Genomic DNA, 44,090 nt, shown 5'->3' with positions numbered 1-44,090 from the left:
GACGGGGTGACCCACGCGGAGGTGCTGGAGGTCTTCGCGGGCAACGTCGACCGACTGCGCACGGTGCTGTTCAAGGCCCTGGAGGCCCTGCCCGCGGTCCGCGAGTGCCCCTGCCCGCACGCCCTGGACGGCCTCACCACCGGACTGCCCGGTGTCCCGGGCCGCTGACCGGCCGGTGCTCACCCGGACCCTGCCCTGCGCCGCGGCCCTGGCCGCCCTGGTCGCGGCCCTCGCCCTGACCGTGACCGGCGGCGGCACCCTCGCCGACCGGGCGCCGCTGCACGACTGGTACACCCTGGACGCCGCCCTCTTCGCGCTCGCCCTGCTCCTGCTGCGAAGGGTGGAGGACCGCCGGGTGGTGCCGGTCGTCCTGGCCGGGAGTGTCCTGGTCGCCGCCGTCGGGCTGCTCGCGCCGCCGCGCACCAGCGACGACGCCTACCGCTACGTGTGGGACGGCCGGGTCCAGGCGGCCGGCACCTCCCCGTACGCCCACACCCCGGACGACCCCGCCCTGCGCGCCCTGCGCGATCCGGGCCTGTTCCCGACGACAGGCGGCTGCACCGCCTGGGACGAGCACCGGACCGCCGCCGGGGACTGCACCCGGATCAACCGGCCCGCCGTGCACACCGTCTACCCGCCGGTCGCCGAGGCCTGGTTCCTCGTCGAACACCCCTTCGGCGGCGGGGTGCGCGGCGTCCAGGTGGGCGGCGCCCTGCTGGCTGTCGCCACCACCGGCGTGCTGCTGGTCGTCGGCGGGCGCAGTCGGCGGGCGGCGCTGTGGGGCTGGTGCCCGGGCGTGACGGTGTGGGCCGTCAACGACGCCCACGTGGACACCCTCGGCGCGCTGCTGATGGTGGCCGGCCTCGGCTGTGCGGCCCGCCGTCGGGCCGGGGCCGGCGGCGCCCTGCTCGGGGCGGCGATCGCCACCAAGCTGCTGCCGGCCCTCGCCCTGCCCGGGGCGCTCTCGGGCCTGCTCGCCCGGCGGCCCGCCAAGCGCGACCTGGTGTTGCTCGCCTCGGCCCTCGGCACCTTCGCGGCGGCCTACCTGCCGTACGTCGCGCTCTCCGGCGTGGGCGTCCTCGGCTACCTGCCCGGCTACCTGCGGGAGGAGGGCTACGAGCAGGACCACCTGGAGCGGTTCGGCCTGGTGCGGGTGGTGCTGCCGGACCGCTGGGCGCCGTGGGCGGCGGCCCTGGTGCTGGCGGCGGTGGTGCTCGGGGTGCTGCGGCGCGGTGACCCGGACCGGCCCTGGCGGGGCGCGCTGACGGTGACCGGGACGGCCCTGCTGCTGGTCGCCCCCAGCTACCCCTGGTACGGGCTGCTGGTGGTGGCCCTGGTCGCGCTGGACGGCCGCTGGGAGTGGCTGGCCGTCCCGGCGGCCGGGCAACTGCTCTACCTGGTGGGCGGCGAGGAGGCCCAGCGCACCGCGTACGGTGCCGCGCTGGCCTGCGTGCTCGTGGTCCCCGCGGTGCGCGGACTGGCCCGCGCCCTGCCACCGCGGCCGGTGCGCGGCGCCGGGCCGGAGATGACGAAAGTCTGACGGGACGCCTCCGCGACTGGCCCCGGACCGGGTCGAACTGGTCGAATCGTCGCGTGGACAGTCGCGTGGACAGAACAGACGAAGAGGGCCGGGGCACCCCGGTCGGGCGCCGGGTGGTGCTCGGGCTCCTCGGCCTCGGGGCGGCCGGGGTGGCCGCCGGGCCGTTCCTGCAACGGGTGGAGTCCGGGCTGGCGGAGCGCGACCCGAGCGGCCTGGCCGGGCTGCTGCCCGGCAACAACGGCTTCCGCTACTACTCGGTGGTGACCTCCGTCCCGGAGCGCGGTGCGGCCGACTACACGCTCACCGTGGACGGCCTGGTGGACCACCCCGCCACCCACCGGCTCGCCGACCTCCAGGCGATGCCGCAGCGGCGGCTGGTCAAGGACGTCCAGTGCGTCACCGGGTGGCGGGTGCCGAACACCCCCTTCGAGGGGGTCCCGCTGGCGCACCTGCTGGACGCCGCCGGGGTGCGGCCGGGCGCCAAGGCCGTCCGCTTCAGCTGCTTCGACGGCGCTTACACCGAGAGCCTCACCCTCGAACAGGCCCGGCGGGACGACGTGCTGGTGGCGCTGCGGCTGGAGGACAAGCCGATCGGCCACCAGCACGGCGGGCCGGTGCGGCTGTACGTCGCGCCGATGTACTTCTACAAGTCCGCGAAGTGGCTCTCCGGCATCACCGTCACGGACTCCGTCCAGCCGGGGTACTGGGAGGGCAACGGTTATGACGTCGACGCCTGGGTCGGCCGGTCGAACGGGCGGGACGATGCACCGACGAGCTGATCTGGTCCTGCGCTTCACCCGCGCCGAGCGCTGGGTGCACCGCACCACCGCCGCCCTGATGGGCGTCTGCCTGGCCACCGCCGCCTGCCTCTACCTCGCGCCGCTCGCCCAACTGGTCGGCAACCGGCCGCTGGTGGTCACCGTGCACGTGTGGTGCGGCCTGGCACTGCCGGTGCCGCTGCTGCTCGGTCTCGCCTCCCGGGCGCTGCGCGCCGACTTCTCCCGGCTGAGCCGCTTCACCCCGGCGGACCGGCAGTGGCTGCGCGCCCTCCGGGCCCGGGCCGCGCACCGCCCGGCCGGCAAGTTCAACGCCGGGCAGAAGCTGTACGCCCAGTGGACGCTGGGGTCGATGCTGGTGATCCTCGGCACCGGGCTGCTGATGTGGCTCACCCACCTCGCCCCGCCGGCCTGGCGCACCGGCGCGACCTTCGTGCACGACTGGCTGGCCGCCGCCATCGCCGTGGTGGTCGCCGGGCACGTCCGGATGGCCTGGCGGGACGGCGAGTCGCGGCTGGGGATGCGCACCGGGCTGGTCGAGCGGAGCTGGGCCGAGCGCGAGCACCCGCAGTGGCGCCCGGCGCCCGAGGATCCTGCGCCCGAGGGCCCGGAGCCGTTGCGGACGAGCGCCGGCGAGCGGACCTGACGGCCTGGCCGTCACCGCGGGGGCAGCAGCAGGCTCCACACGTCGCGCTCGGCGGTGGCCGACCAGACCACGTCGCCGTGGCCGTAGTCCAGGACCACCCGGTAGTCGACGTTCGCGCCGCCCCGGGCGATCAGCCGGGCGCCGAGGTCGTGGTCGCCGCGCCCGAACTCGGCGTTCAGCCAGACCACTTCGGCCCGGATCGCGGCCCAGTCGATCGCGTAGGTCTCGGTCCGGCCGGCCCAGATCGCCGCCAGGTCGCGCAGCAGCGCGGTCGGCTGGAGGCCGCTGCCGAGACGGGCGACCGCCTGCTGCCAGACGGCCAGCGGGGTGTGGGTCAGGGTGAAGCGGTCCTCGGCGGGGGTGGCGCCGAAGCGGTAGCCGCCGGCGCTGTGCCCGCGGTGGTGGATCCAGTTCGCCGGGCCGGGCAGGTCCCGGGTGTGGGTGAGGGCGTAGTGGAGCAGCCCGAGGTTGCTGAACGGGGCTGCCCCGTCCACCGGCCGGGGCACCCCGCTCGGGGCGTCCGGGGCGGTTGCCGCGCGGGCGAACAGGCCCTTCAGCCCGGGGTCGACGGTCCGGACGCCGGCGTCCAGCTGCTGCCGGAACAGGTCGGTCAGCGCCTCGGCCCGGGCGAGCGACTCCGGCTCCCGCTGCGGGTGGTAGGGCCCGGTGGTGTCCAGGACGAGCACCCGCCGGGGGCCCGCGCCGCCGCTGCGGGCGGCGGTGGCCAGGGCGAGCGCGGCCCCGGCCGAGTGGCCGAGCAGCTCGTGCGGCAGGCCGGTGACGGACTCGGCGGCGGCGATGACCCGTTCGAGGTCCGCCCGGTGGCCGTCCAGGCCCCAGCCGGCGCACCGGGGGCCGATCCGCTCGGGGACCAGCGCGTCCTCGCGGGGGGTGGTGCCGATCACCAGGTAGCCGTGGTCGGCGAAGTAGCGGGCCAGGCTGCGGCCCTGGGCGGTGCAGTAGTCGGCGTCGACGTTGAGGCCGCCGCCGGGCAGCAGGTGGAGCACCCGGTGCGCGGTGCGTCCGTCGCCGAGGACGTCCACGGTGAAGCCGTCGCCGTGCTGGTCCGGGACGGCCAGCCGGTGGTGACCGGGGCCGACCTCCCGTACGGCGTCGTCCCCGCCCCCGAGTGCCGCCGCCAACGCCCTGACGGTGTCCATGCCCACCCCTGCCCCCTCCCGTACGGTGCCGCCCGGTCCGCCGGACAGGGCCTAGTGTGGCGCACGGCTCCCGGCGAGCCGGTTCAGCCCTTGCGCAGGGCGACGAAGCGGCGGCCGTGCGAGGTCCAGCGCTCCGCCTCGACCAGCCCGGCGGCGCGGGCCCGCCGCAGGGTGGCGGCCGTTCCGAGCCGCGCCCAGGGGAAGGCCGGGCCGAGTCGGCCGTCCGGCCCCTCCACCCGGACGACGGACCGCTCGTCCACCTCCTCCGGCTCCACCTCCACCAGCAACAGCCCGTCGGGGGCGAGGAGATCGGCACCCCGGCGGAGCAGGGCGTCCGGGTCGCCACCGATGCCGAGGTTGCCGTCCGCGAGCAGGGCAGCGCCCCAGCGGCCCTCGGCGGGCAGCCGGTCGAACACCGAACGGCAGAGCGCCGCCCCGCCCAGGCCCACGGTGCGGGCCACCGCCGCCCTGGTGACGTCGACCCCGAGGGTCGGCACCCCGAGGGCGAGCAGCGCGGCCACCAGCCGGCCCGGGCCGCAGCCGAGGTCCAGGACGGGTGCGGCCAGCCGGGCGCAGCGCAGCAGCAGGCTGTGGTCGGCGCCGGCCGCCGGGGCGCACCAGCGCTCGATGTCCAGGTGCAGCCGCCGGCCGTCCTCGCGGCGCAGCCAGAGCGGGCCGTAGCCGGTGCGGACGGCCTCCGCGAAGGGGTCGTCCACCCAGGGTGCGGCGACCGTCAACTCGCCACCTCCGGAACGGAGTCGAGGGCGCGCAGCCGGGTGGCGAAGCGGCTGTTCGGGGCTTCCTCGGCGACCTGCCGGGCGTCGTCGACGGTGTCGACGTCGGTCAGCCGGGGCAGCCGGTGGACGGTCAGGCCGGCCTCCGCGAGCCGCCGGAGCAGGGCCGCGCCGGTGTCCGGGGTGGACATCGGGACGCCGTGCAGCAGGCGCGCCGCCAGGCGCTCGGTCGGCCGGGCCAGGCCGAGCGCCCAGAACCCGCCGTCGGCCGCCGGGCCGTACCAGGCGTCCAGGCCCGGCCGCCGGGCGGCGGACAGCGGTTCGGCGAGGGCGGCCGGGGCGAGTTGCGGGGTGTCCATGCCGACCAGCAGCGCGGGGGCGTCCGGGGCCAGCCGGGCGGCGTGGGCGAAGGCCGCGGCGAGCCGTCGGTCCAGGCCGCCGCCGCCCTGGGGGAGGACCTCCCAGCCCGGCGGCAGCCAGTCGCCCGGCTCGCCGTCCAGGACCAGCAGGCGGCGCCCGGCGGGCATCGCGGTCAGGGCGTGCAGGGTGTCGGCCAGCGCTGCCTCGGCCAGGGCGGCGGCCTGCACCGGGGTGCAGGGCGGGGTGAGCCGGGTCTTCACCCGGCCTGGGACGGGCGCCTTGGCGATCACCAGCAGGGTGGGCGGCGGCGCGGCCAGCACCGCCCGCATGTCGCGGACGGCCTGGCGGGTGCCGCGCAGGGTGCCGGTGACCTTGGAGCGGCCCGCGCGCGGCAGGTAGTCGACGGGCGTCTCGGCGATCCGCAGCCCGGCGGCGGAGGCCGCCAGGACCATCTCCAGCGGGTAGCCGGAGCGCCGGTCGCCGAGGCCGAGGGCGAGCAGCCGTTCCCGCCGGGCGGCCCGCATCGGGCCGAGGTCGTGCAGCCGGGTGCCGGTGCGGGCCCGCAGTCGGCGGGCGAGGACGGCGTTTGCCAGCCGGGCGTGCACCGGCCAGGCGCCGGCGGTGGCGGGCCGGCGGCGGCCGAGCACCAGGTCGGCGGCGCCGGCCAGCACCGGGCCGGTGACCCGGGGGAGTTGGGCGGGGTCGAGCGAGCCGTCGCAGTCCATGAAGCAGACCAGCTCGGCGGTTGCGGCGCGCAGCCCGGCGTGGCAGGCGGCGCCGAAGCCGCGCCGGGGTTCCTCGACGACGGTGGCGCCGAGGGAGCGGGCCAGCTCGGCGGATCCGTCGCGCGAGCCGTTGTCCACGACGACGGCCCGCCAACCGGCCGGGATGCGTCCGAGCACCCAGGGCAGGGCGGCGGCCTCGTCGAGGCAGGGCAGGACGACGTCGACGACCGCTGCGGGAGGGAGGGGAGGAGTCACGCCGGTCACGCTAGCCTCGGCCGGCACCGCCGGGGCCCAGCCGCGCCCTTACGGAAGTACGACGGCCGGGCGGCGGGGCCCGTTCGGGGGAGCGCGTGCCGGTGGCGGGCACCGCAGCGAGGTTCTTACGGAAGTCGGACGCGGGGCCCGGAGGCCGTCCGCCGGGGCCGGCGCCTCGTATCCTCGGCGAGGTGAACGAGAGCCCCATCACCGCCGGAACGGCGCCCATCCCCGCCGGAGCGGCGCCTGCCCCGGTCGGCCCGGCGCCCGCCCCCGCCGGCCCGGCGCGGCCCAGCCGCGTCCTGGTGGTCGACGACGACCCCACCGTGGCCGAGGTCGTCGCCGGCTACCTCACCCGGGCCGGTCACCAGGTCGACCGCGCCGCCGACGGCCCCGCGGGGCTGGCCCTGGCCCGTAGCGCCCGGCCGGACCTGCTGGTCCTGGACCTGATGCTCCCGGGCATCGACGGCCTGGAGATCCTCCGCAGGCTGCGGGCCGACCCGGACGGTGCCGAGCTGCCGGTCGTCCTGCTCACCGCCAAGGGGGACGAGACCGATCGCATCCTGGGGCTCGAACTGGGCGCGGACGACTACGTCACCAAGCCGTTCAGCCCGCGCGAACTCGTCCTGCGGGTGCAGTCGGTGCTGCGCCGCTCCCGTGCGGGCGTGGCGGCCGGAGGGGTCGGCGGGCGGGTGGTCTCGGGGGACGTCGCGCTCGACCCGCAGGCCCGCCGGGCGTACCGGGACGGACGTGAACTGGCGCTCACCCTGCGGGAGTTCGACCTGCTGGCGTTCCTGCTCCGGAACCCGCACACGGTGTTCGCCCGGCAGGAGCTGATGGAGCGGGTCTGGGGCTGGGACTTCGGCGACCTCTCCACGGTGACCGTCCACGTCCGCCGCCTGCGGGAGAAGATCGAGGACGACCCGGCCGCGCCGCGGCTGATCTGCACGGTCTGGGGCGTGGGCTACCGCTACGACCCGGCCCCGGCCGGAGGCCCGGAGTCCGGCAGAGCGGCCGGAGGTCCGGAGACCGGAGAGGGCGGGGCGGCGTGAAGGACCTGCTGCTGATCGCCCTGTTCGCCGCGCTCGGCGCCGGCGGGGCCGGCCTGCTCGGTTGGCTGGCGGTGCGGCTGCTGCGGCGCCGTTCGCTCGCGCTGTCGCTGTTCTGCGTCGCCGCCGTCACCGTGCTGGCGGTCACCTCCGGGACCTTCGCGGTGGCCCAGGCGATGTTCCTGTCCCGGCACGATCTGGGCGTGGTGATCACGGTGCTGGCGATGGCCGCAGTGGTCTCGCTGGCCACCGCGGCGCTGCTGGGGCGCCAGGTGGTGGCCGGGAGCCGGGCGCTGACCGCTGCGGCCCGGACGGTCGGCAGCGACGCCGGGTTCACCGCGCCGGAGCGCCCGCTGGGCTTGGAACTGGCCCAGCTGGGCGCCGAACTGGCCGCCACCAGCGCCCGGCTCGCGGAGTCCCGGGCCCGGACCCAGGCCCTGGACGCCTCCCGCCGCGAGCTGATCGCCTGGATCTCGCACGACCTGCGCACCCCGCTGGCGGGCCTGCGGGCCATGGCGGAGGCGCTGGAGGACGGTGTCGCCGAGCACCCGCAGGACTACCTGCGGCGGATGCGCGCCGAGGTCGAGCGGCTCACCGGGATGGTGGACGACCTCTTCGAGCTGTCCCGGATCCAGGCCGGGGCGCTGGCCCTCTCGCTGTCCCGGGTGTCGGTGTACGACCTGGTCGACGAGGCGCTCGCCGGAGCCCATCCGCTGGCCCGCCAGCGCGGGGTCCGGCTGGAGGGAGGGCAGGTCGCCGCCGAACCGGTGGAGGTGGACTCCGGCGAGATCACCCGGGTGCTCGGCAACCTGCTGGTCAACGCCATCCGGTCGACCCCGGAGGACGGCGTGGTCGCCGTCTCGGCCCGCCGGGAGGCGGACGAGGTGGTGCTGGCGGTCACCGACGGCTGCGGCGGCATCCCGGAGCCGGACCTGCCCCGGGTGTTCGAGACGGGCTGGCGAGGCAGCACTGCCCGCACGCCCCGCTCGGCCGATCTCGGCAGTGCCCGGGAGCGGGGTGAGGGCGGCGCCGGGCTCGGGCTGGCCATCGTCCGCGGCATCGTGGAGGCGCACGCCGGGCGGGCCCGGGTGCGCAACGTCGCCGGGGGCTGCTGCTTCGAGATCGTGCTGCCGGCCGCCCGGGGCTGAGCGCCGGCCGCGGTCACCCGCGCTGGGGCGCCGCCGCGAACTCCGTCATGCCCGCCGTGAAGGCCACCCGGGCCCGCCAGCCCAGCTCCGTGCGCAGCCGCGCGGAGTCCGCGGTGATGTGCCGGACGTCGCCGAGCCGGTACTGGCCGGTGACCACCGGCGCCGGCCCGCCGTGGGCGGCGGCCAGCGCCCCGGCCATCTCGCCGACCGTGCGGACTTCGCCGCTGCCGGTGTTGTACGCCCGGACGCTGCCCGGCGGGCGGTTGCCGACGGCCGTGAGCGCGGCGAGGTTGGCGTCCGCGACGTCCCGGACGTGCACGAAGTCCCGGCGTTGCCCGCCGTCCTCGAACACCCGCGGAGCCTCGCCCCGGGCCAGTGCCGAGCGGAACAGCGAGGCCACCCCGGCGTACGGGGTGTCGCGCGGCATCCCGGGGCCGTAGACGTTGTGGTAGCGCAGCGTCAGGAGTCGGCCGCCGCAGGCACGGGCCCAGGCGCCGGCCAGGTGCTCCTGGGCGAGCTTGGTGGCCGCGTAGACGTTGCGCGGGTCGGCCGGGGCGTCCTCGGCGACCAGGCCGGGGTGCAGCGCGGCGCCGCACTCGGGGCAGGGCGGTTCGAAGCGGCCGGCGTCCAGCTCGCCGGGGTGCCGGGGGCCAGGGGCGACCTCCCCGTGCTCCGGGCAGCGGTAGCGGCCCTCGCCGTAGACCACCATGGAGCCGGCGAGGACCAGGCTGCGCACGCCCGCGCGGGCCATCGCGGCGAGCAGCACGGCCGTGCCCAGGTCGTTGCAACCCGCGTAGGCGGGCGCATCGTCGAGGTCCAGGCCCAGGCCCACCATGGCGGCCTGGTGGCAGACCGCGTCCACCCCGGCCAGCGCCGGGCCGACCGCCGCCGCGTCCCGGACGTCCCCGTGCCGGAAGTCGACGCCCTCCGGCAGCGCGGGGCACGCCCCGGTGGGATGGACGGCGGGCAGCAGCGCGTCCAGGACCCGGACGTCGTGACCCGCCGCGACCAGGGCCCGTACGACCGCCGAACCGATGAACCCGGCGCCGCCGGTGACCAGAATCCTCATGACCGGCGACGCTATCGCCCGCCGCCCCGGCAACGGGCCGATCCGGAGGCCGTGTCACGCTTCGGTAAGACTCCGGGCGATGGCACCCCTGTCGACAACTGCCGGAAACTGTCGACATCCGGCGACTCAGTCGACCGCGAGGTAGCGCTGGGTAGAGATGACATGTACGCTGCGTGTCGCCGGATGAACAGCAATCGGGCCCGGCCGCTGCTCCGTGGGGGGAGTCACGCCCAGGCCCGGTCACCGGTCGGGGCCCGGTCGCACTCGTGGGGGAGTCGCGGCCGGGCCCATAACCGGTTGCCGGTCTTATGCCCGACCTGAAGCCCCTTCAGACCTGCCAACTGTCCAGTAGGAGAGCGGTTCCGGGCTCGTCCGTCCAGAACTGCAGGTCAGTGAAACGGGATTGGTCGGTACCGGGGTCCAGTCCAGTCGATCGCCGCCCGCCTCGGCTGCGCCGACCCGCGGGCCGGCGCCGGGCCTTCCGGCGCTGGACCGGCCACACCCCGGACAGCTGCCGGAAGTCGGCCCTCCTCCCGGCGGGCGCCGCCGAGAACGGCTGAGAGGGGCGGACCGCTCAGAGGGGCAGGTCCATCCGCTGCTCGACGGTGTCCAGGCCGAACTTGCGCGCCGGGCGGGAGACGGTGAGTTCGAAGCCGGCTCCGGCGTAGAGGTGGTGGGCGGCGTCGAGGCCGGCGATCGTCCAGAGCAGGACGCCCTGGTAGGAGCGGGTGCGGGCCTCCTCCAGGGCGAGGTCCAGCAGTCGGCGGCCCAGGCCCCGGCCCCGGGCGACCGGATCCAGGATCACCCAGCGCAGCTGGCCCCAGCCCGGGCGCTCCTCGGCCCGGACGAGGCCGGCGGCGCCGACCACCCGGTCATCGAGTTCGGCGACCCACAGCCGGCCGGGCGCGGCGCTGCCCTCGGCCACCCGGGCCAGGACCAACTCGGCCATCCCGGAGGCGACATAGGCCTCCATGGTGGCGTCCATGCCGTACTCGCGGCTGTAGAGGACGCCGTGCAGGGCGGCGACGGCGCCCAGGTCCCCGGGCCGGTCGGCCTCGCGGACGGTCACGACTCCGGGTGCGGTGGTGGCCATGGCGGCATCCCTTCCACTGAAACACTCGTTTCAGTGGAACGATAGACCACGTGTCCACCCCGACCAACGCACCTTCCCGCCCGGCGCCGCGCCGTCCGTCGATGCGCCGCGAGGACCTCCTCGCCGCGACCGTCCGCTACGTCGCCGAGCACAACGCGTCCGACCTCTCGCTGCGCCCGCTGGCGGCCGCGATCGGCACCAGCCCGCGCGTGCTGCTCTACCTCTTCGGCTCGAAGGAGGAACTCGTCCGGGAGGTGCTGGCGGCCGGCCGGGCCGAGCAACTGGCGCTGCTGGAACGCTCCGAGCAGGAGGGCGGCACCGCCCGGGAGACCCTGGAACTGCTCTGGGCCTGGCTGGCCGACCCCGGACGTCGGGGCGCGCTGCGACTGTTCTTCGAGGGCTACGTCCGCGCCTTCGGACGGGCGGAGCCCTGGCTGGACTTCGGCACCGCCTCGCTGGAGGAGTGGCTGCCGCCGCTGGAACGGGTGCTGGACGGCACCCGGGCCAACGCCACCGTGGTGCTCGCCGTCCTGCGCGGACTGCTGCTGGACCTGCTCGCCGGCGAGGGCGAGGCCGACGCCGGGCGGGTGCACGCCGCCTGGCGGGACTTCCTGGACACCACCCTGGGCTGAGCCCGGCTCCGCTCAGACCATCCGGGCCGTGGTGGGGGCCTCCGCCCCCTGGCGGCGGGCGTCGCGGCGGGCCCGCCCCGGGGTCGGGCCGGTGCCCAGCACCCGGCCGGCGCCGAGGGCCAGCCAGCTGCCCGGCGGCGCGCCCTCGGGGGCGGGGGCGGCCAGGGCGGCGGCTAGTTCCGTGCCGGACGGTGGCGGCAGCGGGGCGGAACGGCCCTCGCGCCACTGGGCGGTGGTGCGCTCACCGCCCGAGCGGCGCCGCCAGTGGAGGTGCTGGGCGACGATCAGCGGGCCGAGCGCGGTGAGCAGCGGGAAGCCGGTGGACAGCAGGCCGAGGGCGAAGCAGCCGCTGACGGCGCCGGTCACCAGCAGACCGGCCAGGGCGGCCGTCCACGCGGCGGTGCGGCCGTAGGCCTTGGCGGCGACCAGCGGGAACAGGACGAGCAGCAGCAGGTCGCCGAGGCCGACCGCGACCGGCTGGGACCCGCCGGTGAGGGCCAGCATCGGGGCGAACGGCCGGTCGCGGACCTGCTCGAAGAAGCGGGCGGTGGTGTCGGTGAGGGTGGTGGCGGCCAGGTCGTACCCGGTGAGCACGGCGGCCAGCGCGGCGGTGTGGCCGGCCCGCAGGCCGCTCTGGGTCCACAGGTTGGCGACGCCGACCACCGCGACGGCGATCAGCAGGTCGCTGCCGGCCCGGGCGCCGCCGGGGTGGCCGGTGAGGGCGGCGAGCCCGGTGGCGGCGGTGCCCCCGAGGGCGGCCGCCCAGGACCACGGCACGGCCCGCAGCCCGGTGGCGGCGAGCAGCGGGGCGAGGGTGAACTGCACCGCCAGGCAGAGCACCAGGCCGAACACGGCGGAGACGGCCGCCCCGGGCAGCGCGGTGTACAGCAGCGGCGCGACGACCACACCGGCGCACAGCACGGCGATGTCGCCCCCGGTGTACACCCCGACCGGCGGCCGGGGCATCCGGACCCCGGTCAGGTACCGGGCCGCGACGGCGATCTCGACGGCCACCGCGGCGGTCAGCGCGGTGAGCGCGAGGGGGCTGACGTCCATTCACGGCCTCCCGGGGCGCCCGGCGCCCGATGTCTCGAAGCTGTGTTCGCGCAGGTCGGCGCGGACGGGGGCGGTCGGCGGCATGGTGGCCCGGTCCTCGTGCAGCACGATGCCGGCCAGCCGCAGCCCGGCCTCCCCGGCCCGCTCCTCCAGCCGGCCGTGCAGGGCGGTCGCGGGCAGCCGGGGGACCAGCAGGTGCAGCCGGGCGGGGCCCTCCGACCCCTCCGGCCCCTCGGTGAGGGCGTAGCGGGCGGGCAGCGGGACCTCCGGTTCGGCCTCCACCAGGTCGAGCACCTGCCGGGTGGTGACGGCGGTGCTCAGCGGGCCGGACCAGCGGCCGAGGATCTCCGAGGTGGCCGGCAGGTGGGCGAGTTCGCAGTCCGGCGGCCCGTCCGGGAGGCGGACCAGGTCCCCGGTGGCGTAGCGCAGGAGCAGGGTGCACTCGCGGTAGGGCACGTACGGGGTGTGCACCACGGTGCCGATCCCGCCCGGGGCGGTCGGCTCCCCGCTGACCGGGTCGAGCACCTCCAGGTGCCCGAACTCGGTGGTGTGGTGCAGATGGCCCCGGGCGCAGGGGGTGGCGCCGGACGGCAGGATCTCGGTCATCAGGTACGCGGAGGACACCGCGGCGCCGAACACCGCCTCGGCCCGGCGGCGCAGCGGCGTGGAGAGCACCTCGCCGCCGACGCTGATCGACTCCAGGCCGAAGTCGGCGCTCTGCCACTTCTGCTGCTCGGCCTCCTGGACCAGGGCGGCCAGGTAGGAGGCGGAGGTGGTCAGATGGGTGATCTGCGGGTCCTTGCCGGGCAGGCCGAGCGGGGCCGCCAGGCGGTCCAGCGCCAGCGCCGGGTCGACGGTGCCGAACTGGACGAAGCCCGCGCCGGTGCGGGTGGTCGACTCCACGGCGTACACCAGCGGCAGGGTGGCGCGGGAGCAGCCCGCGTAGGCGACGGTGTGGCGGGGCCGCAGCCCGAGGCCGAGCACGGCGGAGATGGTGCTGAAGGCGATGGCGGTCTCGATCTCGTCGCGGGAGAACCACACCGCGGTGGGGGTGCCGCTGGTGCCGGTGGTGAGCGCCATCAGAGCGGGCGTGGCGGCGGCGGAGACGAAGGCGGCGGGCAGCGCGCGCAGCGCCTGCTTGGGGGTGACCGGCACCCGTGACCAGTCCTCCGGCTCCAACGTGGCCGGATCGAGGTCGAGTTCGGCGATCAGCCGGCGGTAGTAGGCGGTGTGCCGGACGGCGGCGCGGGCGGTGGCGCGCAGGCTGCGCCGGGCCACCTCGCGGCGCAGCTGGGGGTCGACGTGCCCGGCCCGGCCGGGCAGCAGCGCGGAGTCCTCGCCGGGCTCGCCGAATTCGGCGATGGTGGCGACCAGGTCGCGGGCGAGGCGTTCGAGGTCGCCCGGTCGAATCCTGCGGTTCGTCAGAATCGCTGCGCCGTAGCGCAGTTGGCTCATTGCGGTCGCGAACAAGCGGGCTCCCCGGGCCAGGGTCGGACGGTACGCCACCCGGCCCTGGCCGGGGTCGTGCGGATCAGGCCATGTGCAGGAACATCGCGGCGGTGAGGGTGCTGAAGGCGTACTTGAGGTAGTGCTTGACCATGCTCGGTTCCTCCTCCGTGCGGGCGCGCGCGGCGAGTCGGGGCCGAGCGCGCTGCGGTGTCGCCCGCAGGGTGTCGTCGGCGGGCAGCGGCAGTCTAGGGGCGGTGCGGGCACCGGGAACAGCCCATGTGCATGGGTAATTCTCCTGTGATTCATATCAGTTGTCAGTTGCCTCCGGGGGGAGGCACCGGTCGGCGCTCAGTGGCAGGTCCGGCACCCCCGGGGTCGAACAGCCCGGCCCGCCGCCCTCGCGGACGCCGTACGAACTCCTGTACGGCCCGTGCTCCATCCGGGTTCTGACGGACCGTCCCCAGCGGTTCCGGCCCGAACTCTCGCCATCGGCGGGCCCCGGAGTGCAGGCTGCTTCCGTGGCCGCGCCAGTACGGACGCGGCGTGACCGGAAGGACGAACATGACGAGCACACGAGGCCGCGTCGCCGCCCTGCTGGGCGCCGTCGCGGTGGTCGCCGGCACCACACTGGCCGGCCCGGCCGTCGCGGCGCCGACCGACCCGCAGCGGCACGGCGGCGGAATCACCGGGCGGGCGCCCTGCCCGGACGCGCCCGAGTTCACCTGCGGCACCCTCACCGTGCCGCTCGACCACGGCGGCGCCACCCCCGGCACCCTCTCGCTCGACGTGGCGATGAGCGGCAACGCCGACGCACCCAAGGGCGACCTGCTGTTCCTGGTCGGCGGCCCCGGCCAGCCCGGCGTCCCGACGATCAAGCGGATGGCGGACAAGCTGGCGCCCGTCCTCAAGGACTACCGCCTGGTGATGTTCGACCAGCGCGGCACCGGCCGGGGCGCGCTCCAGTGCCCGGGCCTCCAGGAGGACATGGGCTCCTCCGACCTCGCCCTGCCCCGCAAGCAGTCCATCGCCGACTGCGCCACCGCCCTCGGCCCGAACGCCCGCTTCTACAGCACGGCCGCCACCGTCGCCGACATCGACCTGCTGCGGCGCGCCCTCGGCGACCAACGCCTCACGCTGGACGGCGTCTCCTACGGCACCGTCGTCGCCAGGCGCTACGCCCTCGCCCACCCGGCCCGGGTGGCCCGGCTGGTGCTCGACTCGGTGGCGCCGCGCGCGGGCTTCGACCCCCTGGACCTGGCCGCACTGCCCGCCACCGCCCGGGTCCTGCGGGCCGCCTGCCAGGCGACCGGCTGCACCACCGACCCGGCCGTCGACCTCGCCGCCACCGTCCGGCGATACGGCAACGGGGCGCAGATCCTGAGCGCGCTCACCGGCTACGAGTTCATCGACCCGGACTACGGCGCCGTCCCGGAGATCCTGCACGAGGCCGCCGCCGGGCAGCCCGCCAAGCTCCAGGACTTCTTCGACCTCGTCCACCGGGAGGTCGACGCCGCCCCGGCCGAGGAACTCAGCCAGGGGCTGCACTCCGCCGCCCTGTGCGCCGACTCGCGCTTCCCGTGGGGCACCGCCGACACCCCCGTCGAGGGCCGCGCGACGGCGGTGGAGCGCACCCGGCAGCGGCTCACCGCCGAGCAGACCTGGCCGTACGACCCCGCGACCGCGACCGGGCTGGGCTCCCTGCTGGTCTGCCTGGACTGGCCGCGCGAGCAGGTGCCGCCGCTGCCGCCGGAGCACCGCAAGCTGCCCGACGTGCCGGTGCTGCTGCTCGGCGGGGACCGGGACCTGGCCACGCCGTACGAATGGCTGTACCAGCAGGCGGAGTCGGCGCACCACCCGCAGATCGTGATCGTGCCCGGGGCGGCGCACTCGGTGCAGAACCGGGCGGCCAACCCGGCCGGGCGGCAGGCGGTCTACGACTTCCTGCTGAAGTAGCGGGCACCGTCGAGCGGGCCGTTCCGTACGGGGGGACGGAACGGCCCGGCCTCAGGGCCGGTCCATGGCCTCCTCAGCCGCCCTCGCGCTTGATCCACTCGCTGTAGCCCGGCGGGTAGTCGTAGCCGGGGCGGTTGACGTTCGCGCTGGTGCGGAACGGCGTCCCGCGGTTGTCGACCCGGACGGTGCCGTGGCGGTCCCCGCTGGACCAGTCCACGCTGAGGTCCCAGCGGACGTCGTGCGCCTTGGTGTGCGCGACGACGTAGAAGACCTCCGGGTCGGACTTGCTGACCTTGTACGGGAAGTCGCGCTGGCCGCCCTTGACGGTGATCACCGGACTGCCCCGGTCGAGGTCGATGTCGAAGGACTTGGTGTCCACCTCCCCGCCGCAGCCCACCCCCATCGAGTAGTCGTTCCAGGCCAGCGGCGCGCCCTTGGCCGTGACCCGCACGTGCAGCGCCTCCAGGACGACCGTGTCCGCCCCGGTGCCCTGGACGGTGAGGGCGATCTCCTGCTCGCCGGAGGACACCGCGCCGTACGCGGCGGCCCACCGCAGGGCGTCACGCTCGGGGGCGGGCGGGCCGACCTGGGCCGGCGCGCTGTTCACCAGGAAGTGCTGGCTGCACGGGTCGGCGTAGACGTACGGGCGGACGCCGACGGTGAGCGGCGCGGGCGCGGTGTCGGGTGCGCCGGGGGTGGTCGCCGCCGTGGTGCCGCCGGTCGCCGGGGTGCTCGGGTCGGTGGTCCCGGCAGCCGTGGTGGCGGGCGGCGGCTCCGGGGCGGTCGGCGTGCCGGTCGTGCCGGTCGTAGCGGTCGTGCTCGTCGGGCCCGGTGCCGTCGCGCCGGCGGCCTGCTGGTCGCCCGCGTCGCTGCCGTCGCCCCAGACCGAGGGGGCCGCGACGGCCAGCACGGCGGCCAGCAGCGCGACGGCCGCGGCGGAGGCGATCAGCGTGGTCCGGCGGCGTCGCGACGGCACGGCCGGTGCCACCAACTGGAGCACCGGCCCCCCGGCGGGGAGGCTCGGTGGGGGCGTCTCGGCCGCCGCCGGTGCGGGCTCCGGTGCCTGGTCCGGCTCCGCGCTCCGCTCGGCCCGGCGACCCCGGACCGCGTCGGCCAGGATCCAGCTCCGGTGCAGTTCCATCAGCTCTTCCGGCGTCGCGCGGCACAGCCGGGCGAACCGCTCCGCCGCCACGAACTCGTGGGGCAGCGCCGTGCCGTTGCAGTAGCGGTGCAGCGTGGACGTGCTCGTGTGCAGCCGCTTGGCCAGCGTCCCGTAGCTCAGTCCGGAGCGGGCCTTGAGTTCGCTCAACAGCCGCGCGAACTCCGCCGTTCCCGCTGCCCCTGTTTCGTCCGACACCCGACGTCTCCGTTCCCCCACGTCCCGCTCCAGCGTTCCGGGCCCGTCGCGTCCCCGCTGTTCAGAGCCCTTCCGCCGGTCCACCTTACCCATCGCGCCGGTGGACCTCCCGGCCGGGACGGCGCGCTCCGCACGCACCCGTCCACGCCGTCCAACTCGCCGTCACCGCAGGCGAATCCGACCGGGTCGAAGGTGCTGCTGACGGACCAGGTGGTGCCGGGGGCACGGCTCACAGCGAGCCCTGGCTCTGGAGCCCGTCCTGGCTGAGTCCGGAGTCCCGGGCGAGCAGGAAGTCGGGGTCGTTCCAGCGACGGACGGGAGCGGCCGGGCCCCGTGCGGTTCGACCGCACGGGGCCCGGCCACTTCGTGGACGGCGGGAATCGTCAGATACGCCCTACGGCAGGGTCCAGCGCTGGTTGGCGCCGGCGTTGCAGTCCCAGATCTCCAGGCGGGTGCCGTTGGCGGTGGCGAGGCCCGGGTCGTCGAGGCAGCGGCCGGACTGGGTGCTCTTCAGGGTGCCGTCGGACTGGGGCGTCCACTGCTGGTTGGGGCCGGCGTTGCAGTCCCACAGTTCGACCTGGGTGCCGTTGAGGGTGGCGCCGCCGGTCACGTCGAGGCACTTGCCGTCGTGGGTGAGGGTGCCGTTGGACCAGGTCCACACCTGGGAGCTGCCGCCGGTGCAGTCCCAGAGCTGGACGGCGGTGCCGTTGGCGGCGGAATCGCCGTTGTCGTCGACGCACTTGCCGGGCAGGGCGGAGGCGATCGGGCCGGTGTGGGTGGTCGGCGTGCCGGGGGTGAGGCCGAAGCGGTCGAACTGGTCGGTCTGGTAACCCGTCACCCCGAGGCCGGCCTGTCCGTTGGTGAAGCTCGCGTCGGTGGCGCTGCCCACCGTGACGCCGTCGATGCCGGCGGTGAGGGTGGTGCCCTGCATGGACAGTGCGACGGTGTGCCAGCGGCCGGTGCCCGGCGCCGTGACGGCGCCGCTCGCGAGGGTGGTGAAGTGCCAGCTGGTGTCGCTCTTGTCGATGGACCAGGCGCCGGTGTCGCTGAACCGCAGGTGGTAGGCGTTGAGGCCGTTGTTGTTGCGGCCCTGCTGGTTGACCCGGCCGAGCAGCTCGACGCTGCCCGACTGCTCGAACAGGGTGTCGGCGGAGACGGTGTAGTTGGACCAGCTGCCGTCGCCCATGATCGTGTACGGGGCGTTGTACGGCTCGTCGGTCCAGCGGATCGGCGTGGTCGGCGTCATCTGGCGCAGGCAACTGCCGGCGCGGCCGCCGCCGCACGGGACGGTCTGGAAAGCGCCGTTCATGTCGGCGAAGTACTTCGGCGACGTGGTGGTGGCCGGGGTCTCGAAGTCGTCCGCGTAGGGCAGGCTCATCGGGGTGGCGGCCGGCGGGGTGGCGGTGCCCTTGCCCTGGCCGGTGGTGGTGGTCACGGTGTAGGCGTGGCCGGGCTGGAGGGTGAGGGTGAAGGCGCCGCTGTGCGGGGTGACGTCCTGGCTGTGGACGAACCACTGGGACGGGTCGCTGGAGTTCAGGTCGGTGGACCAGACGTGCACGGCGCCGGTGGACAGGCCGCCGGTGACGGTGAAGCTCGCGGTCTGGGGCGCGGTGGCGTCCATGGTCTCGATGACGGTGCTGTAGTCGCGGTTGTTCGTCGACTCGAGCGTGACGTAGCTGCCGTTGGTGCGCGCGCCGCCCAGGTAGCCGCCGGCGGAGTCGAGGTAGTGCCAGCCGGGCTGGGCGAACTGGGTGGTGTGCGCGGTGACCCAGGTGGTCTTGCCGATCGTGTAGTGGCCGGACCACGGCTGGTTGGCGATCGACATGCCGTCGCTGGAGAAGAACAGGTTGGGGTAGAGCGCGGCGATGACCGGCCAGTTGATGAAGGAGGTCATCCGGCCGTCGAGGTAGTCGCGGTTGATCCCGCGCGCGACCGCGCCGGCGCCGCCGTCGGCGTCCTCGGAGCCGTTCTCGCTGGCCCACAGCGGCTTGCCGAGCCCCTGGGCGGTGGGGGTGCTGGGGCAGCTGGTGAAGTTGCTCATGTACCCGCAGGGGTAGTGCACGCCGACGACGTCGACGGAGTTCTTGAACGCCGGGTCGGTGGCCATGGCGTCGGCCACGGCCCAGGAGTCGTCGGCGGCGACGACCTTGGTGGAGCCGTAACCGTGCGACACCAGCGCGGACTTGAGGTTCTCGTACCAGGTGGCGTTGAAGCCGCGTTCGTTCCAGCCGCCGAGGTAGGAGACGTTCAGGTGGTGCTGGGCGGCGCAGCCCATCCAGTCCATCAGGTAGCCGACGGTGTCCTGGGACCAGAAGTTGCCGCCGCTGCCGGTGTTGCCGATCCAGCCGGGGGCGCCCCAGCTCAGGCCGTAGAAGGTGATCTTCGGGTTGCGGGCCATCGCCTGCTCGGCGAGCCACCATTCGTAGCCCTGGTTGCAGTCGACGGTGCCCTTGGTGTGCTCGATGCTGGGCTCGGCGCCGTCGGTGGAGTTGGTGTCGCCGCCGATCTCCAGCTTGAGCACCTGCAGGGAGGCGCCGTAGCCGGGCTTGAACAGGTAGTCAAGGAGCTGGCTGCGTTGCGGCTCCGGATAGTCCATCAGCAGCCGGGAGTTGCCGCCGCCGCCGGAGATCGCGCCGACCCCGTCGAAGGCGAGGCCCGGGTGGGTGCCGTCGACGGTGATGGCGGTGGTCGGGGCGGGGGTGGCAGGGCCGGCGGCCTGGGCGGCGGGGGGCGCGGCCAGCCCGCCGAGGCCGCCCAGCAGCAGGGCTGCGGCGCCGAGGGCGGAGCGGAGTTTCGAGGGCAGGTGTGTGCGGCCCATGGAGGTCTCCGAGGGGTGGGGGACGGGTGGGTGGGACGGTCGTGCTACGCGACGGTCCAGCGCGGGTTGGCGCCGTCTGGCGGAGGGGGTCCGGCAGGACTCGGGGTGCGAGGTCGGTGGAGCGGTGTCGTCGAGCGCGGTGGCGGGTACATGCCGGGACGCCGGGCAGGAGCGTAGACCCAACTTCCAACACTAATCAACAACTTGGTCCAGCAAGATTCAATGCCCCTGCACCGCTGTCGTTCCTGTGCCCGTCCCGCCGCCACGACCCGCCGCACACGATCGGACGCCCCCGGCCGAAGCTCCGGGTGCCCGGAGTCGAGCGTGCTACCGGAACCTTCCCGCCACCTGCTATTGACGTCGTACCGGCGATACCTGACGCTATCGGGGCGCTTACTTACCGGCCAGTAGGGAGTCGGGGCCGCTCGGGTCGATCGAGACATAACGAGACGGTGTCGAAACGGCCCGGATGGCAAACCTGAGCTTGACTCAGCTCTGAACTGGGCGTTTCCTGTTGGCTCATCGCGTTTGATTGCGATGTTTTCTGATCGGTTCTGTTGTTACTGGCCGATCTGCCCGACACCCTCAGGAGCCTTTCAGCATGCACCTCACCCTCCGTGGTCGCCTGGCCTCGCTCGCCGCGCTGAGCCTGGTCACCTCCGTCGGCCTGACGGCCTGTTCCACCGGACAGACCTCCTCCTCCGGGGCTGACGCGCCGGTGGCCACGGTGTCCGGCAAGGTCTCGATCACCTACCTGCAGAAGCAGGGCGACCAGCAGTACTTCGTGGACGAGGCGGCCGGGGCCAAGGCCAAGGCCGCCGAACTGGGCGCCGACCTGAAGGTGGTCAACCTCGGCAGCGACGCCAACAAGACGGTCGGCGAGGTGCAGGCCGCGATCGCCCAGAAGAGCAACGGCCTGATCATCGTGGTGCCGGATCCGGCGGTCGGCCCGCAGGTGGTCCAGACCGCCCGGGATGCCAAGGCCGCGCTGCTCACCTCCGACGACCAGGTCTGCGCGAGCGGCCCCGACCCGGCCAACTGCGCGGCCGGCGACCTGGTGCCCCGGATCGGCTTCTCCGGCCAGCAGATGGGCCAGCAGGTCGGCCAGCGCGCCGCCGAGGAGTTCAAGAAGGCCGGCTGGAACGCCGCCGACACCCGGATCATCTCCGCCTGGAAGCAGGACGTCACCGTCTGCGGCGACCGGGTCAAGGCCGCCAAGGCCGCCTTCGACCAGAGCGTGCCGGGCGTGCAGACCATCGACGTCGCCACCGACAACACCCCGACCGGCGCGCAGGACAAGGTGGCCGCCACCATCACCGCCAACCCGGGCGTCAAGCACTGGGTGACCTGGGGCTGCAACGACGAGAACGTCCAGGGCTCCGTCACCGCCCTGCAGAACGCCGGGATCAGCCCGGACGACATCGACGGCGTCGGCCTGGGCGCCTACCTGGCCTGCAAGGACTGGGCCGCCGGCAAGCCCTCCGGCATGAAGGCCGCGCTGTTCATCAACGGCAAGGACGTCGGCGCCCTGTCGGTGCAGACCATGTACGACAAGCTCAAGAACGGCAAGGACTTCCCCAAGGAGGCCTTCGCCCCGACCAAGATGGTCGACGCCGCCACCTGGCAGTCCGCGGGAGTGTCCTGCAGCTGACGCCGCGTTCGACGGTGCGCCCGACGCCAGTTCGGGCCGGCCGTGCGGCGGGGCCACCGGGTTCCGCCGCACGGCCGCCGCGCCCGCCGCCGCCGTCACTGTCGCGTAGCCGTAGCCGTAGCCGTAGCCGCCGCTTCCGCGGCCCGTCCGCACCTCCGCCCGTACCGCACTGCCAACGAGGCCCCGATGACCCCACCCGAACCCTCGCCCCTCCCGCCACCGGGCGGCTCCGCCGGCCTGAGCGCCGAAGCGGTGTCCAAGCGCTTCGGCGCCGTCCAGGCGCTGACGGACGTCACGCTCTCCTTCCCGCCCGGCCAGGTCACCGCGCTGATGGGCGAGAACGGCGCCGGCAAGTCCACCCTGCTGCGCATCCTCACCGGCGACCACCGGCCCACCGAGGGGCGCGTCCTGCTGGACGGCCGGCCGCTGGACCTGCACTCCCCGCAGGACGCCCGCCGCGCGGGGATCCGGATCATCCCGCAGGAACCCGAGATCATCCCGCACGTCCCGGTCGCCGAGAACGTCTACGCCGGCTCGCTGCCGCGCACCGCCCTGCGCCGCCTGGACCGCGCCGAACTGCGCCGCCGGATCACCGCGGACCTGGCCCGCCTCGGCTTCGACAAGGTCCTCGACCCGGACCTGCTCGGATCCGAACTCACCGCTGCCCAACGCCAGTTGGTCGAGATCATGCGGGCCCTGACCGGCGCGGTCGCGCCGCGCGCGATCGCCTTCGACGAGCCGACCTCCTCGCTCTCCGAGCACGAGGTCGAGGCGCTGTTCGCGCTGATCGGACGGCTGCGCGACGAGGGCATCGCGGTCATCTACGTCTCCCACCGGATGAAGGAGATCTTCCGGCTCGCCGACCGCATCGCCGTGCTGCGCGACGGCCGGGTCGCCGGGGTGGTCCAGGCCGCCGCCACCGACGAGAGCGAACTCGTCCGGTTGATGGTCGGCCGCGACCTGTCCTCGCTGTTCGCCCGCCAGCAGGTCGCCACCGACCGCGTCGTCCTGGACGTCGCCGACGTCACCACCGACGACGTACGGAACGTCAGCCTCCAGGTCCGGGCCGGCGAGGTCGTCGCCCTGGCCGGTCTGATCGGCGCCGGACGCTCCGAACTCGCCCTCGCCCTGGCCGGCGACGCCCCGATCCACTCCGGCACGGTGGCCCTCAACGGCGAGGTGCTGCGCCTGCGCAGCCCGCGCGACGCCATCGCCGCCGGCATCGGACTGGCGCCCGAGGAGCGCAAGGCCCAGGCGCTGTTCCTGCAGCGCACGATCCGCGACAACACCTCGCTGGTCAGCCTGGGCCGCCTGAGCCGGTGGCGGTTCGTCAAGCACCGCCAGGAGAAGGCCCTCGCCCAGGAGTACGCCGACCGGCTGCGGGTCCGCGCCCCCTCCATCGAGGCGGAGGTGCGCACCCTGTCCGGCGGCAACCAGCAGAAGGTCGTCCTGGCCCGCTGGCTGGCCCGCCGACCCGAGCTGCTGATCCTCGACGAACCAACCCGCGGCGTCGACATCGGCGCCAAGGCCGAGATCTACCAGATCATCGCCGACCTCGCCCGCGAGGGCACCGCCGTCCTGGTCATCTCCTCGGAACTGCCCGAAGTGCTCGGCCTCGCCGACCGGATCGTGGTGATGCAGAACGGCCGCACCACCGGCGAGCTCACCCGTGAACAGGCGACGGAGGAGGCCGTCCTGGCCCTCGCCATGGCCGACGACCTCTCCACGGCCGACGACCTCGGCTCCGCCGACCGGCTCGACACCGCCGACCACCTCGCCACGGCCGACCACCGTGCCGCCACCACCCCCGCCCAGACCGGAGAGACCCGATGACCACCGCCACGCCCCCGACCGCCCCGGCGCCGGACGCCGGAGCCCTGCCCTCGCGGTCCGGCGGCCCGCGCGCCCTGCTCGCCGCGATCGGCGGTCAGAACCTCAGCCTGATCGGCGCCCTGGTCGCCGTCGTCGCCCTGTTCGGCACGCTCAACCCCAACTTCGTCGGCTGGGACAACATCCAGGTCATCGCCGAGGCCGCCACCATCTCCGGCCTGCTGGCCGTCGTCCAGACCGTCGTGATCATCTGCGGCGGCCTCGACATCTCGGTCGGCTCCCAGGCCGGCCTGGCCTCCGTCACCAGCGCCATGGTCTTCACCTCCACCGGCGCCGACCCGTACCTCGGCATCGGCGCCTCGCTCGCCATCGGGGCGGGCATCGGCCTGTTCAACGGCGTCGTCATCATCTACGGCCGGGTCAACCCGACCATCGCCACCCTCGCCGGACTGGCCGCCTACAAGGGCGTCGCCCAGCTCGTCTCGGACGGCCGCGCCCAGGGCTACGTGCTCAACGACCCGGTCTTCGTCTTCCTCAGCCGGGGCAAGATCGCCGGCCTGCCCACCATGGTCTGGCTGCTGATCCTCACTGCAGTCGCCGTGCACGCCCTGCTGACGTACACCGACATCGGCCGCAACATCTACGCCATCGGCGGCAACGACACCGCCGCCCGGTTGGCCGGTATCAACCTCAACAAGTACCTGATCGCCGCCTACGCCCTCTCCGGCACCGTCGCCGCCCTAGCCGGCGTGCTGCTCACCGCCCGCACCGGCAGCGGCCAGCCCGTCTCCGGCAGCGAGGGCCTGGAGCTCCAGTCGATCACCGCGGCCGCGCTCGGCGGCTGCGCCCTCAAGGGCGGCAAGGGCAGCATCGGCGGCACCCTGCTGGCGGTGGCGCTGCTCGGCGCGCTGCAGAACGGCCTCACCGTCCAGGGCATCAACGCCTTCTGGCAGAACGTCGCCCAGGGAGCCCTGCTGGTGGCCGCGGTGGTCATCCAGCAGCGCCGCAACCGGGAACGCGCGGTCGGCCTGCCGGCCTGACGCCGCCCCGCACCCTCCTGCGCCCTCGCACCCTCGCGCTCCCGCGGGACCGGACGGATTCTCCGTCGCTGCGGTCCCGCGGGCCGGGGGCCGGGAGCGCACCCGGCCCCCACACGGGTGCGCTCCCGCGCCTCCACCTCCCCGGCGGTCCTGTGGTCTGGCGGTCCTGCGATCCCGCGGTCCCAGGGGTTCGGGCCCGGGGCCCGTCCGGGGCGGGGATAATGGATCACGCAGGCTCCGGCCGCGTCGCCGGTCGCCGACGGGGACGGCCCGGCCGTACGCGCTCGTTCGATCGAAAGGTCCTCCGTGGCTGACCAGACGTTGCTCGCCGCCCAGCGCCAGGCGCTGATCCTGGAGGCGATCCGCCGGACCGGCGCGATCCGGGTCGCCGAACTGGTCGAGCAGTTCGGCGTGTCCGACATGACCATCCGCCGGGACCTCGACGCGCTGGTGCGCCAGGGCACCGTGGAGAAGGTCCACGGCGGCGCGGTGGCGACCGGGACGGCCAGCACCTTCGAGCCCGGCTTCGACGCCAAGTCCGCCCTGGAGGAGGGCACCAAGGCGGCGCTCGCGGACGCCGCGGTCCAACTAGTGGAGCCGGGCAGCGTGGTGGCCCTGTCGGCCGGCACCACGACCTATGCGGTCGCCTCCCGGCTGCTGGAGGTCCCGGAGCTGACGGTGGTGACCAACTCGCTGCGGATCGCCGACCTGCTGTGGGCGGCGGGGGGCGAAGGGCGGGAGAGCGTCCCGACCCTGCTGCTGACCGGCGGGTCGCCGACCCGCTCGGCGGCCCTGGTGGGGGCGTTGGCCGACCAGACCATCCGTTCGCTGCACGTGGACCTGCTGATCCTGGGCGTGCACGGGGCGAGCGAGCAGGCCGGTCTCACCACGCCGAACCTGGCCGAGGCGCAGACCAATCGGGCCCTGATCGCCTCCGCCCGCCGCACCGTCGTGGTCGCCGACCACACCAAATGGGGCGTCGTCGGCCTGAGCAGCTTCGCGACCCTGGCGGAGGTCGACTGCTTCATCACCGACGACGCCCTGCCCGCGGCGGCCCGCGGGGTGCTCGCCGAGGCGGTCGGCGAGCTCCTGGTCGTCCCGGCCGCCGGCTGAGCCCTTCGCTCCCGGCGGCGCCCCGGGCGGTCGTCCCGCCTCGTGGTCAGCCCACCGTCCGGTCAGCCCACCTTGCGGGCGCCGGCCGAGGGAACGGCGGTGAAGGTGACCGGCTCGGCGAAGCCCGCGGTACGGAAGGCCGCCGTCACCGACGCCGAGACCTCCGCCACCCGCGCTGCCCCGACCAGGGCGATGACGGACCCGCCGAACCCGCCGCCGGTCATCCGGGCGCCCAGCGCCCCGGCGGCGACGGCGGCCTCGACCGCGAGGTCCGTCTCGGCGCAGGAGACCCGGAAGTCGTCGCGCAGCGAGGCGTGTCCGGCCGTCAGGATCGGGCCGAGCGCGGCGAGGTCGCCGCGGTCCAGGTGGTCGACGGTCTCCAGCACGCGCCCGTTCTCCGTCACCACGTGCCGTACCAGCGGCCGGAGTTCACCGGGCAGCCGGTCCAGGGCCGGGCCCAGGTCGGCGGCCGCGAGGTCGCGCAGCGCGGGCAGGCCGAGCAACTCGGCGGCGCGCTCGCAGCCGGTCCGCAGGGCGGCGTAGGCGCCGTCGCCGAGGTCGTGCTTGACCCGGGTGTCGATCACCAGCAGCCGTAGGCCCGCCGCCGCCAGGTCGAACGGGACGTGCCGCTGCTCCAGCGTCCGGGTGTCCAGGAACAGCGCGGTGCCGTCCGTGCAGCAGGAGGAGGCCATCTGGTCCATCACGCCGCAGGGCACGCCGACGAAGGCGTTCTCGGCCCGCTGGGCGAGCACGGCGAGCTCCGGCGCGCTCAGGCCGAGGCCGTACAGGTCGTTCAGGGCGGCGGCGGTCGCGCACTCCAGGGCGGCGGAGGAGGAGAGGCCGGCTCCGCTCGGCACGTCGCTGGCGAAGAACAGGTCGGCCCCGCCGACCGTGTGCCCGGCCTCGGAGAGTGCCCAGAACACGCCGGCCGGGTAGCCGGCCCAGCTGGTGACCACGCCGGGCTCCAGGCCGTCGAGCGCGAGGTCGGTGATGGTGCCCCCGCCCTGGGCGCTGAACAGGCGCAGCCGGCCGTCCTCACGGCGGCGGGCGGTGACCCGGGTGGTGTGGGGGAGGGCGATGGGAAGGACGAAGCCGTGGTTGTAGTCGGTGTGTTCACCGATCAGGTTCACCCGGCCGGGGGCGGCCCAGGTACCGCTCGGGCGTACACCGTGGACGGCCTCGAACTCGGTGGCCTCGTCGATCATCTGCAACTCCATGCCTGGGGGTGCGCGGTGGTTCCCGCCGTCGGCTTGCACCGGCACGCGGGTAGCGAATTCCGACATAATCAAACATGACTGCCCCCAGGGTCAATATCTGCTGGTGTCCATGTTCATTTGCGTCGAGCAGACGGCCGGAAGCGGTATCACCAGCAGAGATGCTTGTTGACAAGCGATCGTCTCTGTTTGAATCTGTTGAAGCTCGAATCTGCCGGGCCGACGTCCCACGCGCTAAAGGAGTACAGCGGTGCACAGAACCGCCACCAAGTTGGCCGACGGCCGCGAACTGGTCTACTTCGACCAGGTGCCGGGTGCGCTCCGCGAGGTCCCGGACGAGCGGCCGCTCGGACCCACCGCGAGCCTCTCCGAGACCCGGCTCGACCCGGTGCTCGGCGAGTGGGTGACGGTGGCCGCGCACCGCCAGCAGCGCACCTACCACCCGCCGGCCGGCGAGTGCCCGCTGTGCCCCTCGCGCGACGGACGGCTCAGCGAGATCCCCGCGCCGGACTACGAGGTCGCGGTGTTCGAGAACCGCTTCCCCTCGCTCGCCACCGGCTCCGCCGACCACGTCGCGGCCCGGGACGAACCCCTGCACACCCTCCGGCCCGGCAACGGCCGCTGCGAGGTGGTCTGCTTCACCTCCGACCACGACACCTCCTTCGCAGACCTCGACGAACCGCGGGCCCGCCTCGTCCTGGACGCCTGGACCGACCGCACGGCCGAGCTGTCCGCCCTGCCCGGCGTACAGCAGGTGTACTGCTTCGAGAACCGCGGCGAGGAGATCGGGGTCACCCTCGCCCACCCGCACGGGCAGATCTACGCCTTCCCGTTCATCCCCTCCCGCACCGCCCGGATGATCACCCGGGCCGAGGCGCACCGGGCCCGCACCGGCCGCAACCTCTTCGAGGACCTGCTCGCCACCGAACTGAACACCCCCGAGAGGCTGGTCCTCCAGGGCGAACACTGGACCGCCTTCGTCCCGTTCGCCGCCCGCTGGCCGTACGAGGTCCACCTCTACCCCCACCGCCGGGTCCCCGACCTGACCGCGCTCGACGAGGCCGAGCGCGCCGAGTTCCCCGGCCTCTACCTCGACCTGCTGCGCCGCTTCGACGCCCTGTTCCCCGCCGGGCCCGGCGGGGCGCCCAACCGCACCCCGTACATCGCGGCCTGGCACCAGGCGCCGAAGGACAGTGGCGCCGAACTCGCCCTCCACCTGGAGCTGTTCACCATCCGGCGGGCGCCCGGCAAGCTCAAGTACCTGGCGGGGGTGGAGTCCGGGCTCGACGCCTTCGTCACCGACGTCAGTCCGGAGGCCGCCGCCGAGCGGCTGCGCGCCGCCGGGCCGGCCTGACGCCGGGCCCGGACACGACGGTGGCCTCCCGCCCCGGCAGGGGTGGGAGGCCACCGTACGAGGGGGAGACCCCGTTGCCCGCCGCCGCGTCGGGTCAGACGGACGGCGTGGCGGTGCGCTCGGCGGTGACCAGGGCGGTGATCTCCTTGGCGAGGTCGGGGCCGAGTTCGCCCCAGCCGGCCTTGTAGCCGTAGACGCCGGCCAGGGTGCGGGCCTCGTAGTCGCCGTTCATGATCTCGATGTCGTCGGCCGTGATGAGCGACGGGTGGGCGACGCCGACGGCCGAGGAGACCTTGAGCAGTTCCTTGCGCAGGGTGCGCAGGTAGACCGCGGCGCGGGTGGACTTGGACGCCGGGTCCAGGCCGCGGGCCAGCCACTGGTTCTGGGTGGCGATGCCGGTCGGGCACTTGTCGGTGTGGCACTTCTGGGCCTGGATGCAGCCGATGGACAGCATGGCCTCGCGGGCCACGTTGATCATGTCGGCGCCGAGGGCGAAGGCGACCGCGGCGTTCTCGGGCAGGCCCAGCTTGCCGGAGCCGATGAAGGTCAGGCCGTCGGTCAGGCCCAGTTCGGCGAAGGTGCCGTAGACCCGGGAGAAGCCCATCCGGAACGGCAGGGACACCGAGTCGGCGAACATCCGCGGGGCGGCGCCGGTGCCGCCCTCGCCGCCGTCGACGGTCACGAAGTCGACGCCGCGGTCGCCGCGCTCCATCAGCGCGGCCAGCTCCTGCCAGAAGCCCATGTCGCCGACCGCGCTCTTGACGCCGACCGGCAGGCCGGTCTCGGCGGCGATCAGTTCGACGAAGTCCAGCATCGAGTCGACGTCGCCGAACGCCGTGTGCCGGGACGGTGAGGCGCAGTCCTGGCCGACCGGGATGCCGCGGATCGCGGCGATCTCCGGGGTGACCTTCGCGCCCGGCAGCATGCCGCCCAACCCGGGCTTGGCGCCCTGGGAGAGCTTGATCTCTATCGCCTTGACGGGCGCGCCGGCGACGACGTCCTTGAGCTTGGCGAGGTTGAAGCTGCCGTCCTCGTTGCGGCAGCCGAAGTAGGCGGTGCCGAGCTGGAGCACGAGGTCACCGCCCTGGCGGTGGTACGGGGAGAGGCCGCCCTCACCGGTGTTGTGCATCGCGCCGGCCTCCGCCGCGCCCTTGTTGAGCGCCGTGATCGCGGCGCCGGAGAGCGAGCCGAAGCTCATCGCCGAGATGTTCACCGCGCTCGCCGGGCGGAACGCCTTGGCCCGGCCGCGCGGCCCGCCCAGCACCTTGGCCGAGGGCAGCGGGGACTGCGGGTCGTGGAGGTCGGGCAGCGCGTCGGCGAAGGTGCGCTGCTTGACGTAGGCGTGCCCCTGGACGTGCTCGACGTCGACCTCGGTGCCGAACCCGAAGTAGTTGTTCTGCTCCTTCGCCGACGCGTAGATCCAGCTGCGCTGGTCGCGGCTGAAGGGACGCTCCTCCTCGTTGGAGGTCACGATGTACTGCCGCAGCTCGGGCCCGATCGTCTCCAACAGGTACCGGGCGTGGCCGAGCACCGGGAAGTTCCGGAGCAGCGCGTGCTTCTTCTGGATGAGGTCGCGGGCAGCCAGAAGCGCCACCGCAGTCGCGGCGGCCGCGCCGATCTTCCGGGCTTGCATGGAGATTCCTCCTCGGTGCACGACTCCATCGCCGTCGGTGGAGCCGTCGTGTCGTGCGTCGGGTGGTGCAGGACGTGGAACGGTGGCGGGCGCCCGGCCGGTCCGGCTTCGGCGTCCGTCGAAGAATGCGGACCGATCGTAAGAGGCCTCCCCGACCGGCCCGCGCCCAGGGGGCGGTTCAGGACAGGGGCCGGTGGCCGGGGTGCTACTCCACCGCCGTCCGCACCGCCAGCGCGGCCTCTCGGACGTCCGCTCGCGGGTGTCGTCGGAGCGTACGGAGGGCGGCTCGCCACTGTGGCTGCCATCCGGTGCGCGGGCCGAGGGCGTGGGTGAGGCCGACCGCGAACAGGCCGTGCGGGCAGCCGCCGTGGGCGGTGAGCCGGTCGACGGCGTGCCGCAGGACTGCGGGGTCGCCGGGGCGGCGGGTGGCGTTGAGCCGGGCGTGCAGGGCCTCGGCCGTGCGGGCGGCCAGGATCGGGCGGTCGGCGTGCAGGGCGGCCAGTCCGTCGAGTTCGGCGAGCAGGTGGTCACGCGGTGCGTCGAGGTCCAGGGCGGCAGTCCGGAGTTGGATGGCGTGGGAGACGAAATCGGTTGCCTGGGCGAGGAGTTCGGCCGCCTCCCGGGCCGCCGCCACGGCGGCCGCCGTAGGGCGGTCACCGGTGCCGGTCCGGAGCCGGGCCACCAGGAAGTCGATCCGCTGCCGGGCCGGCCGGTCGCGGTCGGCCGTCGCGTCCGGCCCGTCCCCCTCGGTGCCGCCGACCTCGGCCTCGATCGCCAGCAGCCGGGCGAGGGCCTCGGTGAGCCGTCGGCCGGTACCGCCGGTGGCCATGGCCGCGAGGCCGCTCGCGGAGGACCGCCAGGAGGCGCGGTCGGCGAGGTCGACGGTGCCCGCCAGCAGGAGGTCCTCCGCCGCGGGGTACCAGGGTGCCCAGGCGGCCAGCAGGTCGAGCGCGGTCCGGGCGGTCTCCGGGTCGTCACCGCTCGCCACCCGGCTCACCAGGGCGGCGTAGCGGGGGCGGTCGGCGGCGGGCAGGTCCAGCGGCCGGGTGCGCAGTACCGCGGACCGGGCCACGGGGAGGCCCGCCGCGGCACCGTCGAGCATCCGCCAGGCCGCGGGCGCGGGGAGCAGGCCGACGGCCGCGGCCACGGCGGCCGCCCGCACGTCGCGGTGTTGCCCGGGCAGGTCGTGCACCTCGGTGAGGAGCGCGAGGGCGGTCTCCACCGGCAGCAGGCGGGCGGCCAGCCGGACCAGTTCCTTGCGACTGGTGACCTTCGCCCCGCTCCCGGCGGTCGCCCCGCTCCCGGCGGTCGCCCCGCTCCCGGCGGCCGACTCCCGGCTGGGCGGTGCCGTCTCGGCGGGGCCGTCCGGAGCGGGCAACAGGGCCGCCCGCAGCACGGGTGCCAGCCGAGAGGGCGCGACGAACCCGGCCGCCCGCCCGGCCGCGTACAGTGCCACCCGCGCCCGGTCGTTGCCGGCCTGGGCCAGCAGCAACGGCAGCGCCTCGGCGGGCCGGTCCGTCCAGACCAGGGCTCCGAGCGCGGCCTCGGCGAGCACGGTGTCCGGGGCGGCGGCGTAGTGGCGGGCGGCGGCGAAACCGAGCTCGGGGACCGACACCATGGCGCGCAGGTGCCCGGTGCGTACGTGGGAGGGCAGCGAGGCGTCGTCCGTCGCCCTGGCCAGCAGGCGGGCCGCGGCCGCGCGCTGCCTGGGCACCCAGCACTCGATCCCGTCGATCGGCGGCAGCCAGTGCGATCCGGCGGGCAGGAAGCGCCCGTACGGCGGGGTGTCGGCGAGCACGGTGTCCAGCAGGTCGGTTCGCCGACGGGCCAGTACGGCCAGCACGGGCCACAGGACGGCGGCCGACGGCTCCAGTTCCAGCACCCGTGCCACCCGCTGGCCCCGGTGCGCGGGGTCGGCGAGCCAGTAGCCGACGGCCCGGCTGACGGTCGCGTTGTCGCCGAACCGGATCGCCTCCCAGAGGAGATCCTGCAGTTCGGGCAGGTGGTGGGCCCGACGGCCCAGGGCCCCGGCCAGCGCGAAGGTCAGCGTGTGGTCGACCTTGTCCGCGCCGGCCGCCAGCCACGGCCGCAGCGCCTCGAAGACCTGGACCTCCTGGCCGTGCCGCAGCACGGTGTCCAGCCGGCCCAGCGGCACACTGCCGAGGGCCCCGGAGAGCTGCCGCAGGGTGGCCAGGGCCCAGCCCAGCAGCGGCTGTTCGCCGCTCACCGCGTGCTCGCGCAGTACGGCGAGGGCCAGCCGGGAGAGGGCCTGGCGGGTGGGCCAGGAGGTGTCCCGGGCCTCGACGGCATCGGTGACGATCCGGCCGAGGGCGTCGGCCGCCGCGCCGGTGAAGAGCGCGGGCGGGACGGCGGCCAGCGCGACCAGGGCGGGGGAGCGGACCGGATCCTGCTCGTTGCGCAGCCGCAACAGCTCGTCGAGCAGTTCGCCGACCGCAACCGTCTCGCCCGAGCGGGCGGCGTTGCGCACCAGCAGCGGGTAGGCCAGCGCCCGGTCCTCCGCGGCGGGCCTGCGGGTCGCGGCGAGCAGCAGCGGCCGGGCCTCGGCCACCGGCAGATGGGCGACGTGGGCCAGCACCACGGACCACGCGTCGCCGCGCTCGGTGGCCTGCGCGGCCATCCGCCGGGCCTCGGCCTGCGCCCGTCGCCGGGGCAGCGCGTCGAGCACGGCCTCGGACACATCGCTGTGGCCCAGCTCCCGGCCTGCGGTGGCGTGGTCGTAGAACGCCTCGCGCCGGGACGGTGGCAGGGCGCGCAGCAGCTGGGCGAGCCACCGCGGGGCGGTGCTCCACGCCCGACCCAGGTCCGCCAGCTCGGGCGGGTCGAGCCGGGCGGCCCGGGTCAGCGCGCTGCGGGAGATCGACGCGGTGGCGGCCCGTTCGGGCAGGGTGATCAGCCGGATGGTCCGGCCGGGCGCGGCGGTCAGCAACCGGCCCAGGCACTCCAGCACCGGCTGCGGCAACCGGGTGGGGCAGTGCTGCTCCAGCAGCTCCAGCACCCGCTCCGGCCGCTTCCCGGCCACAGCGGTCAGGGCGTCACCGTTGCGGTACCACCAGGTGTCGCGGGCCGGCTCGGGCAACTCGGCGAGCTGGCGGGCCACTTCGTCCAGCAGCAGGTCGGGGTGGCGGCGGGCCAGGTTGTGCCAGTTCGCGAAGGCCAGGAAGAGTTCGGGCAGGAGCCTGGCCACGGTCTCGGGCCCGCAGCCCGGCAGCAGGCGGGCGGCCGCCGCGTCCCCCCACGACTGCCGGAAGGAGCCCAGCAGCCGCTCCGCCAACGCGGTGCGCCCGCGGGCCACGATCAAGGCGGTGAGCCGGTGGCGCAGGACGGCGGGTGCGTCGGCCAGCGCCGCGGCCAACGCCTCGTCCGAGACCGGCAGGTGGAGCGCGGCCTTCAGCGCCTGGCGGCTGACCGCCGGGTCGGGATCGGTGAGTCGTGCGGCGACGAACGCGGCGTCGCGGGCGACCGTCCCGGCGACCCCGGCCAGCCCTCGGCCGTAGGACCCGCGCGTGTCCAGCTCCGTCAGCAGCGGGCCGAGGCGCTCCGGCCCGTCGCCGTGGCACAGCTCCTTGGTCCAGGCGGCGAGCCGCCGCATCCGGGCCGGGTGGGCGAGCGGGTCGAGCTCGGCGAGGAGGAGGTCGACGGCTTCGGCGGAACTCTGCGGTGCGTTGGACATGCGCGCCATTCAACAGGGCCACCGGCTCCGCCGTCGTACGGTTTTCGGCCGGACGGGAGGGACGGCGGGCCGGTGTGCGCTCGTCCGGCCGCGGGGCCGGGGCCGAGGGTCACGGGTGCGGTGACGGGTGCCCTGTGAGGTGGGCCCGGACCACGGGCAGCGCGACGCCCTCCAGCGCGCCCGGGCCGCTGATCGCCGGGTGGACGTTGACTTCGAAGACGCATCCGCCGTCCTCGACCGCGAGGTCGACGCCGCCGAAGGACAGTCCCAGCGCACGGGTCGCCGCGATGGCCAGGTCGGCGAGCCGGCGCGGCAGTTCCTCGGGCGGCAGCACGGTGGAGCGTGCGCCGCGTGCCTCGTTGCACGGCTCGTCGAGCGCGGGTTGCACGTGCTCGCACACCCGCAGCACGCGCTCCCCCAGCACGACGACGCGCAGCTGATGCCGTCGGCCCCGGGCATCGAAGTTGCGGGCGTCCCGGGAGAGTTGCCACTTCTGGCCGGTGGCGGCGTAGCGGTCGCGGGCGGCGAGGAGCTGGGCGGTGGTGGTGGCGTGGAACACGTCGTTGCCACCCAGTCCGGTGGCGGGCCGGGTCCACACGTCTCCGCCCAGGCGGTCGAACGCGGCGAGCGCGGAGTCCTGGTCCGGTGCGTGCAGGGTGATGGTCGGGGCGTGCGGGACGCCGTGGCGGGCGAAGCGTTCGACGGTGCGGCTCTTGTCGGTGGCGTTGCGCCAGGCGGCACTGTCGGCGGCGCCCAGGCGGGCGGTGCCGCTGCGGGCGAGGACACGTTGGAAGTCCTCGAAGCGGTGGCGGTCGCCCGGGGGGATCTCGTAGACGATCACGGTGTCGGGCGTGAGACTCGGGCCGTCCTCGGGGAGGTGCAAGGTGAGGCGGCCGTGGCGGACCTCGGCGCGGCCGGCGCCGCCGGACATGAACTGGCGCGCGTCGAGGGGTATCGCGGAGATGCCGGTGAGCTGTTTGACGGCGGCTTCGAGGACGGGGCTGCTGCCCTCGTCGGAGCCGTGGTCGGTGAGGACCACGATGCGGCGCTCACCGTCGGTACCGCGGGGGTGGGGAGTCGTGGGCACGGCGGTCGCTCCTGGGTGCTCGGCTGGCGGGCGATGGCGGCGGCGGCCGTCTCGGCGGTGCGGGTCGTCCTGACGGTGCGGGGGCCAGGCCGGTGTCGTCGAAGGCCGATTCGCCGCACAACCCACTGCCCTTCCCTCCAACGCCTCGACCGACTCCGGTCGATCCCTACCCGCGCGGACACCGGCGACACGGTGGGGACCAGCCAATCCACGACACGATGGCTGGCGCGTCGCCAAGTTGACGTCGAACCAGGGAAGCCGTGAGCGGCGGAGCTTGAGTCTCCACCAAGGGGAGGCGCGAGGGTGGGGGCATGGACGGCGACATGCTGCCATGGAGGTGCGGATCCGCACCCTGCGACTGCGGTGTGCGGTGCTGCGAGCGGTAGTCAAGCGGGGCTCCACCCCTGAGGAGATGGACCCGATGCACACGCTCGCCAAGCTCCCCGACGATGAACGCCGGCGTGTCATCAGCGACTTCGTGGACGACGCCTTCGGTGGCCTGGACGCCAACCCCGCATTGGTGGCCATGGTGCGTCGTGGCGTTCCGCGGTGAGCCGAGTCGGAGATCCGCAGGCCAGGGCCGGCGGATCTCCGACTCAGGTCACTGGAAGAACACCCCGCACCGCAGCAGCACATTGGCGTACGGCCGTGCCTCCCCCGTGCGGACCACCAGCCGGGCTCCCCCCGAGAGTTCCTTCAGCCGCTCGTGCGGGACCAGCTCCAGGCCCGGGAAGTGGCCGTCCAGCAGGGCCCGGTTGGGACCGCACAGCTCCTGCGCGGCCGTGGCGCCCTCGACCACCAGCTCGGCCAGCAGTCCGTCCAGCACCTCCGCGAACGATGGCACCCCGGCCCGGAACGCCAGGTCCACCAGGCGCGGCCCGGCCGGGACGGGCATGCCGGCGTCGCATACCAGCACTCCGTCGCCGTGCCCCAACTCCGCGATGGCACCGGCCAGATGACGGTTGAGGATCCCTGCCTTCTTCACCGCGCGTCGACCTCCTCCGCCGTCGGGTACGACTCCTGGGCGCCCCGCCTCGTCACGGCGGCCGCGCCGACCCGGGCCGCGTACCCGGCCGCCTCGGCCGGTGAGGCACCCGCGCCCAGCTTCCAGCCCAGCGCGGCGGTGAAGGCGTCGCCCGCGCCCGTGGTGTCCACCGCGTCCACCTTCACCGACGCCACCCGCGTCACCCCGGTCGGGTCGCAGACCAGTGCGCCCTCCGCGCCCAGCGTCACCACCACCGAGCGCGGTCCCTCGGCGAGCAGCAGCTCGGCCCAGTCCTCGGGCTCCTCGCTCACGCAGGCGTCGCCGAGGATCACCCGGGCCTCGTGCTCGTTGACGATCAGCGGGTCGCAGGCCGCCAGCACCTCCGCGGGCAGCGGCTGCGGCGGTGACGGGTTCAGGACGAAGCGGCTGTCCGGGGACAGCTGCCGGACCACCGCCACGACCGTCTCCAGCGGGATCTCCAGCTGCGCCGACACCACCCGGGAGGCCCGGATCAGGCTGCCCGCCGCGCTGATGTCCGCCGGGGTGAGCCGGGCGTTGGCGCCCGGGGACACCACGATGCTGTTGTCCCCGTCGGGGTCGACGGTGATCAGCGCCACGCCCGTCGGCGCCCCGCCCACCAGCACGCCGGTCGTGTCGACGCCCGCCGAGCGCAGCGAGTCCAGCAGCAGCCGGCCGTGGTCGTCGTCGCCGACCCGCGCGAGCAGGGCCGTGTCCGCGCCGAGCCGGGCGGCGGCCACCGCCTGGTTGGCGCCCTTGCCGCCCGGGTGGACAGCGAGGTCTCCGCCGAGCACCGTCTCACCGGCGCCCGGCCGACGCTCGACGTCGATCACCAGGTCGGCGTTGGCCGATCCGACGACCAACAGGTCGTAGTCGTACATCAGTTGACTCCCTCGTTCCCCGTGATTGCGCTGAACCGCCCCAGTGCGGGCGGGTCGTCCACCCACGATGTGCACCGTGGGTGGACGACCCGCCCGCCCGAGCCGCCCGTCGTCAGCCGCTGAAACCGGCCACGTCGTCCTGCGTGACCACCTTCACCGGCACCTTCACCATCGATTCGACCTTCTTGCCCTGCAAGGCCTGCAGCGCGTTGTCCACGGCGATCCTGCCCAGCTGCGAGGGCTGCTGGGCGACCGACGCGTACAGCGTGCCGTCCTTCACCGCCGCCAGCCCGTCCGGGACGCCGTCGAAGCCGACGACCTGGACCGACGTGCCGGCCTTGGAACCGAGCGCCTTGATCGCGCCGAGCGCCATCTCGTCGTTCGCGGCGATGACGCCCTGGACGTCCGGGTGGGCCTGGAGCAGGTTGGACATCACGTCGAGGCCCTTGGTGCGGTCGAAGTCGGCGGGCTGCTCGGCCACCACCTCGATCCCGGGGTAGGCCCGCAGGCCCTGGGCGAAGCCCGCCGCCCGTTCGCGGGCCGCCGAGGTGCCCGCCTGGCCCTGGAGGATGACGATCTTGCCGCTGCCGCCGAGCTTCTCGGCGATCGACTTGGCGGCCAGCTCACCGCCGGCCACGTTGTCGGACGCCACCAAGGCGTTCACATCGGCCTTGTTGACGCCCCGGTCGACGGCGATGACCGGGATCTTCGCCTTGCCGGCGGCCTGGACGGCGTTGCTCGCCGCGTCCGAGTCCACCGGGTTGACGATGATCGCGCCGAGGCCCGAACCGGTGAAGTTCTGCAGCTGGTTGGCCTGCTGCGAGGCGTCGTTCTGGGCGTCGGTGACGGTCAGGTCCACGCCCAGCCTCTTCGCCTCCGCCTGGGCACCGGCCCGGATCTGCACGAAGAAGGGGTTGTTGAGGGTGGAGAGCGACAGCCCCATGCGCGGGGTCGTGGCGGACGAGGACCCGCCGTGCAGGAAGGAGGTCGCGCCGACCACCGCCACGGCCACGACGGCCGCGAGTGCGTACGTCACCGCCTGCTTGCCCTTGCCACCCGGAGCACCGCCCGGGGCCACCGGGGCCGCCCCGGCCTTGCGGCGCACGGCGTCCAGCAGCACTGCCAGCGCGATGACGACACCGATCACCACCTGCTGCCAGAACGCCGACACGGACAGCAGGTTGAGGCCGTTGCGGAGCACCGCGAGGATCAGCGCGCCGATCAGCGTGCCGGAGGCCTTGCCGGTGCCGCCCGCGAGCGAGGCGCCGCCGATGACGACCGCCGCGATCGCGTCCAGCTCGTAGCCGCTGGCGGCCTGCGGCTGCGCCGAGGACAGCCGGGAGGCCAGCACGATGCCGGCGACGGCCGCGAACAGACCGGACAGGGCGTAGATGGCGAGCTTCTGCTTAGACACCCGCAGCCCCGACAGCCGGGCCGCCTCCTCGTTGCCGCCGATGGCGTACATCGAGCGGCCGATGTACGTCCGGTTCAGGACGAGGGCCGCGATCAGGCCCATCGCCACCATGACCAGGACGGGCACCGGCAGCCAGCCGCCGAGTGTGTCGCCGAGGTGCGAGACCGAGTCCGGGAAGGCGATCGGCGAGCCCTGTGAGATGACCAGCGCGAGACCGCGGCCCACGGACAGCATCGCCAGCGTCGCGATGAACGGTGGCAGCTTGCCGTAGGCGATGAGGAAGCCGTTCACCAGCCCGGCGACGACACCCGTGGCGAGGCCGAGGAGCACCGCGAGCACCACCGGCACCCCGTGCTGGGTCGCGCCCCAGGCCAGCACGGTCGCCGACAGCGCGGCCACCGACCCGACCGACAGATCGATGCCGGCCGAGACGATCACGAAGGTCACGCCGAAGGCCAGGATGGCCGTGACGGCGGCCTGGACACCGATGTTGAGCAGGTTGTCGGTGGTCAGGAAGTCCCCGGAGAGCGCCGACAGGGCGATCACCAGGCCGATCAGCGCGGTCAGCGCGCCGTTGTCGAGGAGCAGCCGGCGCAGGCCGCCGGGGGCGGCGCCCGTCGCGCCCGGCCTGCTCTTGAGCGTGTCAGTGGCCACGGCTGGCCTCCTTCTGGGTCTTCTCGGTCTTCTCGGTGGTGGATGTGGAGACCGCGAGGGACATCACGGCGTCCTGGGTGGCCTCGTCGCCGGCGAGCTCGCCGGCGACCCGGCCCTGGGCCATGACCAGCACCCGGTCGCTCATGCCGAGCACCTCGGGCAGATCACTGGAGATCATGAGGACGGCGGCCCCGGCGGCGGTCAGTTCATTGATCAGCTGGTAGATCTCGACCTTGGCGCCGACGTCGATCCCGCGCGTCGGCTCGTCGAGGATCAGCACCTTGGTGTCGGCCAGCAGCCACTTGCCGATGACGACCTTCTGCTGGTTGCCGCCGGACAGGGTCCGCACCTGCTGCCCGAGGCCCGCCATCCGCACCCCCAGCTGCCGGGCGATGCGCTCGGCCGCGGCGTGCTGCGCCTTGCGGTCCACGAGCCCGCCCCGGGTGGCGGCCCGCATGGTGACGAGCCCGAGGTTCTCCTCGACGGACGCGTCGAGCACGAGCCCCTGCCCCTTGCGGTCCTCGGGCACGAGCCCGATCCCGGCGGCCATGGCAGCGCTCACGTCATGCCGCTTGAGCTGGGTGCCGGAGACGGTGACGGTCCCGCCGTCGTAGGGATCGGCCCCGAAGACGGCCCGGACGACCTCGGTCCGCCCGGCTCCGACGAGCCCGGCGATCCCGACGACCTCCCCGGCGTGCACCTGGAAGCCGACCTCGTGGAACACCCCGTCCCGGGTGAGCCCCTCGACGGACAGCAACGCGGCGCCCCGGTCCGGCCGTTGGCGCGGGTACTGCTGCTCGATGGAGCGCCCGACCATGAGCCGTACCAGCTCGTCCTCGGGCGTGGAGGCCGGAACCTGCCCGACGCTCCTGCCGTCCCGGATGACGGTGACCCGGTCCCCCAGAGCGGCGATCTCCTCCAGGTGATGGGTGATGAAGACGATCCCGACCCCGTCCTCGCGCAGCGAGCGCACGATGGCGAAGAGCTTCTCCACCTCTTCCGAGGTGAGCACGGCGGTCGGCTCGTCCATGATCAGCACCCGCGCGTCCAGGCTGAGCGCCTTGGCGATCTCGACCATCTGCAGCCGGGCGATGCCGAGTTCACGCACCCGGGCGCGAGGCGACACGTCCACGCCCACGCGCGCGAGGAGGGCCTCGGCGTCGGCCTCCATCTTCTTCCGGTCGATCATCCCGAAGCGGCGGGGCTGCCGCCCGAGGAAGATGTTCTCGGCGACGGTCAGATCGGGGACCAGGTTGAACTCCTGGTAGATGGTGGCGATTCCGAGCCGCTCGGCGTCCTGCGCACCATGGATGCGCACTTCCTGGCCGTCGACGCGAATCCGCCCGGCATCGGGGGTGTAGGCCCCGGAGAGCATCTTGATCAGCGTGCTCTTGCCGGCGCCGTTCTCTCCGAGCAGCACATGGACCTCGCCCCGGCGCAGATCGAAGTCGACGCCGTCGAGCGCGACCACGCCGGGGAAGGTCTTGCGTATGCCCTCGATGCGCAGCAACTCAACCGGGCTGCTCACGACGTGCTCCTTTGCACTGGGGAGGGGGACTGGGGGTGGGGGATGGGTGGGGACTGGGGGACTGGGTGGTACCGGGTGGGGGATGGAGCGGGGAGGGGTCAGTGGTCGGGGCGGGTGGGCTCACCGCACGAGCGGCGCACGACGAGCCGGGCGGGCAGGGTCACGGACGGGGGCGTGCGCCCCTCGATGCGGTCGATCAGGGCCCGTACGGCGGCGCGCCCCAGCTCACCGGTCGGCTGGGCGATCGCGGTGACGGGCGGGTCGGTGTGCACGAACCAGGGGATGTCGTCGAACGCGGCCAGCGCGATGTCGTCCGGCACCCGCAGCCCGCGCGCGCGGACGGCGTCCAGGGCACCGAGTGCCATGAGGTTGTCGGCGGCGAAGACGACGTCCGGGGGCTCGGGGAGATCCAGGAACCCCTCGGTGACCCGTCGCCCGCTGGCGGCCTGGAAGTCGCCCTGGCCCACGTAGACGTCGGGGAGCGGGAGCCCGTACTCGGCGAGCGCGGCCCGGAAGGCCTCGACGCGCTCACTGCCGGTCGTGGTGGCGGCGGGCCCGGCGATGATGGCGAGCCGCCGGTGCCCGAGGGAGTGCAGATGGGCGACGAGGTCCCGGATGGCGGCCCGTCCGTCGGCCCGGACGACGGGCACGTCCACGCCCGGGATCCACCGGTCCACGAACACCATGGGCGTCCCGGCGCGGGCGGCGTCGAGCATGAGCGGCGACCCGCCGTCGGTGGGGGAGACGAGCAGCCCGTCGATCCGCCGATCCAGCAGGTTCCGCACGTGGTGGTCCTGAATCTCGGGCTGCTCGTCGGCGTTCCCGATGATCACGCTGTACCCGAGCGCCCGTGCCTCCTCCTCGACGGAGCGGGCCAGCTCGGTGAAGTAGGGATTCAGCACGTCGCTGATCACGAGCCCGAGGGTGTGGGTCTGGTCGGTCCGCAGGGAGCGGGCGACGGCGTTCGGCCGGTACGCCAGCTCCGCGACGGCGGCCAGCACACGCGTGCGTGCCTCCGCGCTGACCGACGGGTGCGCGTTCAGGACACGTGACACCGTGGCGACGGACACCCCGGCCGCGGCGGCGACATCCTTGATACTCGCCAACGCCGGCTCACCTCCTCGTGAAGCTTCCTCGTGGAACTACCTGGTCGAACGTCCTGGTGGAGCGTCCCGGCGGAACGGGCGACGGGGTGACCCATGGAAGCGTGTAATCGATTCCACGCCTGTGCCGTAGGAGGATTGGAATCGATTACACGAGGTGGAGGCAAGAGGGCGCGGGTGGCCGAAACCCAATCGTGACCGGGGGTGACCGGCTACCGATGCGAGCGATCGAGCGCGGGTACCGGCTTCGCCCGTGGCGCGGCCTCGGCGGCTTGGGCTTCGCCGGTCCGGGCTTCGGCGGTCCGGGCCTCGGCGCCCCAGCGGCGGGCGAGGACGGCGCACACCATCAGCTGCAGCTGGTGGAAGAGCATCAGCGGCAACACCATCAGCCCGGCCGCCGCGCCGGGGAAGAGGACGGCGGCCATCGGCACGCCGCTGGCCAGGCTCTTCTTGGAGCCGCAGAAGACGATCGCGATCAGATCGCCGCGGTCGAATCCGAGGCGGCGGCCGCCGAGCAGGGTGGCGGTCAGGACCAGCGCCAGCAGCGCCGACTCGGTCACCAGCAGGGCGGCCAGTCGGGGCAGCGAGAGCGTGCCCCACATCCCGCCGACGACCGCGGCGCTGAAGGCGCTGTAGACGACCAGCAGGATGGAGCCGCGGTCCACCAGGGCGAGGACGGCGCGGTGGCGGGCCGTCCAGGCGGCGATCCAGCGGCGCAGCAACTGGCCGGCGGCGAAGGGCAGCAGGAGTTGTTCGGCGATCTCCAGCACGGTGCCCGCCGAGATGCCGCCCTCGGTGTGCAGGAGCGCGGCGGCGAGCAGCGGGGTCAGGAGGATGCCGAAGAGGCTGGAGAAGGTCGCGCTGCAGACCGCGGCGGCGGTGTTGCCTCGGGCGATGGAGGTGAAGGCGATCGAGGACTGCACGGTGGACGGCAGCAGGGTCAGGAACAGTAGGCCTTGGTAGAGCTGCGGCGACAGGACGGTCGGCACCAGCAGGCGGGCGGCCGTCCCGAGCAGGGGGAAGAGGACGAAGGTCACCGCGAGCACGGTGCCGTGCAGGCGCCACTGCTTGAGTCCGGTCCAGGCCTCACGGGCGGAGAGCCGGGCGCCGTAGAGGAAGAACAGCACGGCGACGCCGCCGGTGGCGGCGCCCGAGACGACCGGTGCGGCGGCGCCTCGGGCGGGGAGGAGGGCGGCGAGTAGCACGGTGCCGAGCAGGGAGGCGATGAACGGGTCGACCCGGATGCGGGCGCAGTGTCGCAGCAGCGGCCGGGCGCGAAAGCGGCCTATTCGCCGTGAGCGGCGTGAGGGGTTCGGGCAGGGCATGGTTCTCCGCGTCGGTGGTTCGGCTGGGGACGGCCTCAGCCTGCCTCCCGTCCGGGTGATTGTGAATCCCGCTGGTTGCGGTCACTGCCATCATGATTCGTGATATCAGCAGATAGAGTGGCTGGATGCTCGATCCGGTGCAGTTGAGGTCCTTCCTCGCGGTGGCCCAGACCGGCGGCTTCACCCGGGCCGCCGAGCGGCTGGGACTGCGGCAGTCGACGGTCAGCCAGCACGTGCGGCGGCTGGAGGAGGCCGCCGGCCGGCGGCTGTTCCTGCGCGACACCCACTCCGTGCAGCTCACCGGCGAGGGCGAGGCGATGGTCGGCTTCGCCCGGACGATCCTGGAGGCCCACGAGCAGGCGCTCGGCTACTTCGCCCGGACGCAGGTGCGCGGGCGGGTGCGGTTCGGCGCGTCGGAGGACTTCGTCCACACCGAACTGCCGCAGGTCCTGCGGAGCTTCCGGCGCCGCAACCCGCACGTCGACCTCGAACTCACCGTCGGGCTCAGCGCCGTGCTCGACGAGCAACTGGCCGACGGACGGCTCGACCTGGTGCTCGGCAAACGCCCGCCGGGCAGCGACTCCCAGGGTCAACTGGTCTGGCAGGACCGGCTGGTGTGGGTCGCGGCGGAGGACTTCCGGCTGGACGATCCGGCGGAGCCGCTGCCGCTCATCGTCTACCCGCCGCCCAGCTTCACCCGGGCCCGTGCCCTGGAGGCCTGCGAACGCGAGGGCCGGCCCTGGCGGATCGCCTGCACCAGCACCAGCCTGTCCGGCGTCCGGGCAGCCGCGCTGGCCGGCCTCGGGGTGGTGCCGCACGCCCGGAGCCTGATCCCGTCGGGCCTGCGGCCGCTGTCCGACCAGCCGGGCCTGCCGGACCTCGGCACCACCGACTTCGCCCTCACCACAGGGCGCAGCGCGGCCCGCGGCCCGGCCCGGGTACTGGCCCAGGCCGTACTCGCGGACGCGTTCCGGCTGCAACGCGCCCCGGAACGGGCACAGCCCTGACCGGGGCCACGACCGTCCGTCGCCGGACCCGCCCATGCTCGGGTCCGACGGTCTCGGCACCCGGCTGCGCAAGGCAGGGCTACCGTTCGTCGGCATCGGCCACGCCACCCGGGACGACGACATGTGCCGGATCGACGTCGACTACGCCACGCTGATCGCCCATTGCGTCCACCACCTGGCCGACCTCGGCCACCGTGTCGTCGCCCTGATCGACCGCTCGCCCGCGCTGGTGGCGACCGGCTACGGCCCCGGCCTGCGGGCCGTCGACACCCCCGCCCGGCAGACGGGCACACAAGCCGTGGAACTCCTCGTCGAACACACCGCCGCCCCGGGGGCCCGGTCGCGCCACATCCTGCTCACCCCGCCCGCCTCCTGCGCGTCAGCACCTCCCCGGCCGCGCCCTCCTGACGGGAAGCCGAACGGGGGCCGACGCGCTCGTGCATCGGCGAACTCCTGAAGGTCCGGTGAGACAGCGGCGAACCAGTGGAGAATCGTTCCGAAGCCTGCCCAACGGCCCTCCGCCCGCATAGGCCCGCCGGGACGGCTATTCCCGTCTGTGGTATCCGCGTACGAGCGTCGATCCGGGCGCTGGCCGCGTCAGCCGAGTGGGGGGTGTTGTGGGGGGGCGGAGGGTGCGGGCCTAGCCTCAATGCCGGTGACTTAGGTTGTGGCGGCTCTGCTGGTGATCGTGATGACGGCCGGGAGCGGTGGTGGCCAGTCGCGGTGTTGGGCGCGTTTGAGG

Annotated in this window: 34 protein-coding genes and 2 pseudogenes; 16 read left to right on the top strand and 20 right to left on the bottom strand. The window is 74.3% G+C overall.

Annotated features, from left to right (window positions below; translation table 11 throughout):
* From ACZ7BZ_RS35990 to ACZ7BZ_RS35975, 4 genes and pseudogenes are all read left to right on the top strand, one after another.
* Positions 1 to 168 (top strand): annotated as a pseudogene (locus ACZ7BZ_RS35990) (5'-methylthioadenosine phosphorylase); the annotation flags it as partial.
* Positions 152 to 1,540: a hypothetical protein gene (locus ACZ7BZ_RS35985; protein ID WP_470362034.1), complete on the top strand. Its 1,389-nt coding sequence runs from the start codon at positions 152 to 154 to the stop codon at positions 1,538 to 1,540. The pseudogene ACZ7BZ_RS35990 and the gene ACZ7BZ_RS35985, both read left to right, overlap by 17 nt.
* A gap of 65 nt (positions 1,541 to 1,605) precedes the next feature.
* Positions 1,606 to 2,319: a molybdopterin-dependent oxidoreductase gene (locus ACZ7BZ_RS35980; protein ID WP_470362033.1), complete on the top strand. Its 714-nt coding sequence runs from the start codon at positions 1,606 to 1,608 to the stop codon at positions 2,317 to 2,319.
* On the top strand, positions 2,303 to 2,962 hold the full coding sequence (locus tag ACZ7BZ_RS35975; RefSeq protein WP_470362032.1) for a cytochrome b/b6 domain-containing protein: 660 nt from the start codon (positions 2,303 to 2,305) through the stop codon (positions 2,960 to 2,962). Before ACZ7BZ_RS35980 ends, ACZ7BZ_RS35975 begins: the two co-directional genes overlap by 17 nt.
* An 11-nt stretch (positions 2,963 to 2,973) precedes the next feature.
* On the opposite strand, the gene ACZ7BZ_RS35970 is transcribed toward ACZ7BZ_RS35975, so the two are convergent.
* The 4 genes and pseudogenes from ACZ7BZ_RS35970 to ACZ7BZ_RS35955 form a co-directional block, all read right to left on the bottom strand.
* Positions 2,974 to 4,122 carry a thioesterase domain-containing protein gene (locus ACZ7BZ_RS35970; protein ID WP_470362031.1) on the bottom strand — a complete coding sequence of 383 codons (1,149 nt, stop codon included), beginning with the start codon at positions 4,120 to 4,122 and terminating at the stop codon, positions 2,974 to 2,976.
* Between the two features lie 83 nt (positions 4,123 to 4,205).
* Entirely contained in the window at positions 4,206 to 4,859 is a 654-nt protein-coding gene (locus tag ACZ7BZ_RS35965) for a methyltransferase domain-containing protein (protein WP_470362030.1), read from the bottom strand.
* On the bottom strand, positions 4,856 to 5,383 hold the full coding sequence (locus ACZ7BZ_RS35960) for a TIGR04282 family arsenosugar biosynthesis glycosyltransferase (protein ID WP_470362035.1): 528 nt from the start codon (positions 5,381 to 5,383) through the stop codon (positions 4,856 to 4,858). The genes ACZ7BZ_RS35965 and ACZ7BZ_RS35960 overlap by 4 nt, the downstream gene beginning before the upstream one ends.
* 102 nt (positions 5,384 to 5,485) lie before the next feature.
* Positions 5,486 to 6,196, bottom strand: a pseudogene (locus ACZ7BZ_RS35955) (glycosyltransferase family 2 protein); the annotation flags it as partial.
* A 191-nt stretch (positions 6,197 to 6,387) separates the two neighbouring features.
* Here ACZ7BZ_RS35955 and ACZ7BZ_RS35950 point away from each other — a divergent pair.
* A complete protein-coding gene (locus ACZ7BZ_RS35950) occupies positions 6,388 to 7,248 on the top strand; it encodes a response regulator transcription factor (protein ID WP_470362029.1) in 861 nt (286 codons plus the stop codon).
* On the top strand, positions 7,245 to 8,393 hold the full coding sequence (locus ACZ7BZ_RS35945; protein WP_470362028.1) for a sensor histidine kinase: 1,149 nt from the start codon (positions 7,245 to 7,247) through the stop codon (positions 8,391 to 8,393). The genes ACZ7BZ_RS35950 and ACZ7BZ_RS35945 overlap by 4 nt, the downstream gene beginning before the upstream one ends.
* A gap of 13 nt (positions 8,394 to 8,406) precedes the next feature.
* On the opposite strand, the gene ACZ7BZ_RS35940 is transcribed toward ACZ7BZ_RS35945, so the two are convergent.
* Together ACZ7BZ_RS35940 and ACZ7BZ_RS35935 are read right to left on the bottom strand one after the other, a co-directional pair.
* On the bottom strand, positions 8,407 to 9,462 hold the full coding sequence (locus ACZ7BZ_RS35940; RefSeq protein ID WP_470362027.1) for an NAD-dependent epimerase/dehydratase family protein: 1,056 nt from the start codon (positions 9,460 to 9,462) through the stop codon (positions 8,407 to 8,409).
* Between the two features lie 574 nt (positions 9,463 to 10,036).
* Positions 10,037 to 10,555, bottom strand: coding sequence for a GNAT family N-acetyltransferase (locus ACZ7BZ_RS35935; protein ID WP_470362026.1), 519 nt, complete (start codon positions 10,553 to 10,555; stop codon positions 10,037 to 10,039).
* Between the two features lie 50 nt (positions 10,556 to 10,605).
* Between ACZ7BZ_RS35935 and ACZ7BZ_RS35930 the strand changes: the two genes are divergently transcribed.
* A complete protein-coding gene (locus tag ACZ7BZ_RS35930; protein ID WP_470362025.1) occupies positions 10,606 to 11,187 on the top strand; it encodes a TetR/AcrR family transcriptional regulator in 582 nt (193 codons plus the stop codon).
* 12 nt (positions 11,188 to 11,199) lie between these two features.
* On the opposite strand, the gene ACZ7BZ_RS35925 is transcribed toward ACZ7BZ_RS35930, so the two are convergent.
* Complete coding sequence (locus tag ACZ7BZ_RS35925) at positions 11,200 to 12,243, bottom strand: hypothetical protein (protein ID WP_470362024.1); 1,044 nt, start codon at positions 12,241 to 12,243, stop codon at positions 11,200 to 11,202.
* Positions 12,244 to 13,713: a phenylacetate--CoA ligase family protein gene (locus ACZ7BZ_RS35920; protein WP_470362023.1), complete on the bottom strand. Its 1,470-nt coding sequence runs from the start codon at positions 13,711 to 13,713 to the stop codon at positions 12,244 to 12,246. It abuts the gene before it with no gap.
* 540 nt (positions 13,714 to 14,253) lie between these two features.
* Here ACZ7BZ_RS35920 and ACZ7BZ_RS35915 point away from each other — a divergent pair.
* Positions 14,254 to 15,645, top strand: a complete 1,392-nt coding sequence (locus ACZ7BZ_RS35915; protein ID WP_470362022.1) for an alpha/beta fold hydrolase — start codon at positions 14,254 to 14,256, stop codon at positions 15,643 to 15,645.
* Positions 15,646 to 15,718: 73 nt separating this feature from the next.
* On the opposite strand, the gene ACZ7BZ_RS35910 is transcribed toward ACZ7BZ_RS35915, so the two are convergent.
* Positions 15,719 to 17,002 carry a helix-turn-helix domain-containing protein gene (locus ACZ7BZ_RS35910; protein ID WP_470362021.1) on the bottom strand — a complete coding sequence of 428 codons (1,284 nt, stop codon included), beginning with the start codon at positions 17,000 to 17,002 and terminating at the stop codon, positions 15,719 to 15,721.
* Between the two features lie 394 nt (positions 17,003 to 17,396).
* Entirely contained in the window at positions 17,397 to 19,820 is a 2,424-nt protein-coding gene (locus ACZ7BZ_RS35905) for a ricin-type beta-trefoil lectin domain protein (RefSeq protein WP_470362020.1), read from the bottom strand.
* Between the two features lie 601 nt (positions 19,821 to 20,421).
* Here ACZ7BZ_RS35905 and ACZ7BZ_RS35900 point away from each other — a divergent pair.
* The 4 genes from ACZ7BZ_RS35900 to ACZ7BZ_RS35885 all read left to right on the top strand — a co-directional run bounded on the left by ACZ7BZ_RS35900 (position 20,422) and on the right by ACZ7BZ_RS35885 (position 25,454).
* The gene (locus tag ACZ7BZ_RS35900) at positions 20,422 to 21,471 is read left to right on the top strand and encodes a substrate-binding domain-containing protein (protein WP_470362019.1); all 1,050 of its coding nucleotides are present in this window, start codon (positions 20,422 to 20,424) and stop codon (positions 21,469 to 21,471) included.
* A 186-nt stretch (positions 21,472 to 21,657) separates the two neighbouring features.
* On the top strand, positions 21,658 to 23,304 hold the full coding sequence (locus tag ACZ7BZ_RS35895) for a sugar ABC transporter ATP-binding protein (protein WP_470362018.1): 1,647 nt from the start codon (positions 21,658 to 21,660) through the stop codon (positions 23,302 to 23,304).
* Complete coding sequence (locus ACZ7BZ_RS35890; protein ID WP_470362017.1) at positions 23,301 to 24,341, top strand: ABC transporter permease; 1,041 nt, start codon at positions 23,301 to 23,303, stop codon at positions 24,339 to 24,341. Before ACZ7BZ_RS35895 ends, ACZ7BZ_RS35890 begins: the two co-directional genes overlap by 4 nt.
* A 306-nt stretch (positions 24,342 to 24,647) precedes the next feature.
* Positions 24,648 to 25,454 carry a DeoR/GlpR family DNA-binding transcription regulator gene (locus tag ACZ7BZ_RS35885; protein ID WP_470362016.1) on the top strand — a complete coding sequence of 269 codons (807 nt, stop codon included), beginning with the start codon at positions 24,648 to 24,650 and terminating at the stop codon, positions 25,452 to 25,454.
* 62 nt (positions 25,455 to 25,516) lie between these two features.
* On the opposite strand, the gene galK is transcribed toward ACZ7BZ_RS35885, so the two are convergent.
* Complete coding sequence (gene galK, locus ACZ7BZ_RS35880) at positions 25,517 to 26,659, bottom strand: galactokinase (RefSeq protein ID WP_470362015.1); 1,143 nt, start codon at positions 26,657 to 26,659, stop codon at positions 25,517 to 25,519.
* A 259-nt stretch (positions 26,660 to 26,918) separates the two neighbouring features.
* Between galK and galT the strand changes: the two genes are divergently transcribed.
* Positions 26,919 to 28,022, top strand: coding sequence for a galactose-1-phosphate uridylyltransferase (gene galT, locus ACZ7BZ_RS35875; RefSeq protein WP_470362014.1), 1,104 nt, complete (start codon positions 26,919 to 26,921; stop codon positions 28,020 to 28,022).
* Between the two features lie 94 nt (positions 28,023 to 28,116).
* On the opposite strand, the gene ACZ7BZ_RS35870 is transcribed toward galT, so the two are convergent.
* The 3 genes from ACZ7BZ_RS35870 to ACZ7BZ_RS35860 all read right to left on the bottom strand — a co-directional run bounded on the left by ACZ7BZ_RS35870 (position 28,117) and on the right by ACZ7BZ_RS35860 (position 34,433).
* Positions 28,117 to 29,655, bottom strand: a complete 1,539-nt coding sequence (locus ACZ7BZ_RS35870) for an FMN-binding glutamate synthase family protein (protein ID WP_470362012.1) — start codon at positions 29,653 to 29,655, stop codon at positions 28,117 to 28,119.
* A 205-nt stretch (positions 29,656 to 29,860) separates the two neighbouring features.
* The gene (locus ACZ7BZ_RS35865) at positions 29,861 to 33,346 is read right to left on the bottom strand and encodes a hypothetical protein (protein WP_470362011.1); all 3,486 of its coding nucleotides are present in this window, start codon (positions 33,344 to 33,346) and stop codon (positions 29,861 to 29,863) included.
* A gap of 109 nt (positions 33,347 to 33,455) precedes the next feature.
* Positions 33,456 to 34,433 carry an ATP-grasp domain-containing protein gene (locus ACZ7BZ_RS35860; protein ID WP_470362010.1) on the bottom strand — a complete coding sequence of 326 codons (978 nt, stop codon included), beginning with the start codon at positions 34,431 to 34,433 and terminating at the stop codon, positions 33,456 to 33,458.
* 421 nt (positions 34,434 to 34,854) lie between these two features.
* Between ACZ7BZ_RS35860 and ACZ7BZ_RS35855 the strand changes: the two genes are divergently transcribed.
* On the top strand, positions 34,855 to 34,986 hold the full coding sequence (locus ACZ7BZ_RS35855; RefSeq protein ID WP_470362009.1) for a hypothetical protein: 132 nt from the start codon (positions 34,855 to 34,857) through the stop codon (positions 34,984 to 34,986).
* A 48-nt stretch (positions 34,987 to 35,034) separates the two neighbouring features.
* Here the strand turns inward: ACZ7BZ_RS35855 and rbsD are convergent, their stop codons facing one another.
* From rbsD to ACZ7BZ_RS35825, 6 genes are all read right to left on the bottom strand, one after another.
* Positions 35,035 to 35,418 (bottom strand): D-ribose pyranase, encoded by a 384-nt coding sequence (gene rbsD / locus ACZ7BZ_RS35850; RefSeq protein ID WP_470362008.1) that lies wholly within the window; start codon positions 35,416 to 35,418, stop codon positions 35,035 to 35,037.
* On the bottom strand, positions 35,415 to 36,317 hold the full coding sequence (locus tag ACZ7BZ_RS35845; protein WP_470362007.1) for a ribokinase: 903 nt from the start codon (positions 36,315 to 36,317) through the stop codon (positions 35,415 to 35,417). The genes rbsD and ACZ7BZ_RS35845 overlap by 4 nt, the downstream gene beginning before the upstream one ends.
* 112 nt (positions 36,318 to 36,429) lie before the next feature.
* Positions 36,430 to 38,385 (bottom strand): ABC transporter permease/substrate-binding protein, encoded by a 1,956-nt coding sequence (locus ACZ7BZ_RS35840; protein ID WP_470362006.1) that lies wholly within the window; start codon positions 38,383 to 38,385, stop codon positions 36,430 to 36,432.
* Positions 38,375 to 39,913 (bottom strand): sugar ABC transporter ATP-binding protein, encoded by a 1,539-nt coding sequence (locus ACZ7BZ_RS35835; RefSeq protein ID WP_470362005.1) that lies wholly within the window; start codon positions 39,911 to 39,913, stop codon positions 38,375 to 38,377. Before ACZ7BZ_RS35835 ends, ACZ7BZ_RS35840 begins: the two co-directional genes overlap by 11 nt.
* A gap of 98 nt (positions 39,914 to 40,011) precedes the next feature.
* Complete coding sequence (locus ACZ7BZ_RS35830) at positions 40,012 to 41,019, bottom strand: LacI family DNA-binding transcriptional regulator (protein WP_380453919.1); 1,008 nt, start codon at positions 41,017 to 41,019, stop codon at positions 40,012 to 40,014.
* Positions 41,020 to 41,228: 209 nt separating this feature from the next.
* A complete protein-coding gene (locus ACZ7BZ_RS35825) occupies positions 41,229 to 42,341 on the bottom strand; it encodes a bile acid:sodium symporter family protein (protein WP_470362004.1) in 1,113 nt (370 codons plus the stop codon).
* Between the two features lie 125 nt (positions 42,342 to 42,466).
* On the opposite strand from ACZ7BZ_RS35825, the gene ACZ7BZ_RS35820 reads away from it, so the two are divergent.
* Entirely contained in the window at positions 42,467 to 43,348 is an 882-nt protein-coding gene (locus ACZ7BZ_RS35820) for a LysR substrate-binding domain-containing protein (protein WP_470362003.1), read from the top strand.
* Between the two features lie 34 nt (positions 43,349 to 43,382).
* Complete coding sequence (locus tag ACZ7BZ_RS35815) at positions 43,383 to 43,805, top strand: hypothetical protein (RefSeq protein WP_470362002.1); 423 nt, start codon at positions 43,383 to 43,385, stop codon at positions 43,803 to 43,805.
* The last annotated feature ends 285 nt before the right edge of the window (positions 43,806 to 44,090 follow it).

The organism is Kitasatospora sp. NPDC036934 (assembly GCF_055608425.1).
This window is presented reverse-complemented; position numbering and strand designations above follow the sequence as displayed.

Excerpts from the sequence above, each read along its gene's own strand:
- ACZ7BZ_RS35975 (WP_470362032.1), top strand. The coding sequence starts at position 2,303 with ATGCACCGACGAGCTGATCTGGTCCTGCGCTTCACCCGCGCCGAGCGC.
- ACZ7BZ_RS35900 (WP_470362019.1), top strand. The coding sequence starts at position 20,422 with ATGCACCTCACCCTCCGTGGTCGCCTGGCCTCGCTCGCCGCGCTGAGC.
- ACZ7BZ_RS35865 (WP_470362011.1), bottom strand. The coding sequence starts at position 33,346 with ATGTCCAACGCACCGCAGAGTTCCGCCGAAGCCGTCGACCTCCTCCTC.
- ACZ7BZ_RS35925 (WP_470362024.1), bottom strand. The coding sequence starts at position 12,243 with ATGGACGTCAGCCCCCTCGCGCTCACCGCGCTGACCGCCGCGGTGGCC.
- ACZ7BZ_RS35855 (WP_470362009.1), top strand. The coding sequence starts at position 34,855 with ATGCACACGCTCGCCAAGCTCCCCGACGATGAACGCCGGCGTGTCATC.
- ACZ7BZ_RS35970 (WP_470362031.1), bottom strand. The coding sequence starts at position 4,122 with ATGGACACCGTCAGGGCGTTGGCGGCGGCACTCGGGGGCGGGGACGAC.
- ACZ7BZ_RS35890 (WP_470362017.1), top strand. The coding sequence starts at position 23,301 with ATGACCACCGCCACGCCCCCGACCGCCCCGGCGCCGGACGCCGGAGCC.
- ACZ7BZ_RS35815 (WP_470362002.1), top strand. The coding sequence starts at position 43,383 with ATGCTCGGGTCCGACGGTCTCGGCACCCGGCTGCGCAAGGCAGGGCTA.
- ACZ7BZ_RS35870 (WP_470362012.1), bottom strand. The coding sequence starts at position 29,655 with ATGCAAGCCCGGAAGATCGGCGCGGCCGCCGCGACTGCGGTGGCGCTT.
- ACZ7BZ_RS35895 (WP_470362018.1), top strand. The coding sequence starts at position 21,658 with ATGACCCCACCCGAACCCTCGCCCCTCCCGCCACCGGGCGGCTCCGCC.
- ACZ7BZ_RS35935 (WP_470362026.1), bottom strand. The coding sequence starts at position 10,555 with ATGGCCACCACCGCACCCGGAGTCGTGACCGTCCGCGAGGCCGACCGG.
- ACZ7BZ_RS35960 (WP_470362035.1), bottom strand. The coding sequence starts at position 5,383 with ATGCCCGCCGGGCGCCGCCTGCTGGTCCTGGACGGCGAGCCGGGCGAC.
- ACZ7BZ_RS35915 (WP_470362022.1), top strand. The coding sequence starts at position 14,254 with ATGACGAGCACACGAGGCCGCGTCGCCGCCCTGCTGGGCGCCGTCGCG.
- ACZ7BZ_RS35820 (WP_470362003.1), top strand. The coding sequence starts at position 42,467 with ATGCTCGATCCGGTGCAGTTGAGGTCCTTCCTCGCGGTGGCCCAGACC.
- ACZ7BZ_RS35825 (WP_470362004.1), bottom strand. The coding sequence starts at position 42,341 with ATGCCCTGCCCGAACCCCTCACGCCGCTCACGGCGAATAGGCCGCTTT.
- ACZ7BZ_RS35905 (WP_470362020.1), bottom strand. The coding sequence starts at position 19,820 with ATGGGCCGCACACACCTGCCCTCGAAACTCCGCTCCGCCCTCGGCGCC.
- galK (WP_470362015.1), bottom strand. The coding sequence starts at position 26,659 with ATGATCGACGAGGCCACCGAGTTCGAGGCCGTCCACGGTGTACGCCCG.
- ACZ7BZ_RS35940 (WP_470362027.1), bottom strand. The coding sequence starts at position 9,462 with ATGAGGATTCTGGTCACCGGCGGCGCCGGGTTCATCGGTTCGGCGGTC.
- ACZ7BZ_RS35845 (WP_470362007.1), bottom strand. The coding sequence starts at position 36,317 with ATGTACGACTACGACCTGTTGGTCGTCGGATCGGCCAACGCCGACCTG.